The organism is Echinicola shivajiensis (assembly GCF_018642165.1).
GTDB lineage: Bacteria > Bacteroidota > Bacteroidia > Cytophagales > Cyclobacteriaceae > Echinicola > Echinicola shivajiensis.
This window is the reverse complement of the sequence record NZ_JAHHZM010000004.1, coordinates 230686-288356: the sequence shown is the minus strand read 5'-3', so window position 1 is coordinate 288356 and position 57671 is coordinate 230686. Positions and strand designations below refer to the sequence as shown.

39 protein-coding genes and 5 tRNA genes (1 of these 44 running past the window's edge) are annotated in these 57671 nt (G+C 40.3%); 22 read left to right on the top strand and 22 right to left on the bottom strand.

Going from position 1 to position 57671, the window contains the following annotated elements; genetic code table 11:
- On the top strand, positions 1–558 hold the 3' portion of the coding sequence (locus KMW37_RS09675) for a response regulator transcription factor (protein ID WP_215224415.1). It extends 33 nt beyond the left edge of the window; the window shows 558 of its 591 coding nt (coding positions 34–591); the start codon falls outside the window, past its left edge; its stop codon occupies positions 556–558.
- Between the two features lie 13 nt (positions 559–571).
- Here the strand turns inward: KMW37_RS09675 and KMW37_RS09670 are convergent, their stop codons facing one another.
- The 4 genes from KMW37_RS09670 to KMW37_RS09655 form a co-directional block, all read right to left on the bottom strand.
- Positions 572–1606 (bottom strand): sialidase family protein, encoded by a 1035-nt coding sequence (locus KMW37_RS09670; RefSeq protein ID WP_215224414.1) that lies wholly within the window; start codon positions 1604–1606, stop codon positions 572–574.
- 93 nt (positions 1607–1699) lie between these two features.
- Entirely contained in the window at positions 1700–2710 is a 1011-nt protein-coding gene (locus tag KMW37_RS09665) for a zinc-binding alcohol dehydrogenase family protein (protein WP_215224413.1), read from the bottom strand.
- A gap of 219 nt (positions 2711–2929) precedes the next feature.
- Positions 2930–4225 carry an L-fucose:H+ symporter permease gene (fucP, locus tag KMW37_RS09660; protein WP_215224412.1) on the bottom strand — a complete coding sequence of 432 codons (1296 nt, stop codon included), beginning with the start codon at positions 4223–4225 and terminating at the stop codon, positions 2930–2932.
- Positions 4226–4261: 36 nt separating this feature from the next.
- The gene (locus tag KMW37_RS09655) at positions 4262–5296 is read right to left on the bottom strand and encodes an aldo/keto reductase (protein WP_215224411.1); all 1035 of its coding nucleotides are present in this window, start codon (positions 5294–5296) and stop codon (positions 4262–4264) included.
- 151 nt (positions 5297–5447) lie between these two features.
- On the opposite strand from KMW37_RS09655, the gene KMW37_RS09650 reads away from it, so the two are divergent.
- The 5 genes from KMW37_RS09650 (at position 5448) to KMW37_RS09630 (ending at position 10749) form a co-directional block, all read left to right on the top strand.
- Positions 5448–6464 carry a LacI family DNA-binding transcriptional regulator gene (locus tag KMW37_RS09650; protein WP_215224410.1) on the top strand — a complete coding sequence of 339 codons (1017 nt, stop codon included), beginning with the start codon at positions 5448–5450 and terminating at the stop codon, positions 6462–6464.
- A 138-nt stretch (positions 6465–6602) separates the two neighbouring features.
- On the top strand, positions 6603–7316 hold the full coding sequence (locus tag KMW37_RS09645) for an SH3 domain-containing protein (RefSeq protein ID WP_215224409.1): 714 nt from the start codon (positions 6603–6605) through the stop codon (positions 7314–7316).
- Between the two features lie 83 nt (positions 7317–7399).
- Complete coding sequence (locus KMW37_RS09640) at positions 7400–8146, top strand: VIT1/CCC1 transporter family protein (protein ID WP_215224408.1); 747 nt, start codon at positions 7400–7402, stop codon at positions 8144–8146.
- A gap of 276 nt (positions 8147–8422) precedes the next feature.
- Positions 8423–9667: a DEAD/DEAH box helicase gene (locus KMW37_RS09635; protein ID WP_215224407.1), complete on the top strand. Its 1245-nt coding sequence runs from the start codon at positions 8423–8425 to the stop codon at positions 9665–9667.
- A gap of 173 nt (positions 9668–9840) precedes the next feature.
- A complete protein-coding gene (locus KMW37_RS09630) occupies positions 9841–10749 on the top strand; it encodes a mechanosensitive ion channel family protein (protein WP_215224406.1) in 909 nt (302 codons plus the stop codon).
- A 152-nt stretch (positions 10750–10901) separates the two neighbouring features.
- Here the strand turns inward: KMW37_RS09630 and KMW37_RS09625 are convergent, their stop codons facing one another.
- The 10 genes from KMW37_RS09625 to KMW37_RS09580 form a co-directional block, all read right to left on the bottom strand.
- Positions 10902–12587, bottom strand: a complete 1686-nt coding sequence (locus tag KMW37_RS09625; RefSeq protein WP_215224405.1) for a ribulokinase — start codon at positions 12585–12587, stop codon at positions 10902–10904.
- Positions 12588–12671: 84 nt separating this feature from the next.
- Positions 12672–14219 (bottom strand): alpha-N-arabinofuranosidase, encoded by a 1548-nt coding sequence (locus KMW37_RS09620; RefSeq protein ID WP_215224404.1) that lies wholly within the window; start codon positions 14217–14219, stop codon positions 12672–12674.
- A 45-nt stretch (positions 14220–14264) separates the two neighbouring features.
- A complete protein-coding gene (locus KMW37_RS09615) occupies positions 14265–16196 on the bottom strand; it encodes a glycoside hydrolase family 97 protein (protein WP_215224403.1) in 1932 nt (643 codons plus the stop codon).
- A 23-nt stretch (positions 16197–16219) separates the two neighbouring features.
- On the bottom strand, positions 16220–18589 hold the full coding sequence (locus KMW37_RS09610; RefSeq protein ID WP_215224402.1) for a glycoside hydrolase family 127 protein: 2370 nt from the start codon (positions 18587–18589) through the stop codon (positions 16220–16222).
- Positions 18590–18601: 12 nt separating this feature from the next.
- The gene (locus tag KMW37_RS09605; RefSeq protein ID WP_215224401.1) at positions 18602–20074 is read right to left on the bottom strand and encodes an arabinan endo-1,5-alpha-L-arabinosidase; all 1473 of its coding nucleotides are present in this window, start codon (positions 20072–20074) and stop codon (positions 18602–18604) included.
- A 1-nt stretch (position 20075) separates the two neighbouring features.
- Positions 20076–21056 (bottom strand): arabinan endo-1,5-alpha-L-arabinosidase, encoded by a 981-nt coding sequence (locus tag KMW37_RS09600; RefSeq protein ID WP_215224400.1) that lies wholly within the window; start codon positions 21054–21056, stop codon positions 20076–20078.
- 78 nt (positions 21057–21134) lie between these two features.
- A complete protein-coding gene (locus tag KMW37_RS09595; protein WP_215224399.1) occupies positions 21135–21812 on the bottom strand; it encodes a DUF3823 domain-containing protein in 678 nt (225 codons plus the stop codon).
- A gap of 12 nt (positions 21813–21824) precedes the next feature.
- Positions 21825–23675 carry a RagB/SusD family nutrient uptake outer membrane protein gene (locus KMW37_RS09590; protein ID WP_215224398.1) on the bottom strand — a complete coding sequence of 617 codons (1851 nt, stop codon included), beginning with the start codon at positions 23673–23675 and terminating at the stop codon, positions 21825–21827.
- Positions 23676–23686: 11 nt separating this feature from the next.
- The gene (locus tag KMW37_RS09585) at positions 23687–26887 is read right to left on the bottom strand and encodes a SusC/RagA family TonB-linked outer membrane protein (protein WP_215224397.1); all 3201 of its coding nucleotides are present in this window, start codon (positions 26885–26887) and stop codon (positions 23687–23689) included.
- A 453-nt stretch (positions 26888–27340) separates the two neighbouring features.
- On the bottom strand, positions 27341–29293 hold the full coding sequence (locus KMW37_RS09580; protein ID WP_215224396.1) for a M1 family metallopeptidase: 1953 nt from the start codon (positions 29291–29293) through the stop codon (positions 27341–27343).
- 276 nt (positions 29294–29569) lie between these two features.
- Here KMW37_RS09580 and KMW37_RS09575 point away from each other — a divergent pair.
- From KMW37_RS09575 to KMW37_RS09555, 5 genes are all read left to right on the top strand, one after another.
- Positions 29570–29644, top strand: a tRNA-Val gene (locus tag KMW37_RS09575).
- 51 nt (positions 29645–29695) lie between these two features.
- Positions 29696–29770: transfer RNA gene (locus KMW37_RS09570), tRNA-Val, on the top strand.
- Between the two features lie 183 nt (positions 29771–29953).
- A tRNA-Val gene (locus KMW37_RS09565) sits at positions 29954–30030 on the top strand.
- Between the two features lie 90 nt (positions 30031–30120).
- Positions 30121–30375, top strand: a complete 255-nt coding sequence (locus KMW37_RS09560) for a GIY-YIG nuclease family protein (RefSeq protein WP_215224395.1) — start codon at positions 30121–30123, stop codon at positions 30373–30375.
- Positions 30376–30425: 50 nt separating this feature from the next.
- Positions 30426–30501 (top strand) — tRNA-OTHER (locus KMW37_RS09555).
- Between the two features lie 276 nt (positions 30502–30777).
- On the opposite strand, the gene amaB is transcribed toward KMW37_RS09555, so the two are convergent.
- From amaB to KMW37_RS09535, 4 genes are all read right to left on the bottom strand, one after another.
- Complete coding sequence (gene amaB / locus KMW37_RS09550) at positions 30778–32322, bottom strand: L-piperidine-6-carboxylate dehydrogenase (protein ID WP_215224394.1); 1545 nt, start codon at positions 32320–32322, stop codon at positions 30778–30780.
- 103 nt (positions 32323–32425) lie between these two features.
- Positions 32426–33922 carry a Do family serine endopeptidase gene (locus KMW37_RS09545; protein WP_215224393.1) on the bottom strand — a complete coding sequence of 499 codons (1497 nt, stop codon included), beginning with the start codon at positions 33920–33922 and terminating at the stop codon, positions 32426–32428.
- Positions 33923–34144: 222 nt separating this feature from the next.
- Complete coding sequence (locus tag KMW37_RS09540; protein ID WP_215224392.1) at positions 34145–34573, bottom strand: Hsp20/alpha crystallin family protein; 429 nt, start codon at positions 34571–34573, stop codon at positions 34145–34147.
- Between the two features lie 252 nt (positions 34574–34825).
- Positions 34826–36157, bottom strand: a complete 1332-nt coding sequence (locus tag KMW37_RS09535) for an alpha-L-fucosidase (protein WP_215224391.1) — start codon at positions 36155–36157, stop codon at positions 34826–34828.
- Positions 36158–36395: 238 nt separating this feature from the next.
- Between KMW37_RS09535 and KMW37_RS09530 the strand changes: the two genes are divergently transcribed.
- On the top strand, positions 36396–38909 hold the full coding sequence (locus KMW37_RS09530) for a mechanosensitive ion channel family protein (RefSeq protein ID WP_215224390.1): 2514 nt from the start codon (positions 36396–36398) through the stop codon (positions 38907–38909).
- Positions 38910–39034: 125 nt separating this feature from the next.
- Positions 39035–39108, top strand: a tRNA-Asn gene (locus KMW37_RS09525).
- Between the two features lie 155 nt (positions 39109–39263).
- Here KMW37_RS09525 and KMW37_RS09520 read toward each other — a convergent pair.
- Positions 39264–39539, bottom strand: a complete 276-nt coding sequence (locus tag KMW37_RS09520; RefSeq protein ID WP_215224389.1) for a helix-turn-helix domain-containing protein — start codon at positions 39537–39539, stop codon at positions 39264–39266.
- An 809-nt stretch (positions 39540–40348) separates the two neighbouring features.
- Here KMW37_RS09520 and KMW37_RS09515 point away from each other — a divergent pair.
- The 4 genes from KMW37_RS09515 (at position 40349) to KMW37_RS09500 (ending at position 42486) form a co-directional block, all read left to right on the top strand.
- Positions 40349–41053, top strand: coding sequence for an endonuclease/exonuclease/phosphatase family protein (locus tag KMW37_RS09515; RefSeq protein ID WP_215224388.1), 705 nt, complete (start codon positions 40349–40351; stop codon positions 41051–41053).
- A 194-nt stretch (positions 41054–41247) separates the two neighbouring features.
- Entirely contained in the window at positions 41248–41661 is a 414-nt protein-coding gene (locus KMW37_RS09510) for a helix-turn-helix domain-containing protein (RefSeq protein WP_246581424.1), read from the top strand.
- 111 nt (positions 41662–41772) lie between these two features.
- Complete coding sequence (locus tag KMW37_RS09505) at positions 41773–42078, top strand: type II toxin-antitoxin system HigB family toxin (protein WP_215224387.1); 306 nt, start codon at positions 41773–41775, stop codon at positions 42076–42078.
- An 18-nt stretch (positions 42079–42096) separates the two neighbouring features.
- Positions 42097–42486, top strand: coding sequence for a helix-turn-helix domain-containing protein (locus KMW37_RS09500; RefSeq protein WP_215224386.1), 390 nt, complete (start codon positions 42097–42099; stop codon positions 42484–42486).
- A 686-nt stretch (positions 42487–43172) separates the two neighbouring features.
- On the opposite strand, the gene KMW37_RS09495 is transcribed toward KMW37_RS09500, so the two are convergent.
- Together KMW37_RS09495 and KMW37_RS09490 are read right to left on the bottom strand one after the other, a co-directional pair.
- Positions 43173–46586: a DEAD/DEAH box helicase gene (locus KMW37_RS09495; RefSeq protein ID WP_215224385.1), complete on the bottom strand. Its 3414-nt coding sequence runs from the start codon at positions 46584–46586 to the stop codon at positions 43173–43175.
- Positions 46587–46656: 70 nt separating this feature from the next.
- Positions 46657–48372, bottom strand: a complete 1716-nt coding sequence (locus KMW37_RS09490; protein WP_215224384.1) for a HEPN domain-containing protein — start codon at positions 48370–48372, stop codon at positions 46657–46659.
- A 1291-nt stretch (positions 48373–49663) separates the two neighbouring features.
- Between KMW37_RS09490 and KMW37_RS09485 the strand changes: the two genes are divergently transcribed.
- The 5 genes from KMW37_RS09485 (at position 49664) to KMW37_RS09465 (ending at position 56273) form a co-directional block, all read left to right on the top strand.
- Positions 49664–50080: a hypothetical protein gene (locus KMW37_RS09485; RefSeq protein ID WP_215224383.1), complete on the top strand. Its 417-nt coding sequence runs from the start codon at positions 49664–49666 to the stop codon at positions 50078–50080.
- Positions 50081–50159: 79 nt separating this feature from the next.
- On the top strand, positions 50160–51344 hold the full coding sequence (locus tag KMW37_RS09480) for a TolC family protein (RefSeq protein WP_215224382.1): 1185 nt from the start codon (positions 50160–50162) through the stop codon (positions 51342–51344).
- A 19-nt stretch (positions 51345–51363) separates the two neighbouring features.
- Positions 51364–51642, top strand: a complete 279-nt coding sequence (locus KMW37_RS09475) for a hypothetical protein (protein WP_215224381.1) — start codon at positions 51364–51366, stop codon at positions 51640–51642.
- Between the two features lie 20 nt (positions 51643–51662).
- Entirely contained in the window at positions 51663–53180 is a 1518-nt protein-coding gene (locus tag KMW37_RS09470; protein WP_215224380.1) for an efflux RND transporter periplasmic adaptor subunit, read from the top strand.
- 12 nt (positions 53181–53192) lie between these two features.
- Positions 53193–56273, top strand: coding sequence for an efflux RND transporter permease subunit (locus KMW37_RS09465; RefSeq protein WP_215224379.1), 3081 nt, complete (start codon positions 53193–53195; stop codon positions 56271–56273).
- A gap of 133 nt (positions 56274–56406) precedes the next feature.
- Here the strand turns inward: KMW37_RS09465 and KMW37_RS22595 are convergent, their stop codons facing one another.
- Entirely contained in the window at positions 56407–57276 is an 870-nt protein-coding gene (locus KMW37_RS22595; RefSeq protein WP_317195562.1) for a tyrosine-type recombinase/integrase, read from the bottom strand.
- Between the last annotated feature and the right edge of the window lie 395 nt (positions 57277–57671).

Here is a 57671-nt window from a genome sequence, read left to right as displayed (position 1 = left end):
GATGAGATATTGATAGCCAAAGACCTTGCCTACCTTTTGGAGGATATAGGCTATGAAAATACTGGTATTGCCAACTCCGGGGAACGAGCATTGGAACTGTTCAAAAAAAACAAGGTGGACCTGCTTCTTTGTGATATTAATATCAATGGTTCAATGGATGGCATAGAAACAGTCAAATCCATCCAAAAATACAAAAAAGTGCCTGTTATTTATATTTCCGCCTTTTCAGATCCCATCACTGTAAACAGAGCAATTGAAACTTCTCCCAGTTCATTTTTGACCAAACCCTACAATGAAAGAAGTGTGCAGATCGCCATTGACCTGGCCATTGCCAACTTTAACAACACCAATAAAAACCTTGAGGAAAATGAAGTATTTCAGCAGTTGACCCAACGTGAAAGGGAAATTATCCTGTTGATTGCAGAAGGCAAAACAAGTGCCGATATCGCCGAGCAGCTTTTCATTAGTCCGACCACAGCCGCCAAACATAGAAATAATATCCTGGCCAAAACAGGCTGTAATAACACTTCCGAAGTGATTAAATTGCTTTATACTTAAGTTAGATCCTGCTTTAATCCAGCTCAAGGCAAAAGTATTTAACCTTTTTTCTCTTCCAGGTATAGGAAATATGGATTCGCCCATCCGTGGATTGAATAATAGCAGGATAGCTGAATTCCCCTGCATCCTCGTCTTCCAAAACCAGAATATCCGTCCAGTTTACGCCATCATCAGAAACAGCTAAGTTCAGCTTATTTCTACCATCCGACCATTTTCCTCCTCTCACAGTGGGATTGTAAACAAGAAGCTGTTTACCATTCTCCAATGTGACGGCATCTGTGCCGCTGTTTGGATTGAGCAGTTCAGTTCTCTCCAGCTTAGACCAACTTTGTCCATTGTCTTCGGACCAAGCAGTAATCTCATTATTTTGCTTGCTGCGGCAAAGCACTTGAAGTCTCCCATCTTCATATTCTAAAATACTGGGTTGGATTACATCAAAATCCCCCTCATGGTCGATATTCACTTTTTGCCAAGTCCTTCCTTGGTCCTTGGAAATCTCTATATGTGCCCTCCATCCTTCATCATCCTCCATACTGGAAGGGGCCAAAATGGTCCCATCACTCAAGGTAATTGGCTTATTTTTAATAGGTCCCAGAAAACCTTCAGGCAACCTTTCACCCTCTGACCAAGTATTGCCGTCATCATGGCTGACCTTAAACATTCCCCACCACTCTTGGGGAGAAGGGCCCTCTTTATAGAAAAGGACCAACTTATCATCAGACATTTTAAATAATACTGGATTCCAAGTCGGATAACTTAGATTTTCATCAATATATCCATCAGCCACTTTTATAGGGTCTGACCAAACATCTCCTGACTTTTTAGCTGTCCAAATAGCTACATTCGGATGGCGTTCAAACTCTCCACCAAACCAGGCAGCCATGATATCCCCACTGTTCAGCTCAACCAAGGTAGAGGCATGGCACTCTTTAAAAGGGGCCTCCTCATAAATGAACTCTTCTTTAATTATTTTCACATCATTCTGTCCAAAACTGGTGCCATGGGCTAGAAAAACCAAAAGCACCAAAACGATTGTATGTTTTATCATATACAGCATAGCTCTTAAAATGACAATTTAGTCAAACACCCTATATCTAAATACTCCAAAAGCAAAAAAGTGGACTATTAAGTCCACTTTTACTTATAAATTCACCATTGCCTTGATCACTTTATTGGAGGGATCCAGCCAAGAAGAAAAATCATTTTTGACCTGGTCAAAACCAACCTCATGTGTTATATAAGAGGCTGCTTTTACTTTTTTGTCCTTAAGCGCACTTAACACATTATCAAAATCTTCCCTTGTAGCATTTCTACTGCTCATCAAGGTAGACTCTCTCTTATGGAAATCTGGATGGCTAAAAGCTATTTCGCCCTTTTGTAATCCTACTAACACATATCTTCCTCCATGCGCCATCAGCTCAAAGCCATTATGGATGGCCATGGCACTGCCAGTAGCGTCAATCACAGATTCAGCAAATCCACCCGATGTGATTTTTTCTATTTCGGCTTTATAGTCTCCTTTGGCATTCACCGTATATTCAATTCCCAAAACCTCCCGGCAAAATGCCAATCGATCTTCATTGATATCCATAGCAATAACTTTACCGCCAGCAATTCTTGCAAACTCCATCACGCCTAATCCAATAGGGCCTGCCCCCATCACTATCACAAACTCTCCAGGATTAACTCCTGCCCTTCTCACTCCATGAGCACCAATAGCCAATGGTTCTGCTAAGGCCAGTTCCTCAAGGCTCAACCCTTCCTTTTTGATCAGCGAAGAACTTGGTACTGATATATATTCCTTCATTCCCCCATCCTCATGAACACCAAACACGCTTATGCTTACGCAGCAATTCGGCTTTCCAGCCTTACAGGCCACGCATTCTCCACAACTGAAATAAGGAATAATACTCACCAAATCCCCCTTGGAAAAACCTTCAGCACCATCTACTGCTGCCAATTCACCGGAAAGCTCATGACCTAATACCCTTGGATAATTAAAATAGGGTTGGGTACCTTCATAAGCATGTAAATCGGTACCACAAATCCCGATCCTCTTGACCTTGATGATGGCCTTGCCTGGTTCAAGTTGGGGTTCTTGAGCTTCCCCATACCCAAATTCACCTGGTTTATTACAAGTCAATATTTTCATTTTCCACTTCGATTTTTCTCAGTCACTTTCTTAAAGAACTGCTGAGCTAAGTTCAATAATTAAAATCCAGATTTAATGCTGCTATGTTAGCCAAATTAAATTGTTGTCAGGCTGAGCGCCCGCCTTCCGGAGGACAGGGAGTCGAGGCCACTCCCCCCTTCGACTCCGCTCAAGGTGACATTATTAAAGTATTTTCTTATCTAACAACATTCACCCAGATTAGGCATGTTGGGCCATAGCTGGAATCTCCTTTTTATGTCTATAATGATAAATACCATAAACCACCACCAAAAGATAGCAGAATGCGGGTACAAAGAATGAAATATGGATGCTCTCAAAGCTATCAGAAACAAAACCTTGAATCACAGGGAAAACTGCTCCGCCCAAAATCGCCATGATCAAACCAGATCCACCAAGTTTGGTATCGTCTCCAAGTCCTTCAGCTGCCAATCCATAAATGGTAGGGAACATCAAAGACATACATCCTGAAATACCCACCAATGCGATGGCTCCTACCATTCCACCACCAAAGATCACCACAAATGTCAGCCCAATAGCTATTGCTGCCGAAATGGCTATCAACATACTCGGACGGATAAACTTCATCAAGGCAGTAAACAAGAATCTACTGGCAGTAAATAGAACCAACCCCGCTAAATAATAATCAGAAGCGTCACTCTCATTCAGTTGAAGTTCCATCATAATATATCGAATGGTAAATGACCAAACACCGATTTGGGCACCGATATAAAAGAACATGGTCAATACGCCAAAAGTATAGTTTTTGTTGGCAAAAAGACGCTTAAAGCCATTGGATAGAGAGTCATGCTGAACATCTTCTGAAGCTTTAGGCATTTTGGTGAATTTTATCAGCATCCACACCAAAACCAAGAATAAAGCAACACCAACATAGGTTCCCATGACCGCATCCAGTTCGGCCTGCTGAACTTGTTGAAGCTCTGCTGCAGTCATTTTGCCCCTATCCTCTGCTTCAGCCACATTGAGTTGGGAAAGAATAAATACCTTACTTAGCACCACCCCAATAATAGATCCAACTGGATTAAATGACTGTGCCAAGTTCAACCTTCTAGTGGCTGATTCTTCTGGCCCCATTACCATGATATAAGGGTTGGCTGAAGTTTCCAAGATAGAAAGTCCACCAGCCAACACATAAAGGGCAAAAAGGAAAAACCCATAGGACATCAGAATACTAGCAGGATAAAACAATAATCCCCCAACGGCAAAAAGTCCCAATCCCAATAATACGCCTGATTTATAGGTGTATTTTTTTATATAAATAGCTGCAGGTAAGGCCAAGCAGAAATACGCCCCGTAAAAGGCCATCTGAATCCAGGAAGTCTGGGTATCAGTCATGCTGAGGATTTTCTTAAAAGCCGCCAACAAGGTATCTGTCATATTATTGGCCAAGCCCCAAAGTAGAAAAAGACTGGTCAGTAAAATAAAAGGCAATAATGTCTCTTTGGACACCAGCCTTGATTTAGTTTGGTTATTCATTTTATATGAGGGTAAATTGATAATTTATAATAATACTTAAACTGGACTATATTCATGCAATAATCCCCTATTTTTTAGTTCTGCCCAAAACTCATCCGGCAACTTATTGACAGTGGAATCCACATTTCTTTTCACTTTATCGGGTTCAGTAGTACTAAGCGCCACACTCGTCACACCTGGTGCTGAAAGCCCAAATTGCACACATGCATGGGCAGGGGAAACGCCAAAATCTTGGCATGCAGCAAAGAACTTATCCCTCCAGTCAAACTTTTGCTTGTTTTCCGGAGTATCAGGTTTGATCAACTGGTAGTCATAATAATCTCCACCCACCAAAAAACCCGACTGGAATACTGCTGAATTCAAAATTCCAACACCGTCATCTGCCAATCGCTGCATAAATGCCATTAAGTCTTGTGGATGGGAAATAATGGTCATACTGTTGGCAAACATGACCCAATCTAATTTGATATGTTCATAAATCCGAGGAATCACCTTCCAGTCTTTCGCACCAACCCCTATCCCTTTCACAAGGCCTTTTTTCTTCAAATCCTCCAGCGCTCGATACGCTTCAAGGATATCTTCGAATAAAGCGGCTTCCTCAGCTTCATTTTTAGCATTGGCCAGGTATTCATCTGGATCATGAACAGAAGCCAACTGTGTGGAATATCCCTGGAGCAATTCATTGCCTTCTTCAAAGCATTCCAATATGCCATTGTAACTGATTTTCTGAACGGCATCATGTTTAAGATCCCTCCATACTCCTTTTTCAAAAGTAGGTTCTGAACCTAGAAGTGGACTCCTTACCCAGCCCAATTTATTGCTAACCACAACTTCATCTTTTGGAATATTAAGGGCATTCAAGGCATTGCCTAATGATTCCAGCGCAAGGCCAGCACCATACTTTCCGGCCGAATCAAAAAATGTCTGGGGTTGGGTGTATTTTATACTCTCTTTAACTAATTCTTCTTTCACTTTTGGGTCAAGGGCTGTAAATAAATTGCCCAATGCACTAGTTCCAAAAACGATTGATGGTACTTGAATACCGGTATTACCTAAGGGTTTTAATGTCATCTTTAATATGTTATCCTGGGAAAACTGACGTGAAATATAAATAATTATTTGTTCAAAAAAAGCCTTCAAAGTTCCTTCAATCCAGCCCATCCACCTGCAAAGGTTTGTGCAAAGCTTTGCAGGTGAAATATTTTTTCAATTTATTTGAATTATGAAGAAAAAGAGGATCACCCTTAAGGACATAGCCAAAGAGCTCAATGTCTCAATTTCTACTGTTTCTAGGGCTTTGAAGGACCATCCTGATATAGACAAAACGCTGACAAAAAAAATAAAGGCCTTAGCGCAAAAGTGGAATTATATACCCAATCCGCTTGCCATGGGATTGCTACGACAACAAACCCGCGTAATTGGAGTTATTGTCCCAGATTTGGTGACCTACTTTTTTTCCTCCATCATTTCAGGTATTGAGGAAGAGCTGCAGCAGGCGGGATACTATATCGTCATTTCTTCCTCCAAGGAATCCATGGAAAAAGAAATTGAATCAGTAAACAACCTCCTGAACTTAAGAATTGATGGCCTTATAGTTTGCCTGGCACAAGACAGCAGCAATACCAAACATTTCGAAAAGGTTTTGGAACATGATGTCCCCTTGGTTTTCTTTGACAGGGTTTGTTTGGAAAAAAAGGTTTCCACTGTAGTAGTGGACAACATTTCCATGGCCAAAGATATTACTACCCATTTTTATAAAAATGGAGCAAAAAGAATTGCCCATATTACTGGCCCCAAACATTTGAATATAGTACAAGAAAGAACCGAAGGCTACTTAAAAGGTCTGGATCAAGTAGGCTTAGAATATGATCCTAAATATTTGATTCGTACTGACCTTTCTCCTGAAAACGCTACAAAAGCCACGCAAAAATTACTTAACCTTCCTTCCCCTCCGGATGCCATCCTAGGAGTCAACGATACGGTGATCTTCGCCACCATGAAAGAAATTAAAAGTAGGGGACTTTCCATTCCAGAAGATATCATGTTGGCCGGTTTCTCTGATGAGTTTCACGCTACCGTAGTGGAACCCAACTTGACTTCAGTGGCCCACCCTACTCATGAAATTGGACGTAATGCGGCCAAATTAATCTTGGAACAAATAGAGGAAAGTCGCTCCATTCAGAAAAAAATCGTTCTAAATACTGAATTACATGTCCGCGAATCCTCTCAAAGAAAATAAACCTTTTTGTAGCACACCTCCATCAAACTATGTTTTAACCTGTTAATTACCTATATTAGATACAATTAATTGCTTTTTAACCTATGCGCTTTATCCTTGTACTAATTTATCCTTAACCACACATAAACTGTACATGCTATGAAAAAGCTCATTTTCCTCCTCTATTTTACTGTATGGGGAGGAGCTAGTATTGCCTCTAATTTTACCGCTGGATCGACTGTTTTCGTTATTGATTTTCAAGGTACAGAATTGAAGAAAAAACCCAATTCCAATGCCAAAGTACTTGATATGCTCCTTCCGGGAGATCCATTAACGATCATCAATAACACCAATAAAAGTATCCAGTTCTCCATTTTTGTTCAATTCCACATGAATGGAGTATGGCTTGAGGTCAAAACAGCTGATGGTCGTAAGGGCTATATCTTTAGTGGAGATGTTTCCAATATCCCACCTCAGGTAGATGAATTCCCATACCAACCTTTGCGCATTGACCTCCTGGGAGATGAAATCAAAACCGATACCTATAAAGATTCTGTTAATATTTATGGGCAGCTGTTTGAGGTAGATTCCGAGAAAACCACATTTGATCACGGCACCTATATAATTTCCTCATATGAAGGCTGTCAATCCAGAATTTATAGCTTTACCGAACTTAGCTTCAATGAAGTTTTTCATCAAATGAGGAATATGTATCTATCCATAGATGAGGAGACAGGCGAAGTCATCAGCCCGAGACTTATCCGAAGGAATGAAAACGAATTTGTTTTTTCACTTCCCAAGTCCTCAGGAGAAGTGAAAATCGTTGTGCAGAAAAATGGCGTAATAGACATTCAAACTTTCTATTGTTCCTGATCCGTATCACCTATTCGACTGCTAGTCTTATCCTTAAATTTCATTATATTGAGAGAGATCATTTTATATTCCCACTTATAATTATGAATATAGAAGAAGGAGATATCTCAAAAGGACACCTGGAACAGGAAAACGCGGTTCCTTCTCATTTTGAAAAATATTTGGCCGAATTTGTCTATGGAGGCATTGATGGATGCGTCACCACCTTCGCTGTAGTAGCGGGATCAGTAGGCGCAGGACTTGATAGTGCGATTATCATCATCCTGGGATTTGCCAACCTATTGGCTGATGGTTTTTCCATGTCCATAGGTGCCTATTTATCCGCAAAATCAGAAAGGGACAATTACCATAAACACCGAAATCGGGAATATTGGGAGATCAGACATATGCCTGAGGATGAAAAAGAAGAAATCAGGGCTATTTACCGTGAAAAGGGATTTAATGGGGAATTATTGGAGCAGGTGGTCAGCACGATCACGAGTGATCGCGACAGATGGGTGGATGTTATGATGAAGGAAGAATTGGAGATGATCAAAGACAAAAAGTCTCCTCTGCTGATTGGCTTCTTTACCTATATCTCATTTATCTCAGTTGGCCTAATACCTTTGTTTGTATATGTTTGGGATTTTTTCATTCCATTAGATCTGAATATTTTTCTCATCACTTCTATACTAACTGGAGCTGGTTTTATACTTATAGGCTTACTAAAAACCTATGTCAACCAGACAAAAATGTGGAAAGGGGCCTTAGAAACCTTGCTCCTAGGCGCTGTAGCTGCCATTGTTGCTTATTATGTAGGTGATATTTTAGACCACTTACTTTCCAGATAATTACATGAGATTTATTATTGAAAAGAGGTTTCTCCTATTATGACATAATTACATGTTGCACAGTATAATAAGTTTAGATACCATTTAATCTGCTCTTTTTTTGATACCTTTGCTTGTTGAGAACTTCCAAAATCAAATTATTCTTTTCTCCCACAGGAACATTTACCTCCCGAATTCTGGGGATTTTGCTGATTTGAATGCATCTGTGCAAGTAGCCTCCACAAATAATTTATTATCAATTGGATCATCCATAAGGTGTTCCTTATGACACGAAATATGAAATTTGACGATTTGAGGATTATTCCTCCTATACTTAAAGCATTAAAAGACAAAAACTATTCTGAGCCAACTTCTATTCAGGAGCAGGCCATTCCCCTTATACTCCAGGGCAACGATGTACTGGGCTGCGCACAAACAGGTACCGGAAAAACTGCCGCTTTTTCCATTCCTATTATTCAGCACATCCACCAAGCTCCTTATGCCAATGACCCTTGGCCAAAAATCCGTTCATTGATTGTCACACCTACTAGGGAGCTGGCCATTCAAATCGGGGAGAATATTGAACGATATGCCAAATACACTAAAATTAAACATACGGTAATCTTTGGGGGTGTCAAGCAGGGACAACAGGTAGAAAAACTCAAAAAAGGAGTCCATATTCTTGTGGCCACACCAGGTAGGCTTTTGGACCTGATCGATCAGGGACATATCAGCCTTAAGTCTGTGGACCTTTTTGTATTGGATGAGGCAGATAGGATGCTGGACATGGGATTTATCAATGATATCAAAAAACTGCTGAAGATACTCCCTACTAAAAGACAATCCCTCTTTTTCTCGGCCACCATGCCTGACAATATCCTTAGTCTTTCTAAACAAATATTACATCAGCCCCAAAAAGTAGAAGTTACTCCCGTTTCCTCCACTGCTGAGACCATCCAGCAATATGTGTATTACACCAATAAAAGCAGCAAAAAAGCCTTGCTCCTGCATATTTTGGAGGATGAAAAGATTGATCAAGTTCTCTTATTTTCAAGGACAAAACATGGTGCTGACAGAATTGTAAGGGACCTAAAAAAGAAGCAGATACACGCTGCAGCCATCCATGGAGACAAAGCCCAAAACCAAAGACAAAAGGTGCTTAAGGACTTTAAAGGAGGAAAGATAAGGGTCTTGGTAGCTACAGATATTGCTGCCAGAGGAATTGATATTGACAAACTGAAATATGTGATCAATTTCGATATTCCCGAAGCCGCTGAAACTTATATCCACCGTATTGGACGTTCTGGTAGAGCTGGAGAAGCTGGAATTGCGCTTTCGCTTTGTGAGCCAGAGGAAAATGCTTATGTAAAGGACATTGAAAAATTGGCCAATAAGAAGATCAACGTGGCAAAAGACCATCCTTTTCCTCAGACGGAAAAGCCCATGAATGCCCAGCAGAAAAAAGAATTCAACAAAGAAAAGCAAAGACGCAAGCAGGAATTCTTTGCCAACCGCAAAAAGAATGGTGGTGGAAGAAGATAAGCCTGTATGATTCTTTTTCTTGTTTGAAAACATAAAAGAGCCTGGCCATTGATTCAAAACTCAATTGGGCAGGCTCTTTTATTTCACACCCTCCATATCAAGCACAGATTATCAGACAATTCAATATCAATATTCCAAAAAAACATTACATTAGGTTAAGCTAACAACAACCTATGGAACAAGGAGAAGGAGATATTTCTACCATCTTACAATCCGTTAAGGATTCATGGAACAATTTTCTGGAGAATATTCCAGGCATCATATTGGGACTGGTCATTATCATCCTTGGCTATCTCATCGCAAAGAAAATTGGCTCATTAACCCAACAAAAAATTTCCCGAAGGTCCAGTGATCCCCTTATGAGCAAATTTTTGGGGAATGCCGTAAAGATTGGTTTATTTATCCTAGCGATCATTTGGGCTATGAATATTGCCGGCCTTGGGGCCATCACCGCCTTTTTATTGACCTCTTTGGGTGCTTCTGCTATCATTATAGGATTTGCTTTTAAAGACATCGGGGAGAACTTTATAAGTGGAATAATTTTAGCCTTTAACCGTCCATTTAATGTAAACGATACTGTGGAAATTGGTGAGCTCTTTGGCAAGATCAAATCTCTAGAGTTCAGGTATACCAAACTTAAGACCTTTGACGGGAGAGATGTCTATATTCCTAACAGTGATGTATTAAAAAAGCCTGTCATCAACTATACCGAAGATGGCTTCTTTAGATGGGATTTTGTGGTGGGGCTCGCTTATGAAGATGACCTGGATCAAGCCAAGGAAATTATCATGGAAACAGTCAACAAACACCCTTCTATTGTGCAAGACGGTATCCATGAAAATTATGTCGCTGAAGATGCTTTGGCTACCAGCACAGTAAACCTTAAAGTCTTTTTTTGGGTAAACACCTTTGAATTCAGAAAAGAAGCCGTGATGGTGAAAGGAGAAATCATCAAGCAAGTCAAACAGGCATTGGAAACTAATGGCTTTGCTTTACCTAGTGATATTATTGAAGTCAAATTATATGGCAGTCAAAAAGAGTTGCCCGTCAAAATACTGAAAGAGAAAAATGGAAAAACATAAAACAGGTTTTCTCATAAGTCTGAAATACGTCATCACGAGTGAAGCAAAGTGATCTCGAAGTACTCACAATGTACATATAGGGAGATTGCTTCTCTTCGCTATCGCTACAATCGCGATGACGTGGATTTTTGAGACAGCCTGTTTGTTGGCTGTTAGTCGGCTAAAGCCACTGATTTCTTACCTTCAACGAAGGCCCCAAATTCAGTATAATCTCGGTATAATTTTTCATAAACCTTTACATTTTCAGCAACCGGCTCATAGATCGCATCGAAACCATTGGACATGGCGGCAATGGCTGCTTCCGTATTTGGATGGATACCTGCAGCTACCGAGGCATACATAGCAGCCCCTAGTGCTGGAGCTTGGTCAGAAGTAGCTATTTTAATAGGCATATTCAAGACATCTGCCATAGTCTGCATGACCAGCTTGGATTTTTTGGCCACTCCACCCATTCCAATTACCGTATCGATTTGTACCCCTTCTTCTCTAAAGCGATCCACAATCTTTTTGGAACCAAAACAGATTGACTCTACCAATGCCTTAAATACCCTGGCAGCATCAGTCCCCATGCTCAAGCCCATTAAAGCACCCTTCAATCCTTGATTGGCATCAGGGGTTCTCCGCCCATTTACCCAATCAAGGGCAATAGGAGCTGTTTCTGATAATGGAATTTGCAAAGCTTCCTCAGAAAGTTTGATCAAGAGTTGGCTATCTATTTCAGCAATAAGGGCCGCTTTTTCCTCTTCCTTTATTGTCTGGCTTGCTTGGATCAAGGTGGCAGTCGGTTTGGTGATCAAATCCTTAAACCAAGCCAACACATCGCCGAATCCAGACTGCCCAGCTTCCAAGCCCACTGTTCCTGGCACCACTGAACCATCTACTTGCCCACAAATTCCTTTTACTAAATTATCTCCAATGGCATCATAAGAAGCCACCATAATATCACAGGTAGAGGTTCCCATAACCTTAACCAAGGTGTTCTCTGTTACTTCGCCTCCTACCGCTCCGGCATGCGCATCAAAGGTACCCACAGCTACAACTGTGTCAGGACTAAGTCCGAGTTTCCCTGCCCAAGCAGCGCTTAATTTACCAGCTGGCAAATCTGAGGTATAGGTTTCAGTATATAATCGATCTCTAAGCTCGGCAAGTCGTGGATCCAATTTTTCCAAGAACTCTTTGGGTGGTAATCCTTCCCAGCTTTCATGCCACAGGGCTTTATGACCGGCCGCACATCTGCTTCTTTTAAATGCAAGTGGATCTTCTGCCCCTATCAGCTCAGCAGTGACCACATCACAATGCTCCATCCAAGAGTAGGCGGCATCCGCCACAGCCTCATCTTCTCGGATTACATGCAATATTTTGGCCCAAAACCACTCTGAAGAATAAATTCCTCCTTCATACTTAGTGAAATCTTCACCTCCCCAAGTCCTGGCCAATTCATTGATTTCATCAGCCTCCTTGATGGCCGTATGGTCTTTCCAAAGTACCATCATGGCATTGGGGTTCTCTGCAAATTCCGAGGACAGTGCCAAGGGTTTTCCTTTCTGATCCACAGCCATCGGAGATGAACCAGTAGTATCCACACAGATTCCTTTGATTTGCTCTGCAGGGATTCCGGACTCCTTCACTACTGCCTTTATGGTTACTTCCAATCCTTCCAAATGATCCAAAGGATGTTGTCTGAATTGGTTTTCAATGGGCTTGCAATATTTCCCTTCTTTCCACCGAGGATACCAGAACACATGACTGGCTTTGATCTCCCCATTTTCTGTATTGACAATCACCGCTCTTACTGAATCCGAGCCATAGTCAAGGCCGATGACAAAGTTATCCTTCATTGCATATTTTGGTTTATTATTGTTAATCTCTCACAAAATAGGAAGTCTTCACTTTTAGTATAAAGAATCCTTAATTATAATGACTTACTTTACCCTAAGAACGACTACTGATTTAGCTGGTACTTTTACTTCTAACACATCTTTAGCCCATTCAAAATCTTTAAATTCCTTGATGCTTACCACATCAGTTTCATCAAAGGTATTATGGGAATTCAAATCAGTAGCAGTCAAATATCTACCGCTTACATCTTTTGCTTGTGTGCCATGAAGGAATACATCTAAGTCAATTGCTTTTTCAGGATCTACATTCGCTATACTGATATTGACAGTGCCATCTTCAGAAAGTGAAGAAGAAACATTCAAGGCTTCGATTTTGGTACCTCCTGCTTCTACCATCTCCGACTCTACATAACTTGGAAGTAAAGTCGCATCCATGTGTGGTTTGTAGAGGTCAAAAACATGGTAAGTTGGGGTGAGTAACATCTTATCCTCATCGGTCAAGATCAATGCCTGTAACACGTTCACTGTTTGTGCCAAGTTGGCCATATGAACCCTATCAGCATGTTTGTTGAATGTATTCAGGGTAATTGCAGCCACAAAAGCATCCCTAAGGGTGTTTTGCTGATAAAGGAAACCAGGGTTGGTATTAGGCTCCACATCATACCAAGTACCCCATTCATCCACGATCAATTTCACTCTTTTTCGTGGATCGTATTTGTCCATAATGGTCTCATGTCTAGTCAGTAATTCATCCATGAATGCTGCCTTTTGCAAGGTCAAAAGGTATTCTTCTTTGGAGAAATCTGTTGAAGATCCTTTGTTTCCCCAACTTCCAGGAACGGTATAATAATGCAAGGACATGGCATCCATCATATGCAAAGGAATCTTTTGCATCAATACCTCTGTCCAATTATAATCTGTGGAATTGGCTCCACCAGCTATTTTATACAATTTTGCTCCTGGATAATCCCTGGCAAAAGTGGCATACCTTCTGTATTCATTGGCATAATATTCCGGGGTCATATTACCTCCACAGCCCCAACTTTCATTTCCTACCCCCCAATACTTGATTTGCCAAGGTTCTTCTCTCCCATTTTTCTTTCTCAAATCAGCCATTGGGCTCACACCATCAAAGTTGATGTATTCTACCCATTTTGACATTTCCTCCACAGAGCCACTTCCAACATTTCCTGTGATATAAGGCTCTGTTTCCAAAAGCTCAACAAAACCAAAAAACTCATGTGTCCCGAAGGAATTGTCTTCAGTTACTCCACCCCAGTGGGTATTGATCATTTTTGGTCTCTCACTTCTTGGGCCAATGCCATCTGTCCAATGGTATTCATCTGCGAAACAGCCACCTGGCCATCTCAGGTTTGGAATATCAAGATTTTTCAAAGCTTGAAATACATCGGTTCTGTAGCCATTGATGTTTTCTATATCTGAATCAGGGCCTACCCAGATCCCACCATAGATACAACGTCCAAGGTGTTCACTGAAATGTCCATAAATATGTCGGCTAATTTGGGTCTTCCCCTGGTCAGCATTGATGACCAGTTTGTTTTGGGCCTGTACTTTGAGGCCTGACAGCATCATCACTGCCACAATCAGCCCACCAATTAATGTTTTCTTCATGATATTCTGAGGTTTATTGATTATTAAGTGTCTAAATTACATTTTTTATTTTAAATGCAAAAGCACAAATCCGCCTAAAGGAGATAAATTAACCATAAGCTCTTCTTTTTCCACTATTTGACTGACATCAAAACTTGAATAATCCGCATTATCCTGAATTAATTGCCAGCTATTACCGCTGCCATATTGGCTCAAATCAAGTTTAATCTCCTGGCTTTGATCTGTCGCATTTATTCCTGCCAAATACCATCCTCCTTCGGACTTTCGGGCCAAAACAATATATTCCCCAGGGAAGCCTGCTATAAATTTGGTATCCTCCCAGGTCCCTGGAAGTCCTCGCAAAAAATCCTTGATTTTTTCAGGCTGTTTGGCCATCCCTTCTGGTGATTCGGCCAGATGCTGAATACCTGATTCATAGATTACAGACAATGCCAGTTCAAACCCCTTGCTGGTCTTACGGTCAATATTGGGGATTTCATCCAAGGACATTGGGGTAAAATCCATTGGGTCAAAAACATTTCTGGTAAACGGCAACATCAAACAGTGCTTGCCCACCCTATCAGCAAAGGCTTGCTCAAAAGTGATCATTTCAAATCCCTTAACTGACTCCATGGTCATCAAGTGAGGATAAGTTCTATGCCAACCTCTTGGTAAAGTCGTCCCATGGAAATTCACCAAAAGACCTACTTCTGCGGCATCTTTTAGAATATCATGGTAATAATTGATCATGGACTGGCCATCACCCCCAAAGAAATCTATCTTCACCCTGGCTACCCCCATATCTTTAATACGTTGAAACTCCTCCATTCTCCCATCATCAGTCAGCAACAAATTTCTGGGGTGATAAGGAGTGGTATTCCAGGAACCAGCCGAATTATACCAAAGATGTACTTTCACACCATTATCCAATCCATAATCTACTAACTCTGCGATTTTTTCATATCCAATAGTTGTATCCCAGTTCACATCGATCAAGCAATGTTCATACTGCATTTCGGCAGCAAAATCAATATGTTTTTTCTGGATATCATAGGTAATGGATTCATCCTTACCCAATGCCCAACTCCATGCTGCTTGGCCCGGTTCTACAAAATCAGAGGACATCCTTACTGCCGGTTTGGCAAGATCGGTCCCCAAAGTGGATTCCACTACAGTTCCCAAACTCCCCACTGCCAATATCCTCCATGGTGATTCCCAAGGCAAAGTACTCGTTGGTTTAGCTGGACCACCCGGAAACACCTCCTCTGGACCAGGAAAGGCAAGATCATATTCTCCATCTGGTGACTCAGCAGCCAATCTACTTGCACAGTAATTGGTCCCGAGTCCTGCTTCAGAAATCAAGACCCAATTATCATTACTCTGAAACAAAGCCGGATAAACCCATCCTGCAGAAATCGGAGAAGGAGTGCCTACAGGTATCCCCATTTGATATTCTTCCTCATAAGAAGGATTACTGGACTCCCAACCTGTATTGACCTCAGCAATTGGCTGCATCCAAGCTTTGGCTACAGCAGGAAAATTATAACTGGTCTTTTCTTCCTCAATAGTAAAAACCTCATCCCCTTCCCCTTCAAACTGATACTGGAAAACCAGACCATCATTGGAAAGTCTAAAAGCCATTTTCATTACTTCTCCATCAGGGTTTTCTAAGGAATAAATACGCTCATTGGCCACATATTCAATCTCCTTTTTCTTACCATGCACCAAGCTATAATTATCCCTTATCTCACCAAGCTCTGAGATGGAAACCAAAGAAAGCCCATTGTAGTAATCAGCCTTGTCCATTATAATTCCCAGTTGGGACCATTCCAGCACCTCTTTACCTTCCTTGCTTAAGTGGTAAAGGGCCTTTCCTTCTTCCACTTTAAAATCCAATTCCAAAGATCCATCTGGGGAATTAAAACTAGTTTCTTTGGGCTGCTGGCAGGCAATAACAATATTGACCAGCAATAGATACATTAAAATGCTGTATTTCATTATATAATATTTAGGGTTCAGTATTATTTTAGTAGGCGGACATAATAAATCTTCTCCGTCGGCCTACCTTCCAAAGCTTGGAATTTGATCACCAGCTTTTCTTCTTTTTGCAAGCCCTCTGGCAACTCATAATCCAAAGCCTGACTGGCTGAGGCTATATTTACCAATTGTTCCTTTTTGAAGAGTTGGTCATTAATATAAATATCAAAAGTATTCCCCTTCACCTCACCTGGAAAGGTAATTCTAAGAGCTTTGGCCTTGAAATCCGAATTCTTTAATTCATAGCTAAACCATGCACTTGTACTCCTCCAAAAATATCCATCATCATTGCCCGATTGTGTTTGCTGTCCCTTGAAGAAATGGTCAGACTCAGGTTGTTGCTCACCAGTGGCCACCTGATCCACCGTCCGTCTCTCTAAAGCCAACATCAACCCATCCTTCTTATTGATCATAGCCTTCACCTCTTCCACTTTCTCCTTTTTGGCTATCGGCCAGTATATCTGATACCTTGATTCATGAATTTCGTAAAAAGGCCTAAGAATGAGCTCCTCTTCTTGCTGAGGGACAAGGTCTCCAAGCATTTTAAAAGTTAATGCCTCATTTGAAACTGGCTCAAGTTCATCCGTTGGGTCATTACTCTCACTGACTAACAAAGGAGTTTCAGCCAATGCCCACATTTTTCCAGAGGCCACATGCCCCATACGACTATCATCTGCAAATAAGCCTGCCATATGGGCTTTCCCTTCCTCTGCCGCCAGCACAATGGGACCATAAACAAAAGCCCCCCAAGCTGAACCGTCAGGTAAAGCCTCCCAGCTCATTTCCATAGGAAGCTTTATGGTAATATGATCACCATCTTTCCATTTTCTCTCCAGTTCAATATAAGAGGAAGGTTGGGCATTGACTTCAATAAGCTTTCCATTAAGCTCAATCTCCAGCGATCCTGCCTTTACCCAAGCAGGGTAGCGAAACTTTAATTTTAATTTTTTCGGTTTATCCAGCTTCAACGTAAATTGGCTTTCCTCCTTCTCGGGGAAAGATGTGCTTTGGGTTAATTCCAATCCTTGTTCTTGCCAATTAAGCTGGGATGGAATAAATAGGTTGATATATAGTTCATCCTTTGTATGGGCATAGATAAATTCTCCATATTTAGCATGATTCTCCAGCCCTGAGCCCACACAGCACCAGAAGCCTTCATGCGGCTGAGAATAAACTCTGTAATGTCCAGGACGCATGGGGGTAAAGTAAACGAAGCCCCCCTTCTCTGGATGCTGGCTAGAAAGAATATGGTTATATAATCCTCGCTCATAAAAATCCACATATTTTGCCGAGGGATTAGAAAGGTACAGCTGCTCACTAAGTCGTAGCATATTATAAGTGTTGCAGGTTTCTGGCCCTTGCTCTGAAGAAACCATAGCTGAAAAATCGTTCGCAGGATGAAAATGCTCTCTTACACTGTTCCCTCCTATTGCTACTGATCTATTTTGGGTCACTGTGTTCCAAAAAAATTCAGCTGCATTTTGCCATTCTGCCAAGTCACCTTCTTGGGCAATCCGCTGAAAACCAACCACTTTTGGGATCTGGGTATTGGCATGCATACCAGTCAATTCATCTTTCCCCTGCTCAAGGGGCTCTAGCAATATTTGGTGGGACATCTTTTTGGCCAATTCCAAATATTTCATATCTCCTGTGATTGCTGCCACATCCGCAAACACCTCATTCATGCCGCCATGCTCACTGATCAGCATTTGTTGAAATTGATCCTGGGAAAGGTCCTTGGTCAAATCATAAAACCAATCACTTAACTCAACCAACATTTCCTTTGCCTGCTGGTTTCCTCCTATCCAATACGCATCCCTAAGGCCTGCATAAATTTTATGGATATTGTACAGTGGAACCCATTTTTGATTAAGGGAAAATCCTCCAGCATCAATATTTCCTTCGCTGATTTCTTTCCACATGGCCATGCCCCCAGGTATTCCGCCCAAATAGCCATTTCCATTTCTATCTTGGGCCAAGGCCAGCTGTTCAACCATATAATCCATTCTACCCTTGATCTCCAGATCACCGGTACTCGCATACATCATGGATAATGCTGAAAGATAATGGCCTCCGATATGCCCATCCAAACCAGTATTTTCCCAGTTCCCATAGCGCTCGGCCTGCCACTCAATCCCTGCTTCCAACATATAAGGAGCTAGTAATCTATCGACATCCATTTCAAGTATATAGGCTTTATCTACCTCTTGGGCATTTAGGAAAGGGCTTGGAAGCAAAGTCACCTGCTCCAAATCAAATAATTCCACAGACCGCGCAGGACTTTGTGCCAGAGAAGATTGAAGAGGCAAGACCAACAAGGCCAATGCTGTTAAATAGGTTATTTTATGATTCATCTGCTATTAATTTTATCTCTTTTTGGCCCAAATGGCCGTTCCTTCATTGTTTAAGCCTGAGTAGATCAGGGTTTCTTTGTGATTTTCCCAGTCATAACCGATTTCGACCTCCACTTTATCCACAAAAGTGCCATTGCCATAATCCAAAAAAAGCCAAGGCTTTTCATAAGTCCATCTATTTGCAGATTGTCCATCGATGGTTCCATCGGCCTTGAGGTTGATCCTGTAAGAAACCTGCTGATCAGGTGAAAATTGTTCTGCTGCAAAGCCAGGCACTACCCTGTATCCCAAAACTATTTGCTCCCACTCTCCAAGAAGTTCTTCCCGTTCAAGAGGACTTTGAACCAGCCCCGCATAGCGTTGAGGTGAGGCTACCGGCCAACCCTCTTTTGTCCAAAACAATTTGCGTACATGAAGGATCATAAAAAACCTATCACTTGTAGGCCTACCCTGATGGGCAATATAATAATTATCCTGCCCCTTAAAAACAGCATTATGGCCTGTACCCTGCCAACCTGCATGCCCTTCAAATTTATAAGGAGCAATGATCATTGGGCCATTATCCAATTCTGTATTGATATCCTGACCATTATAATCCAAAAAAGGTCCTTCGGGATTACTAGATCTAGCCACACGGATATTGTATTTGCTTTCCAGCCAATCATAGGAATGGAATAAATAATAGAAACCTGTTTCCTCATTATAAATGATTTCAGGAGCCTCAATATTCCCATTGATCACCCCAGCAGTAAAACCCCTTTGAGCAACCCTTTTCCCCTTATCACCTCCTTGCTTGCTTAAACCTGTTGTGGGATCCAGTTCCAATACATAAATCCCATCATAGGCTGAACCATAATACATCCAGTGCCTGTTTTGCTGATCCACAATGACAGTCGGGTCAATGGCATTGGTCATTGGGATATTGGGAGCGGAAGTGACTACCAGGCCAGACTGCAACCAAGGTCCTTCGGGAGAAGATGCTGTCAATAAACCAATAGTGCTAAGTTTATGGACTTCTGAGGAAAGGGAATAATAGAGCCTAAATTCATCACCAACCTTAAGGCAGTAGGGTGCCCAAATATTCTCGAAAGGCTCCGTATTTCCAGAGCGTATATAATTGACTGCCTGCATGGGCAATCCATCATAAGCCCAACCAACAAATTCCCATTCAACCAAATCCTTGGACTTTCTCATCTGAATACCTACCCTCAAAAGAGGCTGACCATAGGCCACATCTGTGCTGTAACAATAATACCATTCTCCTACCTTGATGATGGCAGGATCATGAACATTATAAGGCCCCCATTGGGCTGTCTGACTAAACGATGCAATCCCAGCATAGGCATCCTTAATATCTGTCAATTTGAAATCTTCTTCAACTTCAGGAAGCTTTTGGGGAGCTTCAGTATCCTCTGAACAGGATATACTGAAAAGTACCAACATAAAGCTGATTAAAAAGCCATATTTATTTCTTCGCCAATACATATCAATCTATGCCTACGATTGGCCAGCCTGCTTCATCCCAAGTTATTTCTCTTACAAAAAGTAATGGTTTCCCATTTTGCTGAGCATAATAACCATGAAAAATCAAATAATCTTTATTATTAAAAGTATAGGCCGAGTTATGCCCTACCCCATACCAGTCCTCATTACCTTCAAGCACCAAGGTTCCCCCTCCATTATACATGCTTTCTCCTTCCCTATCCAAATAAGGTCCCTGTAGCTCTTCAGATCTTCCCACCACCATTTTATAAGTGGAATCCTCCCCTCTGCAACATAAATCGAAGGATACAAATAAATAATAGTAATTATCCTTTTTGAATATAAAAGGCGCCTCCAAGGCCGCATCTCCTGGATCGCGCTCATCCAGTTCAAAAGATCTTTTCCTTCTGGCAATGGTATACCAATCCTTAGGTCCATTTTTTACGGACAAAAGATCCTCATTTAGCCTAACCAGTTTCAGACCAGACCAAAAAGACCCAAATGTCATCCAATTCCCCCCCTCTTCATCACTGACTATATTGGGATCAATGGCATTCCACATATCCCTGCCAGGAACACTTTCTATGACAATTCCATGGTCCACCCATTCAAAATCAGAAGCATCAGCATCTAGTGTTTTATTGGTGGCCACACCAATTGCAGAAGTATTTTTGGCAAAGGAGGAAATTGAATAATAGAGGTAATATTGGCCATTTTGAAAGGAAATATCTGGTGCCCAAATATGATTTTTGAAATCTGGCACCACTTCCTTTGCCCAAGATGGAGCCTCGGGAAAAACAGGCTCTTCTCGACTCCAATCCTCCTTATCCTTTGATGACCAAACAGCTATTCCCCTTCCTGTGCAGAAAAGATAAAATGTTCCGTTTTCCTGAATCATCACAGGATCATGAACTGAAATGCTTTGCCCTTGAACATTTCTTGTCCATAACAATCCAAGAAGGAAAACAATCAAATACTTATTCATAATACTGGTTTTTATGAAAAATTCAGCCCTTTACAGGGCTGAATTTTTAGCTTCAATAAGTCTTTAATGGGCTCCTGATTAGAGCCCAACATTTTCCACTTGCGAAAAGATCAACTCTTGAACACCCATGGTCTTTGCACCGATGCGAACAAAAATATCTCCGCGGCTAGCTAAAGCTGCAGGTATTTCTACATCTACACTCACGGCAGTACCAGGAGTAATATCCCCTCCTTGAATAATGCTTGCTCCTTCATTTATAATATTATCGGTCAAGGAAGCCTTGCCCATATAAATTCCCACAAACTCAATTGCCCTATCAGTATTGACTCCGTTCAAGGTAAAGTCTACCCTCAAGGTGCTTCCACTTACAGAGTAGCTAGGAGAAGAAATGGTGTAAAAAGGCTCAATCTCTACATCCAAGATTTCATCCCCCCTTACTTGGACATCAATGGAATCTGTCCTATCCAACCAAGGGCCGTTACCTCTGATCAAAGTCATTTTATAATCTCCATCAAACAAAGTGGCAGAAAAAGTTCCGTCTTGTGCCACATAAACCGGTATCTTTTGGAACAAGTCATATCCATGTTGCCACAATTCCAATTGTACTCCTTGACTTCTCAGCCCAATAGGCTCACCTTGGTATACAATTCTTCCGCTTAGGTTTGATTTAGGCTCTTCGAAGTTGTCATAATTACAGCTGATAGCTGCAATGCCCAAGAACAGCAGAAGGCATGATTTAATTATATTGAGTTTCATAATTTCTACAGTTTAATGGAATGGGTTTCTAACTAATTTTGGATTGGCATCGATTAGGTTTTGACCTATTAGGGAATAATAATTGCCCATCTGGAAAAACCTTGGAGCCCTGAAACGGGGTGCCACAGACTTGACAAAGACATATTTTCCATCATTGGCATCTCCTGGTCTTACCACCCTATATGGATATAAGCTGTAAATCATACTCTCAGGATTGGAGTCACTTCCTGACCATTTCTCATGAGCCACTCTCCACCGCTTATAATCCCAAACAATATGATCTTCAAAGGCCAATTCCACTCTTCTCTCATGCCTGATATCTTCAATGGTCAAACTTGAAAGGCTATTGGCTCCAAAACCGGCCCTTTCTCTCAACAAATTGATATAACCTAGGGCTTCTGAAGTTTCACCAAGCTCATATGCCGCCTCTGCTCCATTAAGGTAAATCTCAGCCAACCTGAACCTGATCCACCACACTTCACTTCTAAGACCTCTGGTACTAGCACCAACGGCATTGTCAATGTACTTTCTTAGGTAAAAGCCAGTATTGGTAACTTCCTGAATAGAACGGTGAGGACCACCAGCAGCTGTCAAAATTCCACCGTCATCATATTCAGTACCTAGGCCATTAGATTCTACCAAATCATAATCTGATCCATTCCAAACAGCCACACCGGCCTGCATAAATACTTCCTGTCCTCTAAAAGTAGCCCCTGGATAGATCACTGTTCCGTATAATCTAGCGTCTTTATTAGCAAAGATGTCCTCTACATTGTCATAATAGATATAATCTGAACCATCAGCAGTTCTGGTCTTTAATGCTCCAGATGTACCATCCAAATATTGGAAATCCTCTACTAGGTTTAAACCAGGAGCCAGAGCCGAAGAACCAAGGTTATCTTCCCTTACAGGTCTTGCAATATTATCATAAGTAAACCAGTGCCTTTTATCAGCCGAAGAAAGAAAATCCTGTGCCCAAATCACCTCCGGATTACCAGCCTTAGAAACTATGGCTTCATAGAAGTTCTCTCCCAAATCTGGATTGCTATTGTAAAGGGCATATCCACCCTCTTGGATAATTGTTCTTGAAGCTTCTAAGGAAGTGGTGAAATAGGCATTTGCTCTACCCGCATCAATTCCTACTTCTCCTCCTGGTAAAGTAATCGGAGCGGACATTTCGGCATTATATTTCGCCAATGAACCTGCATAAAGCGCAGCCCTACTGATCACTGCTAATGCAGTAAACCTATTGGCCCTGGTATTGCTGCCATCATTTCCAATTGTTGGTAGGATATCCTGTAATTCACTGATTACAAAATCATATACCTCTGCTTCTGTATTTCTTGGATATTGAAGGTAAGAAGGGTCTCCGCTGAAATCGTAAATCAACTGTTCCGTAATAATCGGAACTCCACCCATTCTTTTTACATGGTCGAAATAAACATAAGCCCTGATAAACCTAAGCTCAGAAATAAATTGGGTTTTCTGATCTTCAGCCAGCTCGGACAAATTCTGCAGTTTATCAATCGCCAAATTGATATCCCTGATAAATCCATAATCCCACAAGCCCCATCTGCCAAAATCATAGGTAAAAAGGTTGTTCAACCAATCATTACCAGAATAACCTGACCACATAGCCTCATCATAGGCAGCAAAATCGACCCAGCCTGCAGTGGTAGTAGTATGTGCTGGCAATCTATCGTAGTAGTTGGACAAAACGCCAGTGATCAATTTTGGATCATTCCATACTTGATCATCCAAAAGGATATTAGGCGGCTCACGATCTAACCAGTCAGATTCACAGGAGGAGAAGGCCAAACTAAACAGCACAGCCCACATTATATTAAATTTTAATAGTTTCATTATTTCGGGGTTTAAAAGGTTAGGCTAAATCCAAAATTGAATAATCGCTGCTGAGGATATACCAGTCCATTAGGAGAACCGATTTCAGGATCCACGCCAAATTCTTTCGTATTGTCAATTGAGAACAGATTGGTACCATTGGCATATACCCTAACTGCACTCAAGCCAATTTTTTCCAGGGTCTCTTTTGGAATCCTGTACCCTATCTCTAGGTTTCTTAACCTCAAGTATTTCACATTGGTCAACCAGAAAGTATTATGTCTGTAAAGGTGATCAGCACCGAACCTTCTTATAGCGGGATAAGTCCCCGGCACCCATTCACTGTCTGCATTGTACAAATCTGCTTTATGCCATCTGTCTTCAAACATAAAGTCAGGAGAGGTCCCATTGTTCTGGAATGGATATCTTAATTCCCAGTTTCTGGTAAAGGTCTGCATGGAAGCTCCAGCAAAGCTGAAATACAGTTCAAAGCCTTTGTAGCTGGCAGATCCATTCAATCCAAAACTCACATAAGGATTAGACCCTTCTGCATAACCAATAGGTCTTTCATCCATCCCATTGATCAAACCATCTCCATTGACATCCTTATAAATAAAGTCACCAGGTAATACTGTTCTATTCCCCCTACCATCAATATCTACAGGGTAATTCTCTATTTGTTCTTCATTTTCAAATCTTCCTTCTACTTGATAACCCCAGTTGATATTGGCCCATCTTCCTTCCTGGTCAGTTCTGTATTCATTCCAAGAATTTCCAAAACGCGGCTTATATCGCTCGATGATTTTAAGTCTGGAAATTGTACCGTTGGCACTTAGAGAGAAGTCCACTCCTCCGGCTTTTCCTGTATAGGTAACAATACCTTCCACTCCTCTGTGAGCATCTGATTCAAGGTTTTCTGAAGGAAGGGTATACCCCACTTCCGCAGGCAACAAAACGTCATACCTACCTGCAGGCAAGCCAGTTCTTTTTCTTTCGAAAACATCCCCTTGCACAAACAACCTATTATTGAATAGATAGGCATCCAAGCCAATATTGAAGTTGGTATTGGTAATCCAGGAAAGGTTGGTTATAGGCAATCCCCTTGGGTCCACACCTGGCACAAATGATCCATCCAAAATAGCACTACCTCCAGCAGTTGGGATGAAATTATACCCAGCATAATAACTAAATGGAGCTACGATGAAATTATTACTGCCGATAAACCTATCATTACCTGTTTGCCCATAAGAAACCCTAAATTTCAAATCACTTAGCACATTTCCTTTAATATCGTCCATAAACGACTCGTCAGAAATTTTCCAACCTGCCGAAACACCTGGAAAAAATCCAAAGCGGCTACCCTCAGCAAAAAGAAAAGATCCATCATACCTGCCCAACAGCTCTAGCAAATATTTTTCTTTGTAGTTATAATTGACCTTGGCCAAATAACCTTCCCTTGCTTCTTGGTAGATTTCATCAACCAATAAATCCTGATCTGCAAAAGACATCAATGGTATATAATTATTCGGCGGAACAGTATGAACGACCATATAGTGAGACTGTTGGTCCCAGCGCTCATATCCTGCTATGGCTGCTAAATTATGGTCCCCAAAGTTCTTCGCATAATTGATTTGGAACTGCCCCACCCTGTCCACAGTGTTTCTCTTTCTTCTCTCTCTCCAAGGGTTTTGGTTACCCAACTCCGGTCTGGTGTTATAGGTATCAGTATCCTCATCATAGATATAAGCATCATAGGTATACTCAAAACCATCAAAATCAAGCGTGGTATAGTTATAGGAATAAGTCCCCTTAAAGGACAAACCAAAATCAGTTTCATACTGAGCATAAAAATTACCCTTTATCGCTCTCCAAACCTCATCCACATAACCAGTAACTTCCTTGGTATAGGTCGCTGGATTTACATTGATATTATGCACTTCACCATTGACATAATTAGGATTATCATTGGCATATGGCCTTTCAGTTGGCCACATGGTGAAAATACTCAGGAAAGGATTGAAATAATCATCCAAGCCTGGCACACCCACTTGTTCACGATTTTCCAACCTACCGCTAAGCTGGGTACCTACTGTCAAACCATCTGCCAAGGTCATATCAATATTTGACTGGAAATTGGTACGCTGGAACAGGTAATCATCAATCAGTGCATCCTGATTCAAATGGGAAAGAGAGAAATAATATTTTGTATTTTCTGAACCTCCAGCAGCACTACCATTAAGGGAATACTGGGGAACATTGGGCTTCATGATGAAGTCATAATAATCAAAGCTTCTATAGCCTTTTTCTGTACCTTCCTGCCACTTGGCCAATTCCTCAGGACTGATACTTGGAGTGCCTCCAAGATTTACTTCAGACTCAGCATCAGCTCTTAGGAATTGATAAGCATTGGCAGGCTGTGGATACCTGGTGAAATTCTGCAATCCATAATATCCAGAAAGACTGATTTCTGCAGGCTGGTTGGCTTTACCTTTTTTGGTGGTCACTAATACCACACCATTGGCTGCCCGCATTCCATAAATGGCCGCAGAAGCATCCTTCAATACGGTTATACTTTCAATATCACTTTGCCCCAGGTTATTGAACTGACCTGCATCAGATGGAATTCCGTCAATTACAAAAAGAGGCTGCCCCATATTCCTGATCTGAATATTGGCACTGGCACCAGGACGAGCATCCCCTTGTCGGGCCGTCACTCCTTGGATTTTTCCTACCAAAGCTTCAGAAGTAGTTACTGAAGGGGTTTTGATCAAATCATCAGATTTCACTTCACCTACAGCACCTGTTATGGTCCCTTTTTTCTGGACACCATAACCTACTACAATCACTTCTCCTAAGTCACTAAGACTTTCTTCTAGGACAATATTAATATTGCTTTGGTTACCTACTTTTATCTCTTTGGGAGTATAGCCCAAATAGGAAAAAACCAAAATACTTTCACTGGAAGGAACTTCTAGATTGAATTTTCCATCTAAATCTGTGGCCACTCCCATGGCTGTTCCCTTTACAATCACTGATACACCTGGAATAGGCTCTCCATCTTCACCCACCACTGTACCTGAAACAGTTACTTCGGCACTTTGAGGAATAGCTATTGCTGATTTTAAATGGGGATCAGCGACAGGCGTCGCTTGGAGGTTTGGAAATTGATGGGCGGATAGTAAGCCCATCAAAACAAACACAGTGAATTTTCTGTGTAAATGTTCAAATTTCATACTAAGGGGGTTTATTGATAATTATTATTGAATGAATAAAATCACCCACCTGCTCAGGGCAGGTACCGATCGCATGGATCATATCTGATCTCTAGGTGGCCTGGCCAAAACCACCTATTTTATAAAAGTGTATTTTTTACACCTATTTATATTTTCGAATATAAATCAAAAGTTTACTTCAAAGCAAATTTTAAATGTATTTTTTACACTATTGTATTTTTACAAGCCTCTCACTACACTGGTTTTTCAGAATAAAAAAGACTGAAAAATTGAATTAACAAAAACCTAACCTTGAAAAACTTATCAAAACAACCAAAAACCTGTATTTTATTTCGACTCCATCAAATCATAAAAAATCCTGAACCTTGTTTCTGAAAACAAAAAAAGGGGATAGAATAAAATTCTACCCCCTTGATCAATTAGGCTGTCCTAATTGACAATTACTTATTTTATCTATTTCTCATAGATATTGGCCGGCCATTTATCATTGGAAATATTGACATCTGGTAATACCTTATCAGGGTCAATCTCCATGCTTTCCACCTCTTTTTCTGATTTATAAAGATGATTCCACTTATCACCACGTTGCCATATTTCGACAGGAAGCGTAATTCTTTCACTTGAACCATCTTTGAAAGTTACCTCGATCAATACCGGTAATGGAACACTGCCCCTGTTAGAAAGAGCAATTACATAATTTCCAGCATATGGATACACACCATCCAAAGCAAGATCAACATTGGCATTCCCATAGAACCAGCTCTTCCAGAACCAGTTTAGGTTTTCACCAGCTACATTTTCAATATGATTGAAGAAATCTGTTGGCTGAGGATGTTTGAAAGCCCATGTTTTGATATACGACCTGAAGGCATTATCAAACCTTTCATGACCCAAGATATACTCTCTCAACATGATCAAGCCAATACCAGGCTTCATATAAGCGGTCATTCCCAAGTTATTGGTATCAACCACATCCGGATAAGTATCGATACCCTCCCTAGTCTCACGGTTAAACCAAGTAACGTATTTTCTAGTTTGGTTCAAATCAGAACCATATTCTCCATCATTGAAGGCCAAAGAGCTGTAATGGTTAATAAAGGTATTGAATCCTTCGTCCATCCATGGGTAAAGACGCTCGTTAGACCCAACGATCATAGGAAACCAGTTATGCCCAAATTCATGGTCAGTCACACCCCAAAGTCCTTCACCTTTACTTTCAAAGCTACAGAAATTCAAACCAGGGTATTCCATACCTCCAATATCCGCAGCCACATTGGTCGCAGACTCATAAGGAAATTCAAACCACATTGAAGAATAATGCTCAATCGATGCTTTACTATACTCTGTTGATCTAGTCCAAGCTTCTTGCCCATCACTTTCTTTTGGATATACAGATTGGGCAACAATGGTCTTTCCACTAGGAAGATCTATTTTGGCCGCATCCCAGATAAATGCTTTAGATGAAGCAAATGCCGCATCCCTAGTATTTTCAATCTTAAACTTCCAAGTCAAAGTACCCTCTTGTTTTAAACGAGTACTAGCATCGGTTACCTCTTCAGGGCGCAAAATATAAACTGAAGTATCGCTCTTCATAGCCTGATCCATTCTCTTAAGCATTTCCTTGGACATCACCTCAGAAGGATTCAACAGCTTACCAGAACCTACAACAATATGATCAGCAGGGGCAGTAACAGCATATTCTATATCCCCATACTCCAAGTAGAACTCACCCGCACCTAAATAAGGTTCTACATTCCAACCTTTAACATCGTCAAAAACTGAAAGTCTAGGGTACCATTGTGCCAAGGCGTAAATGGTACCATCTTCTACGTCCAGTCTTCCCATTCTATCCATTCCTTTTACTGGAATTTTATAGCTAAAATCCATGGAAACAGTAGCTTCACCACCGTTTGCCGGAATTGGTTCCGCAAAGAACACCTGCATACGGGTATCATTTACCAAATACTTATTTGAAGCATCCCCCCTTTTACCTACTGTTGCTCGCACATTGGAAAGATCGTAACCTCCATCAACATCACCGTTATAGCGGTTCCCTTGAATAGGTGTGGTCAATGTACCTCTTGAATCCTCGGTGAACCTATTTTGTTCTAATTGTAACCAAACAAAATCGAGTGCTTCTGGGCTATTGTTAGTATAATGGATGCTAATGGAACCAGTAATGGTATGCTCCTTATCATCTAGACTAACATTAATTTTGTAATCTGCTGCATTTTGCCAGTAATTAGGCCCAGGTTTTCCTGAAGCGGAACGATATATATTGCCCTTGCGGTACATAAAATCATTAAAATCCCCTTGGTTATTTTCTTCCACTTCTTGAGCGTGGAGTTCCTGCACTAAAAAGAAGGCAAGAAACAGCATTAAAAATTTCTCTAAAGTATATTTCATAAATCGTGTTATTAATATGATTTTGGCAAATTTACATAAAGATTGATGAAGTGGAAATCCTTTTATTTTAATGGTCAAATCATCCTGTGTTTTTTCACACATTTTAACACTTCTCTTAATGGAGACTTATTAGGAGAAGATATTTTCAATTATTTTTTATTATTCATTATCAACCACTTAATAAACCATTCAATATTTTTTTAAATATATTATTTGCACCTATCAATTTTACAACTACCTTTGCAATCCAATTACACGATAAAAGATCGTCAAAAAGGGAATTTAGCTCAGTTGGTTCAGAGCATCTGCCTTACAAGCAGAGGGTCGGGGGTTCGAATCCCTCAATTCCCACAAAGATTTTTGAGCGTATTTTCAAAAATCACAGTGGTTTAAAAATTTCTTGGGAATTTAGCTCAGTTGGTTCAGAGCATCTGCCTTACAAGCAGAGGGTCGGGGGTTCGAATCCCTCAATTCCCACGTATTAAAGCTAATCCTAATTAGGGTTAGCTTTTTTTTTGTTTTAGAGGAAATCAATCAAGGAAAATCGGATCAAGCAATCTAAGCACAAATACTCTTTTACTCCTACACTCAGGATAAATCAAGCTCCTAAAAACTTTTTTTTTGAGTACTACAAAAATCTCAGTGGCTTAAAAATTTCCTAGGAATTTAGCTCAGTTGGCTCAAAGCACCCCGACAAACAGTCGGGAGAATCGGGGGCTCGAATCCCTCAACTCCTACGTATTTACTAAAGCTAGCCCTAACAAAGATTAGCTTTTTTTTTGTTTTACGAAGATTATTTTAATTTCAGGCTAAACCTTTTTTTAACTATGGCCTATTTATACATTCTTTTCTCCAAGTCTGCAGACAAATTCTACATCGGACACACAGAATCATCCCTGCTCGAAAGACTCAAGAAACACAATTCAAACCATAAAGGATTTACTGGAAAACATAGCGATTGGAACGTCATTTACTACGAACAACATACCTCCAAAAAAGAAGCTTATGCAAGAGAACGAGAGATTAAGTCTTGGAAAAGTAGAAAAAGAATAATTCAACTTATCGAAAAAGAACCTAATTAAATCTAGAACGCTTCTTAATATATAAAATACTTTGGTTTAAAAACTTCTTAGGAATTTAAACCAGTTGACTCAGAGCATCCCGACAAACAGTCGGGAGAATCGGGGGTTCGAATCCCTCAATTCCCACGTATTTAAAGCTAATCCTAATAAGGGTTAGCTTTTTTGTTTTTGTTTTAAAGAGAATCCTATATTTAAGTACAGATATACACAAATCTGATCATCACCCCACTTTAAATCTATGCCCATCCTTTTTATCTGTGGTTTACCACAATTTTAAGGCAGCGGAAAGACAAAACTTATAAGCAATTTACCAGCAGAAACATTACTTGACACCCAGCCCTTGTAACTAAACATAAAAAGGAGCCTTAAAAGCTCCTTTATCAATAGCTCTATCTTTAATAATCAAATATCAAACTTTATCCCTTGGGCCAGTGGCAGATCAGTGCTATAGTTAATAGTATTTGTCTGCCTCCTCATATAGACCTTCCAAGCATCAGAACCCGATTCACGTCCTCCTCCAGTTTCCTTTTCACCACCAAAGGCTCCTCCAATCTCCGCCCCGGAAGTCCCAATATTAACATTGGCAATACCGCAATCCGACCCTGCCACAGAAAGAAAATACTCGGCCTCTCTCATATTGGTTGTCATTATAGCCGAAGACAGACCCTGTGGCACGCCATTCTGAATAGCAACCGCCTCCTCTAAATCCTGAAATTTAACCAAGTACAATATTGGCGCAAAAGTTTCTTGTTTGACAACTTGAAAATGGTTCTCCACTTCATAAACACAAGGCTTGACATAACAGCCAGACTCATAACCTTTTCCCTCCAAAACACCTCCAGCAACCAATTCATCCCCACCTTCAGCTTTCACCCGTTCTATTGCTGACAAATAACTCTCTACAGCCCCTTTATCAATCAATGGCCCTACATGGTTTTTCTCATCCAGAGGATTACCGATTACCAATTTCGCATAAGCCGCTTTCAACCTATTCTTAACCTCATCATAAACAGACTCATGAATAATCAACCGACGCGTACTGGTACACCTTTGCCCGGCAGTACCCACAGCCCCGAATAAAGCCCCGCGAACAGCAACATCCAAATCAGCATTTTCCGTAATAATAATCGCATTATTCCCCCCCAACTCCAACAACACCTTACCCAGCCTAGAACCGACAACCTCTCCAACAGCCTTACCCATCCTTGTAGAACCTGTAGCAGACACCAAAGCTACCCTAGGATCTTCAGCTAAAAAAGTCCCTACATTTGCATTCCCCGTAAGAAGCGAACTTATACCTTCCGGATACCCATTTTCATGAAATACCTTTGCAGCAATATGCTGACAGGCCAAGGAGGTCAATGGAGTTTTTTCTGATGGCTTCCACACACAAACATCCCCACACACCCAAGCGATCATGGTATTCCATGACCATACCGCTACCGGAAAATTAAAGGCTGAAATAACACCTACTACCCCTAATGGATGCCATTGCTCATACATCCTGTGCCCAGGACGCTCAGAATGCATACTCAAACCATATAGCTGCCTGGAAAGCCCAACTGCAAAATCACAAATATCAATCATCTCCTGGACCTCTCCCAACCCCTCCTGATATGACTTACCCATTTCATAGGAAACCAATTTCCCCAAATGGGACTTCTTTTCACGCAAGGCATTCCCTATCTGCCTCACTATCTCTCCTCGTTGCGGAGCAGGAACTTTTCGCCAGGTCACAAAAGCTTTCTCAGCCTTCATAATAACTTGCTCATAAGCCTCTCTTGAAGTCTCTTGCACCTTTCCTATTTCTTTCCCATCTACCGGCGAATAACTCAACAACCATTCACCACTCAAATCCACAGACTCCACACCTGTCCAGGTACCTTTATTCACTTCTTTTACGCCCAATTCCTCCAAAAGGGCCTTTAGCTCAAACTTATCTTCCATAGGGTTTATAATTCAAATTGGTCAAATCAAATCTAACAAAAAAAAAGGCCATCCAAAACGGATGACCTTTTAAACACATACATAAACCAACTAAACACTAATATTATCTATCAAGCTCAATCTCAAAGTAAGACTTCTGACCATTTGGATAAATACCCAAAACCATCACCTCTTCGCCTTTATTCTTTCCAAGCTCTCTTTTCAAATCCTCTGCATTTTGGATCTTAGTTCTTCCAACATGGGTAACGATAAATCCTTCACGCGCTCCTGCTTCCTCCCATTTCTCATTATCGATATCATCAATCATGGCGCCACCATCTATATCCAATCTTCTCTGCAAGGTCAAATCAAGATCTTTGAAAGTCACCGATTCAAAACCGACAACTTTTGGCTCTTCCTTCTTAACAATTTTTGTAGTACCGGAAATATTCTTCAATGTCGCAGTCACCTCTTTCTCCTTACCATCTCTGATAAACTTCACATCAACTTCATCACCTGGACGCTTTCTGGCAACCATCTCTTGCAGCTTGGAAACTGTGTTGGTCTCACTACCATCAATACCGATAATAATATCTCCTTCTTTCAACCCGGCCTCTTCACCTCCACTACCTTCGTTTACTCCTGCTACATACACACCTTGGGACACACCAAGGTCCTTGCCCAAATATTCCTCGAATTCTGGACTAACATCTTGAATGGAAACGCCCAACAAACCTCTTTGAACTGCACCATACTCTAAAAGATCATCCATTACTTTTTTCACAATACTACTTGGAACAGCAAAGGCATAGCCACTGAAAACTCCAGTTTGACTTGCTATTGCGGTGTTAATACCGATCAGCTCACCTGAAAGATTGACCAAAGCCCCTCCAGAATTACCTCTATTAACCACTGCATCGGTCTGTATAAAGGACTCTATCTGAAGGTTGTTATTACTTTCACTCCTTAAGATCCCAATATTTCTTGCCTTGGCACTCACTATTCCTGCCGTAACAGTCGAGGTCAAATCAAATGGGTTACCCACAGCCAAAACCCACTCTCCCACTTGGGTTTGATCAGAATCTCCAAAAGGCACAAAAGGCAAATTATTCGCTTCAATTTTCAACAAAGCCAAATCCGTAGTTGGATCTGTCCCAATCACTTTTGCCTCATAATTAGTATTATCATGTAGGGTAATATTAATGTCTTTGGCGTTTTCTATCACGTGGTTATTGGTAACCACATAACCATCTTCAGAAATTATCACACCAGAACCGGAACTGCGCCCTTCTCTTGGTGGACTTTGACGACCATTATCAGGATACCTAAACTCAAAAAACTCTTCCAAAGGATTACCTCCTCTTCTCGACCCTTCCATTGTCACGGTACTCTTTATATGAACTACCGCCGGGGTAACCTGCGAGGCCGATGCCACAAAATTAATCCCGTCAGGAATACTGAACTTATCATCTTTTAACCAGTTCACGAAACTGGTATTTTGCTTCTCCTCAAAGTTCGCCACCTTGGTTGTAGGAGACAGCAAATTTACTCCAGCCACTGCTATTAGACCACCTATCACAGAGGCCAAAATAATACTGAGGAAGAATTGCTTTCTATTCATGTTAATCTCCTTTTTAAATTAGTTTTATGTATCAAATACACGGTATATAAAGAACTTAGTTTCCTAATATTTTACAAACCCTCGTTTTAAAGGCTATTTTTAACACCTTTTAACAAGAAGGCAAAAACAAAAACCTGCTCATCGTATTTAATGCAATTTAACAAAGGGACTTGTATAATATATTAAACTCAAAAAAAATAAGCGGGTTTCCCCACTTATGAATTATTTCACTTCTATGGTTGATTTAACCACTTTTTTCTCCGTTTTTGGAATAAGCACATGAAGAATACCATCTTCATACTTTGCCTCTATTTTTTCAGGGGAAACATCATCTGGCAAAAAGAAGGATTTACTAAAACTTCCGTACTGACTTTGAACAGAATGGTAGTTTTTCCCCTCTTTTTTCTCCTTATGCTTTCTTTCACCTGAAATGGTCAACTTACCATCCTCTAGGCTAATATTAAAATCTTCCTTTTTCACTCCTGGAATGGACAATTCAAGTTCATAGTTATTTCCATCCTCAGAAATATCCACTGAAGGAATAAACCTACTCGCTTCAGCATTAACCGATTCATTAAAGAATTTATCCAATAACCCGCTAAAGGATGAAGGATAATTTGGCTCGAAATTGTTATATCTTACAAGTTTCATAATAGTATGATTTTTTAGTTTTTAATGTTTTTTAAATTCTGTAGTCATACTATAGTAATTTTCATACCAAGTAGAAAAACAAGCAAAAACATGTCATTATGACTCATTAACAACCTAAAAACCATCAAATAAATGCCATTATGACTGGGTAAACCTAATTATTATTTGACATAACCTTGCCTCTTTTTTTTGATCACAACAAAAAAGGGAGCCCCTCTGGACTCCCCAACATTTCTAAGCTCTAAATATTATTTAATTACTCTCAATCACCTGGCCTTTTTCACGATACAGGTCCACTTCTCCATCCAATAAAACTGCTAACACTGTAATATCCTTATCGTAAACATTGTCAGGAATATCAATATACTTCAAGCCTGGCACTTGGCTCCAATACATCTTACCTACTTCCCTATGTTCCAATTTGGTACCGTTTCCAACTACCCAGATCCTATTGATTTTATTCTTAAGTCCCTTAATCACCAAAGACTCATTCACTTTATAATCAAGATAGATATAAAGTATCTTTTTATCTTTTGACAAAGTAGTAGGAGCATAAACATGCCCCTCTGGAATCCCAGCTTGAGTATCATAAATAGCCGACTCATGCTTGGTAGTCCATCTACCGAATTCGTTCAGAATATTTTCCGCTTCCTCTGGAATAGTACCATCAGGCTTTGGCCCAATATCCAATAATAGGTTTCCGCCCATATGCAGACAATCCACAAACACTCTCAGTAGCTCACTTGGGCTTTTGTAGGCATGATCATTATGCTGATACCCCCAACTGTTGTTCATAGTAAGACAAAGCTCCCAATACTTACTGCTCGGACGAGCAACAGGCACCCCTTGCTCTGGAGTATCATAATCACCTAATCCACCTCCAATCCTAGAATTGATGATAAGATTAGGATTCCACTCCAACAACTGATCCTTTAACTCCTTACTTTTCCACTCTTCTGCTTTATGCTCCCAATCACCATCAAACCAATATAAATCCGGATTATAGCTCATTGACAACTCTTCCAATTGCTTGAAATTGAAGTCTACAAATTTCTGAAAACGCTTTGGATCATTTTTATAACGATACTTTGTCCTTGTTTGACGATCATAATCAGGATGAGACCAATCCAATACAGAATAATAAATCCCCTTCTTCAAACCTTCATTTTCTAGAGCTTTCATAAAAGGCCCTACCAAATCCCTTCCTGCAGGAGACTTCTTCACCACAGTCAAATCACCCACTTTACTATCCCACAATGCTACCCCATCATGGTGCTTTGCTGTAAGAACAGCATATTTTGCACCTGAAGACTTGATTAACTTCGCCCATTTTTCTGGATCGTAATTTTCAGCTGTAAACCTATCCAGCTGCTTCATATAATCCTCGTAAGAAATATAATCATTGAAAAAAGACCATGACTCATCTATTCCATTCACAGAATAAATCCCCCAATGTATAAAAATCCCTAGCTTGGCATCTCCAAACCATTCCATTTTCGATTCTCGCTCGTCCTGCCCCAAAACCTTTCCGGCCAGCAAAATCACACAAAAAACCAATCCAGCAATCTTCTTTAAACCCTGCATTTATTTTTCAATTATTTATTGTTATCCTAATTAGCATTCCAAATTTAATAAAATTAAAATATTAAATAACCCCTTAGATATAATCTTATTTTTTTAACACAACAACTCGTAGATACATAAAATTTTTACCCCAATATAGTTTCACACCTCTTTTTCCAAAGATTCGAAATCCAAAAAATAATAGTAAAAAAATAAGAATAGTTATTACTTTTAATCAAATCAATGCTTAAGTATAAATATGAGACCTGCATGGCCACTCCTTCTTATTTTTGCTATTATAGCCCTTTGCACAACATCAACCCCATCATTTGGCCTCCAAACTTCTACTGATCCACTTAATATCAGTGATTCATTATTAAAACAGAAAGAAGACAGCCTTAAAGGAAAAACACCCCAAAAAAACGACTCTATTAGCCGTCAATCGGTAACCTCCGTAATAGGCACTCTTGAAAACTACGTAATTGCCACCAATCATTTTAGCAAAGTCTTGGAGAGAGAGATGGACACCACCTTACTGGCAAATTCGCTCCCAATAATTGAACAGAGGATAAAGGTGATAAGGGATAGGCTGGAAAACCAAGGCGCAGACATTAATATCAGGTATTTATCCGCACTCAAGAATTTTATTAAAAACGAAAATGAAAATATTGCTGTCTGGAAAGAAATTATAGACACTAGGAATTACGAAATCCAAACCATATACGACAGCCTTATAAAGATCAAAAAAGACCCTATAATTTATCCTGACAATTATGACAGTATCCTAATACCTACGCTCAACAATCAATTAACAGGCCTTCAACATAGGATTCAAAAAGTTGATAGCATTTACTATAATAGACAACTAAAGCTTGCTGATTTTCAAGGCAGGATCTCGAGGGCACAAATAGACATTGACGACTTTAGAGATGAAATCAACCAGCTGGAATCTTCTATTGAAGCTAAAATTTTCGATAAGGAAGTCAACTATATATGGAACCAAACCTCTTACAGTAGAGACAAGGATCTAAACAGAATCATACGGCGGTCTTACACCATAAACAAAATCATATTCCAAGGATATTTGACAGCAAACATCCCCACCCTCCTTTTTACCATATTAATCGCAGTCCTTACTTTTATCTGGCTCAAATATTTGATCAAACGTATAAAAAACGAAAAAGAATTTGCAGATATAATATTGAAAAGAACACGCTTTGTACCCCGAAACCCTATCTTTTCAACCCTTTTGATCATCCTTCCAATAAGTCCATTTTTATACCACTCCCCTCCTATTGTTTTAAATGTCATTATTTTAATATTAATGATACTGGCAACTACAGTATTGATTACTCCAATAGTCAATCGCAAAGCCTATTCTTATTGGATCATCTTTCTGGTTATTTTCCTTGTATATAGTATCAGCAACCTATATTCAGAAAAAGCATACGAGGAGAGGTGGGTTCTTCTTGCCTTAAGCGTTATCAGTATTTCGCTTGCCTACAATATCATCAAAAACATAAAAGGCTCCACCTTTACCCATCCCAACCAAATCGTCTTTCTTATCAGAGTATTCCTAATCATCCAAGGAGCCTCATTAATCAGCAATATCTTTGGAAGATACAGCCTGGCAAAGATATTGGGAATTGCAGCGACGACCAGTCTACTTCAGGCCCTTGGCTTATATGTATTTGTTTTGGTGATAATGGAAGCCATCTATCTTCAAATTGAAGTAGGTAAAAAAAGCTCAAGGGAATACACTGCTTATTTTGATTTTCAAGAGATACAAAATAAAGTGCAAAAGATATTTATCTTTTTTGCAGCCGCAATATGGCTTTTCTATCTGGCACAAAACCTAATTATTTATAATTACCTCTATAAATTCATATCTGAATTCCTATCTACTGAAAGAACCATAGGCAACACCCAATTCACTTATGGAAGTGTTTTAATTTTCATAATGGTGCTCTGGTTTTCGGCAATTATTGCTAGGTATCTCACCTATTATTTTGAAGCCAAAGATCAAAGAGTTGCCACCAATAGAAAACAAAGATTAGGTTCTTCGGTCCTCCTTATTAAATTGGCTGTTTTCACCATTGGTTTTCTATTTGCCGTAACGGCAGCAGGCATTCCTTTGGATAATATCGCCATCGTATTAGGTGCCCTATCTGTGGGTATTGGATTTGGCCTTCAAACCATCATTAACAACTTGGTTTCTGGAATCATCCTGGCCTTTGAACGCCCTATCCAAATTGGAGATGCCATTGAAGTGGGTGGTCGTTCAGGTGTTGTCAAAGATGTGGGGATCAGAGCCAGTAAAATACAAGCCTATGACGGATCAGAAATCATCCTTCCCAATGGAGACCTACTTTCTCAGCACCTGATCAACTGGACACTATCTAACAAACAAAGAAGAATTGAATTGATCATAGGAGTAGCCTATGGGTCAGATTCAGAAAAGGTGGAATCAGTTTTGCGAGAAATCCTCAACAGAGAAGGCATCCTTAAAAGCCCTGCTCCTAATGTTTACCTCCAAACTTTTGCAGACAGTGCTGTTGAATACCGCTTACTTTTCTGGGTGCATGATTTTGATGTTTGGGTAGACATGAGAGCTCAGGTCATGAAAGAAATTTATAAAGCCTTTGCTAAGGAAAACATCGAAATCCCCTTCCCGCAAAGAGACCTTTATATCAAATCAGTTCCTCAAGAATGGCACCGTCCATCTGAAAACAATAACCTAGCAAAGGAAGATGAAAAAAAAGACGAAAATTAATCTCCTGAAATCGAGCTAGAAATAAAATTACCTCAACTTTTTTTCATCGGGGATTTGGAAAAAAATAAACAACCTGCTATGTTTGCATCACGTTAAACAAACGGGTTAGCGAAAACAACAAAAATTCCTCCTTAGCTCAGTTGGTTAGAGCATCTGACTGTTAATCAGAGGGTCCTTGGTTCGAGCCCAAGAGGAGGAGCTGAAAATCAGCCACTTACGATCAAAAATTGTAAGTGGCTTTTTTATTTGCAAAAAATTTGCAAAATATTGACGCTATTCGACCGCTCATTTGCAAAAGGAAATCTACCGTCAGTTAATTATCTAAAAATCAACAAATAAAGACATAATAGACCATTAAACCTTTTTGAATTTCCGGTCTTTGAACTTTCTTCTAGGATTGAAGCTAATCCCTTCGATTTTTTCACTTCTATTCCCTGATTTGATCCATTTTTCGATTTCCTGCCGGAAAAAATAAAGCTTGCCCGCCTTTTTGTGATAAGGGATCAGCCCCCTAGATACATAACTGTAGATGGTTTGTCTTTTCAATTCCAACAAATCACATATCCTGCTTAAGGTTAATACCTCTTCTATTGGGTTTTCAGAAAACTCATTTTCATTAATCGCTTCCAAAATCAATTTGTTTTGCTCAATTAATTGGGATACCGCCTGAGGAAGGTCTTCAAATTTTAAGTCCTAAGTCCATAGATGATTGGTTTAGTTTATAGAAAAGCCGATGCTAAGGATTTCTATGAGAAATTATTCACCAGTATGACCGTAGTTGGGTGAAATATTTTCAGTAATTTAAAATTGCGAGTATTAAAGCGGTCACACTGAAATCAGAATTGGGAACCATCCTAAAGTACAGTATGAGGGTCAAATTATGAAAAGCCCTAAACCTCAGCTAAATTAGCCAGTATGAAACCTTCTTATAAAAAGATATATTTCATTGAGGACAATGAAGATACTATAAATCTTATGGTCAAAAATGCCCTTTCCTCCACGATGGAAGACAACTTAAAAAAGTATTGTTAGCATTTAACTTTTCCTTATCCGGTGTGGATATCCATAATCATAAAATGGAAAAGAAAATTTATTCTATAGAGGATAACAATGTCAGGAACGAAAAATAACAGCCTACCAGATAATTTTTCGGAATTCATAAAGGCACTGAACACGAATAAACTGCGAATATTTATATTCCCATAAAATGGTGAAGGCCTAAGTTAGCATTAAACACTAAGCTTGAAGAATAACCAGGTCTTTGTTACAAGATCTTGGGAAAGGATTCATCAATTACATGGGCTTTTGATCATTGCATATGGCAATCAGAATCCCTGCAACATGAATTTTAAATTGTTTAACTTGAGGTCGATTATGAAAATAAGCTATTTAGATTTCTACATGACAAATATTGATGTTTATTCAAAAAAAGTACAAAATTGAAGATCGTAACATGGAACTGTAATGGGGCTTTTAGAAGGAAATTTGAAAAAATCCTGAACTATGATGCTGACCTATATATCATCCAAGAATGTGAAAATCCAGCTGAAACTAAAGACAAAAGTTATCAAGAATGGGCTGAGAATTTCCTTTGGACAGGTGACAACAAAAACAAAGGACTGGCCATTTTCGCCAAACCTGAGATAGAACTACAGCAACTAAACTGGCCTAACCAATATCTGGACCATGATGTGAAACACTTTTTACCCTGTAAGGTCAACCAAGAATTTGACCTGCTTTCCGTTTGGGCACACAGAAACAACTCCCCCAATTTTGGATATATTGGCCAGATTTGGAAATACCTACAAATCAATAAAGAGAAACTAAATACAACCATCATCTGCGGAGATTTTAATAGCAATGCCATTTGGGATGAATGGGACAGGTGGTGGAACCATTCAGACGTCGTGAACGAATTAAAAGTAGTTGGAATTGAAAGTTATTATCACAAATTCACAGGAGAACAACAGGGCAAAGAAACTACTCCGACCTTATACTTTCGTAAAAACCTGAAAAGCCCCTATCACATTGATTATATTTTTGGTCCACAGGAGTATTCTGAACTTCTAAAAAAAATGGAGATCGGGCAAGCTAACCAATGGCTAGGTATAAGTGATCACATGCCCGTTTTCTGCGAATTTTAATATCCTCACACATTACCTAAACGATTCCCCAAGGCGCTAACTTCTAGTTAAATATTAAGTTGAATTTCTAACCAAGTTCTTCATCAATTTAAATCCCAATCACGCTATCAAATTCTCCTCAATCCACTGATTTATCCCATTTTTTGAATAACTTAGAGTTTAATTATTCTAGGACTAAACCTTACTTTTACGCCATGAACGACACTACTATGCCGGAAAAAATCCACCACGGAAGGAATGTGAAGCGCTTTAGGGAAATGATGGGCATCAAACAGGAGGCCCTCGCCCATGAACTGGGCGATGACTGGTCACAAAAGAAAGTATCCCTACTTGAGCAAAAAGAAACCATAGAAGATGACCTGCTTAAGCAAGTAGCAGCGGTGCTCAAAGTTCCTGAAGAGGCACTCAAAAATTTCAGTGAAGAAGCAGCTATAAATATTATTGCCAGTACACTTCATGATAATGCAGGCTCAATAAACAACAATTGTACACTAAACTTCAATCCAATTGATAAACTAATCGAGGTTTATGAAGAAAATAAGCGGTTATATGAGCGGCTTTTGGCCAGCGAAAAGGAGAAAAACGAGTTATTGAAGGGGAAGAAGTGATATAAGCACTGATTCTTTTAAGATTCCTTATTTCCATTTTTAATTAAATCCTTATAATAAGTTTGCAAATTGAAAACTTATTTTTACTTTCAACTGTTTAAACAATAGCCATTGAAGAATATAATAGCTGTTAAAAACATTGTAGAATTCTATCAAAAACATCCAGACTCAAAAGTAAGCTTACAAAACTGGATGGCAATTACAAAACATGCGTCTTGGGAAAAACCATCAGATATTGTGCAGGATTTTCCTGACGCGGATCCCGTAAAAAACAATAGGGTGGTATTCAATATCGCTGGAAATAAATACCGTCTAATTGCACAAATCAGCTACTTGCGTCAATGGGTATTTATAAAGTTTATTGGCACCCATGCGGAATATGATAAAGTAGATGCTACTACAATAGAGCAGTATTAATTATAAAAAGGGGGGATTATGAAATGGAATAAGGTGATTACAAAAGAAAAAGAATATAAGGATGCATTAAGCCGTTTATCCAGGTTGTTTGATGCAGATCCGGACAGCCCTGAAGGAATGGAGGCGGAATTACTGGTTACCTTGATAGAGAAATATGAAAGGGAACATTACCCCATTGACCTGCCGGATCCTATTGAGGCCATAAAAGAGGTAATGGAAAGAAAGGGACTAAAAGACAAAGATTTGATAGCCAGCATTGGAAGTAAATCTACCGTTAGCCTTGTCCTCAACCGTAAAAGACCCTTGACCATTGATATGATCAGAAAACTATCTGATTTTTTGGGACTTCCTGTTGAGGTCCTCATTCAGCCCTATGAACTAAATGGAGGAGATAAGGTTGTCGCCTGATTTCTGTTTCACAAGATCATTCAGTAGCACTAACTGGCATCCCATATCGTAGTTCATCATCTATATCAATCAAATTTCCAATGCCTCTCCTCGGTATTCTATGAATACCTCCTCTTAGCCCCTCCTCACCAGTGGCTCTATAGCACCTTCCTTGTAGAATCCTTGGGGATGTCTTGGGGATACGTTGCCTACAGGTAAATTATTTCTTGGAAATATTCAATTTACAATGAGTTAATAATTGGATTGGAATCTCAATTTTCCCCCATCATTTAAAAATCAGATACGCGCAGGATTAAGATCGAGCAAGCCATCCAAGGGCTAATCAATAAGTGATCATATACCTGTTTAATCCTTGCAAATTTTAATAATCCTGCACCTTTCCCATCCCAACGGTCCCCCCTTCAGCTCAATACTATACTGATGAAGGCCGTAGTTTCCTTTATAACACCATACCTATTCATCCGGAATTTTTACCTACAGCAGAAGTTCGGAAGAAACCATTTCTAGTTCGGAAGAAATTGGATTGATGTTTGGAGAAAAGCGGCTTTATTATGCTTTATAGATGTTTTTTGCCAGTTCTCTGAATTATTCCGGTTCGGAGATAAAGAAAAATGAGTTCGGAGGAAACTTTAAGCTGGACAAGTAAAATCACTTGCCCAGCCTTAAATTATAAGAATGATAATTTTCTAACCAAACAATTCCAGCAGTCCCTTAGTATCCAGAGACTTAAACAAGACTTCCTCAGTTTTAATCAATCCAGAAGCCAGTGCTTTCTTCTCATGCTGCATCTGCAGGATCTTCTCCTCAACAGTATCCTTGCAGATCATACGGTAAGCCATCACCTTTTTGTTCTGGCCAATCCGATAACAGCGGTCTATGGCCTGCGATTCCACAGCAGGGTTCCACCAAGGATCGACCAAAAACACATAATCCCCAGCGGTAAGGTTCAGCCCGGAACCTCCCGCTTTTAAACTCAACAAAAACACGCGAACCGACTCATTTTCTTGAAACTGTTGAACAGCATTCTTTCTGGAAGCTTCGGAGGTTTGTCCATCTAAATATGAATATTGGACACCTTCTTTTTCCAATGATTTTCTGATAAGCTTAAGCATACTTGTAAATTGGGAAAACACTAACAATTTATGGCTTTCAGTCTTTTCGATTACTTGCTCCATCAAAGCCTCCATCTTTGCCGAATTGCCCTCATAATCGTAATGATCAGGAACCAAAACTGGATGGTCACAAACCTGTCTCAATCGCATCAAACCTTCCAACACCTTCAACTTGGAATTATTCACCCCATCTTTAGAGATTTTATTTTCCAGTTCAACCTTATAATAATCCCGCAATTTTTCATAGGCCTTACGCTGCTCTCGCTCCATTTCACAGTACAGCACCATTTCTGTTTTTTCCGGAAGGTCCTTGGCCACTTTTTCTTTTGTCCTTCTTAGGATAAAGGGCTTAATGGCTGTTTGAAGGGCTTCCATTCTTGGCGATTTATCACCACTTCCCCGCTCCAAAAATATCTTTTTGAAATTAGCTTCGGTCCCAAAAAAACCGGGATTGACAAAATTCATCAAGGCATATAAATCCATTACACTGTTTTCAATAGGAGTACCCGAAAGTGCCAAGCGGTATTGGGCATTAAGCAGACTCATGGCTTTATACCTATCAGTGCCTGTATTCTTGATGGCCTGGGCTTCATCGGTGATCAGATACTGAAATTCCATATTGCCAAAAAAGCGGATATCGGACTTTACCGTATCATAGGTGGTGATCACCAGATCATACTCTCTTAGCCCTTTCTGCAACTTTTGCCTAGATGCCCCATAGTACTTGCAAATGCTCAGACCAGGGGTGAATTTACCAGCCTGCTCCTCCCAATTATAGAGTAAGGTTTTTGTAGCTACTATTAGGTTGGGCATTTTTCCACCTATTTCTTTGGTATGAAGCAGCAATGTCAAAACCTGCAAAGTCTTGCCTAAGCCCATATCATCGGCCAAAACACCTCCCCACTCTTCCTCCTGTAAGGCTTTCATCCAGTAAAAACCTGATTTTTGGTAAGGCCTTAAGCTTGCTTGAACCTTGGGCAGTTTTACGCTGCCCTTCGTAGCTGGCTTTTCCAATCGCTTCCTTTTCGTCTTGATCCATTCGGTAATATCCCTGGGAGCTTTCTTTCCATAAAGCCTTTCCACCATGGGGAAATGAACTTTCGAAAGGCTAAGTTTCCCGTCTTTTTCCTGCCCCATCGATAGCAGCCCGTTCAATTTGTCCCTCCAAGCGGATGGTATTACTCCTTTCTTTCCGTCCTTTAATTTTATCTCCCCTTCCTGTTTAATCACCGCCTTTCTAAGTTGTTCCATATCCAAGAACTTATCACCAAACCGGACCTGCAGCCCAATGTCAAACCAGCCTTTTTCTGCCTGAATGTCCATCTGTATATCTGGATTATAAGGATGATAATCAAACCCTTCCATTTTTTCTAGCCCTTTTATCTCTACCCCGGCTTCCCTCAATTTGGAAAATGCTTCCAAAAACCAATAGTCACCCATAAACTCCGACAGATCAAGCTCGGGACCCTCATTTTGAAAATGCCCCCTTAAGGATCGATGCAGACCAAACAGCAATTCCCTAAGATCACTTTCTGCTCTAAGATCCCTTATCTTTAGTAGCCTATTCCCACCTTCAAATTCTGCCCATAATGTCCCCTCAAATAGTACATTCACCGGCTCTTCTATTTCCGCATATTTCAGGTAGGGTATAAACATGATTTTGCTGAAGTACTTCGATACCCTTATCCATTTATTTTCTACTGTCAAAGGCTCTTTGCGGACTTCCAAGTCCAACTGTATTGGGAATTTTACTTTTAAAGGGAAATAAGTACACAGGATTGGAAGAAATTGGTTCAGGAAGGAGTCTTGGGACTTGGGATGTTTATAAACCGTCATTTTACGTTCTCGGTAAAACAGTGATAGCACCTTTATGTCCCTCAATGAACCCATTGCCTGAATTACTTTGGGTGAATCGGAACAGTCCATATTAAAAAGCGGACAAAAACGGGGGAATGACAACTTACCATCTACAATCTTTCTGTTTTCAAAACCCTTTGGGCTCAATTCCCAACGGTCCTCCTTTTCCTCCAAAAGGAAGGCTACCCGGGCCGGACTGTCATCAAAACGGACTTTGTGCATGGAATTTCTAATGGGCTTTACGTTCGACTTAGGAAGTTTGGTTATACTGAAGAGGTACAAATAGGGCTCTTCCTTTAAAAGAGGGAAAGCCCTTTTCCAAAGTTTCAACATCATGGGCTCATCATCACAACTTGGAAGCTTAAACTCTCCCTTTACGCTACTTCGACTCTCTTCACCCAACTTTCTCAATTGGTTGGCAATTTCAAAAAGTGCCAGTTGTCTCTCGGAAAGCAAATGGGTATATAGCACCAATGTATCAGGATCGATTGAAATAAATGATTTGATATCACTCTTATCCTTGGTAGGCCTACCCATGAAAGGTATTAACAAAGGTATACCCTCACGCCAGTAAAATGTAGGAATACTAAAACCGATCACCAGGCCTTTTTCACGTTGTGCGAAGGTGCGCATCCCCCTTATCACCTCTCCAAGCTGTTTTCCTGTTTGGGGAAGATATATATGGCCAAGATCACTTGAAGGGTTAATGGATCCATAAGAAATCCTAAAATCACTGGGAAAATCCGCCATAAAGGAATAATAGTCGCTCTTGAAATACTGAAAAAATTCATCTAAATAGTTGATTCTTTCCATTCTCTCGATAGAATAAAATTCCATAAGAGACAGCTGATCTGTTCCCTTTATTTCGGATTGGTCATCCCTAATGATAATTAAGCGGTCAGGAAAGACAGCAAATCTCACGAGCGTGACCTGATGGTTAAGGTGCGCTTCCGCAGTGATGACCAGTCCTTCTTTTTCCAAGGAGGTTTCCAATTTAATCCAAAGGTCCCGTTTGTGGATCTTAACCTTGGTAGCTACTTTTTTAAATAAGTCCCCAAGGTCGCTTTCCAGCTTTTGTTTCTTAAAGGGGATAACAAAATGGATATTGGTTTCAAGTAATTCGGTGTACATGGCATTTGAAATTGTTGTAAAAAAAGATTGAGTCTGGTTTAGGTAGAGTGAGTCGCTTGGGAATTATTTCTTATAGCTCTCCGATCTTTGAATGGAGCTCTTGTATTTTTTCCTTTTGGAGGAGATTGAGTTCTTCTGTCAGTTTGGGAATATGGGAAAGTAGTGTGGTGACCTGCCCTTTATCGACCTTAAAAGATGATTTAAAACGTGCACCAGAGAAGCTTGCACAAAGAGACTTTAAAAGCTCTCTCCCCTGCAATTCTTCATTTTGAAATAGCTCAGCGAAGACGGAAGTAAAATTGCCGCAAAGGGCAAACAGAAAGGATAAGGATCTAAATTTTGGAGTGTAGCCCATATAGCAATAGACAATCCCAAGAGCCAACTGTTCCAGGCCTAAATGAATAAGAAACAGGGCAACTTCAGGACTCTCATTTTTTGAACGGCCTGCAGTTTCAAGATAATGGGAAGCCCTCCTGCATCGGGTTCTCCAGTGGTTTGTTATTCCTCTTCGTATATCCTGATAATTCGGTGGGGCCATTTTAAACCCCAAGTCTTTTGGACAACCATAAAACAAATGCCCACTTTGAAGAATGGTGTAAAAAAAGCGGGACTGTTTATTCAGCAAGTCACCTACCTCTTTTTTATGATAGGCAATAGCAAAAATTCCTATTCCCTTTATTTCTTCCTGAAAACAAAACTCCTGTATTGCGGAAACATCTTTAGTCTTGGATATAATAAGCAGGTCATACCTTGATTCTGCCGAAGAACTTGAAAACATAAAAGGACTGAAGCCTTGCCCCTCACGGGTCTGTATGCCAAAGCAAAGGACATGGGAGATATCAAATTTCACTACCAGTTCTTCCAGAAATGTTCTCACGTGATCATTCAGTCCATCTCTTATCAGGGCTATTCTATCTTCAAGTCTAGGTTTCATGGACTTTACTTTTAGGTTTGTGGATATTTCCGATTTTTGGATAGAATGGATCATAGCTGTCTTATAGTAATCAGGTAGTTTAAACAGCTTTCTATAAAAATCACCCACAAGCTCAGACAAGCCATTAAGTTCCTCTTCTGTAACCAAAAAATTGCTCCTATACCTGGCCCCGAGATAAGACTTTTCAAGGATTTGCAATGCTGAAATCAATTCATGCTGATTATCCAAAAAGATACTGGCAAGACTAGGAGCATAAAATTCAGCTGAAAGGATATGGGCCAACAGCTTATGGCTCTGTTTGGCTTTCCCCAGTGCAAACTGTTCAGATGCATGAAAGCCCAGTTCAATGGCCTGATGGAACATAAAGGCCGCAGTAGTAAAATCTTTTTTGTTCCAAAAATGAAGTGCTCCATTTCTAAAGGCCAGCGCCTTTTGGGAGGACACCTTAAACTGCTGATAAGATTCCTCATATCTTCTTTCTAAAAGTGATTTTGAAACAGGTTGGAAGGGAAGGGAAATATTGGGGATGGCTATCCCCTGATGGGAAAGATATAATAGATGAAAAAGCCCTCCCCTTCGCAGACCTGCTTTAAGTTCATCGATATGGCAAAAGGCAAGGTCAGCTTTATCTATTGGATACAAGCCTGTGGATAGTATGTTTTGCCTTGCCCGTTTACGTGGCAATGTGCTCCCATTGGAAAGTGCCACCAACAAACAAGGTGGCCAATTTTCCTCCTCAAAAGGAATACGCTCAATCCAAAGCAAGGCCCTGGCTTTGGCACTTTCTTGAATGCTTATAAGATCTTTCTGGGAAAACTCTTTTGACTGTATAAGGGATTTTCTTGCTGCCATAATTCCATTGCTTTATCAGCAAGGAAGAAATCCAGCAATTTCTATCCTATTCAGGAAGGGAATAGCTTAGTAAAGAAAAGGTATACTTTATTCAAAATGGTTCCGGGGAATTTATCAAGGCTTAAAATATTGACCAATACAATCCTATATCAAAACAATAATCCGACCTCGAAGGATTTTGCTCCCCAAGTTCACTAGGAACTGCAAGATGGGAATGATGTCAGACATTCCTACATCTTGCTCATCGCCAGAACGCGATGCACCACTTGCATAAATTTCTACTATTCAATGTAAAATGAGGGGGCCAACGCTGATCCAGATTTGTAATCTGGATCCACAAATTTCTGGCATTTGCAATGCCCACATCATATTTCGATATGGAGCCATCAAACTAATTCAATTTTTCAAACTTGGATTTCTCATACCATTTCAAGTTTTCAAAATCACCCCCATTATAAATATCTCGATCAGAGCACCAACCTAAAGAATTAACCATTTAACCTATAAAACAATTACACATCTTCTACATCAAAGTAGTACCAAAGCTAGGGCAAAGCTACATCAAAGCTGGGGTAAAGCTGGGGATACTCTGCCCCTTCGGCAAATGCCCTATAAGAAAAGTACAATTTTACAAGAAACTATATCCTAAAACAATATTTACTATCATCCACTTTCTCTCCATTGTTGTTCTATAGAATATTTAAGTATTGTGACTGCACTAATCCATTCACTCCTCTTGGATGCCACCTTATAACGGGGAGGAATAAAGGGCAAGGGGGCTGACGGCAGGAAGCATTCACTTGCCCTTGACCGTATTCCTGACCGGAATACCTTTGCATCTAGGAGGAGTGGATACCGATGAATCCGTCATTAAGAACAACAGATAATCTCTGTTCCACCTACCCTGCTTTAACAGGTATACTTGACTTCTTGCTAAGATCAACAACAACACCTTTCAACCATTATGATCAGAATTTACCTCCATCAAAAGGCTGCGAGTCCCGAGCACCTTTCCCTCGGCTTTAGAGGCTGAAAAGATGGTTTTGTATACAAAACTACATCTTGCTATTACCACTTGGGTAATCAATTTATCATCATTTCTTAGACTAGCATTACATAAATACCTTTACACCAAACAGTCATTATAATGGATATTCATAGCATTAAGAAAAATTTTCCTGCTCTAAATTTTTAAACTATGAATACTCTTGGCAATTAAGAAATCACAAGTAAAAATAATTTCCTATTTTTGTTTCAAGTGAATCTTTTGAATCAAATAAAGGCCTGCTTCATGCTCCTTATCATAGTTTTTGTGATGGGGCACAATGCCTTACCCCACGTTCACCACCAACATGAACATCAGGAAAGTAAAGTAGCCGTTTCTGAGCATCATCACCATGGGCACCATCACCATACTCCACAAAAGGATGACCAGGAAAAAAAAGATTCACCATCCAGTCTTTTGGATTTTCTTTTCAAGAACCATTCCCATTCTCAACATGCCCATCAGCACCCACAAGTAACCGTTGAGTATCAAAAACTTAAAAAGCAACTGGATTATCAGTATTATGCTGACTTTTTTCAGTGGGTACCAGAACTGATAGTTTATGAAAATGGCCTGCATAGGCATGTCCTTTTGGACAATCGGTCATCAGAAAACCCTTACATACAGTCACATCCACTTAGAGGACCTCCTTCCCTTGGATAATTAAATCGGCAATAAACACTTTGCCATAGCATATTTATATGCTCATTCTTTATTGAATTATCCAACAATAACATTTCACATGCTAAAAACAATAGTGTTCGTCTTGTTCGGATGCTTGTTGTCATTGGGCGTATATGCACAATCGACTTCAATAGAAAGCATCCTAAATCAGATAGAACAAAACAACCAAGAATTAATTGCTCTTGGGCAATACGTGGAAAGCAAACGGCTGGACCTGAAATCTGGAAACAACTTACCTGACCCTCAATTTGGGGCTTATTACCTTCCCTTTGGGGAACATAACTCGGGTGACTATACAGAATTTCAAATTACCCAATCTTTTGAGTTTCCTACGGTATATGGTTCAAGGAGCAACCTGATCGATCAAGAGTCCAGAAAACTTGAACTGGAGTATCAAATCAAAAAGCAGGATGTTTTGGCTTTGGCCAAGAACTATTGCTTAAAACTCATCTACCTCAATAAGCGGTTGAATACCGAAACGGTCAGGGTAGAACAAGCGCAAAAAGTGTTCAATCAAGTTCAGGCCCTCTTTGAAAAAGAGCAGGTAGGGGTTCTGGAAATGAACAAAGCCAAGGTCGCTTGGATGAAGGAACAGTTCAAAATACAACAGATTGAAAGCGAAAATAAAAACATCAAACTTCTTCTCTCCAATTTAAATGGAGGCAAAGAGGTAAGCTTTTTATCCAATGAATATGAGTTGTCCCTAGACCTACAGGACAGGGAAAGTATTTGGCAGGAAAAGCAGTTGCTAGATCCCATAATCCTTGATTTGAAGCAACAGGAAACTATAGCCGAACAGAACCTGAGATTGGCGAAGAACAAAGCCTTACCAAATTTGACAGCGGGATATAACCGTCAGGGTGTTTCCAACTCCCATTATTCAGGGGGCTTTATAGGGGTATCCATTCCTTTATGGAACAACCATAATAAGGTAAAGGCCGCAAAATCTACAGTTAACTTCAAAAAGGCTTTTTCCTCTTCCAGGCTTTCCAATGCATATGCTGCCTATGAGAAGCAATTCAATGATTACCAAATCATGCTTTCCAAGTTCAGAGAGTACCAAAATACGCTTTCGGATTTGGATACGGAAGAATTGCTGTTCCAGGCTTATGAACTCGGAGAGCTCTCATTCCTGGAATATTACATGGAACTACAGTTTTACAGAGAGGCCTATGATGCCATGCTGGAAATAGAATACCAATTATATATATCGCATACCCAATTATTAAAACATCAATTGTAACTATTAAAGACTTAGAATTATGAAAATTTCAAATATCCTACTAGCGATAAGCTTCATTGCTGTAATAGCCTGCGGAGGCAAGAAGAACGAAGACAATCACGGGCATTCCCACGGCACTGAGACAGGAGCACATTCCCATGAAGAATCTGCGGATGAGCATGGACACAGTCATGCTGACGGTGATCATGACCATGATAACCACCATGAGCAGGAAGAGTTTACCATCAAGGAAGATTCAGCTGAAGAAACTGGTTCTACACATACTCATGATGATGGAAGTACCCATCACGATCATTAAACTATAAAAAATCAATCAAAATGCGATATATATTGGTATTATTTTGGGCGTTGGTATTTGCATGCCAATCCCCAAAAGTAGAAGATCATGGACATAGCCATGAAGAAGAAGGGGCACACTCCCATGATGGAGATGGAAGGCCATCAGTGGACCATACCGTTTGGACAGAACAAACTGAATTGTTTGTTGAATTTCCTGCCTTGGTGGTTGGACAGACAAGTCGGTTTGCAGCTCATTTCACCATATTAAATGGACACCAACCGGTACGAGACGGGAATGTTACGGTGAGCCTGATCAAAAATAAGAAGGGAATCAGGCATACAGTGGACGCTCCCTCCTCTCCGGGGATTTTTGGACCATCCCTCCAACCCAAAGAGGCAGGTGTTTATCAATTGGTTTTTGACCTTAAAACCCCAACCTATTCGGACCGGATAACACTGGATAATATCCAGGTGTTTGAAACCAATGAAGAAGCCCAGGAAACTTTGGGAAGCGAAGAAGAAAACGGAACTGAAATCAGCTTTTTGAAAGAACAAGCCTGGAAAGTTGAGTTCCAAACAGATCCAGTGGTCGAAAAAGAAGTGTACCAGACCATTCCCACATCAGGAATATGGAAGGTAGCTCCTACTGATTTTCAAACACTCGTAGCACCTGCAACAGGACGGGTGAAATTTAGTCAAGGGGTGCTTACCGAGGGAAGTGCAGTTAAAAATGGGCAGGTTTTGATGACTGTCAGCAGTAACGGACTTACTTCAAACAACTTGGAGGCAGAGATTCAAAAAGCCAAGGCGGATTTAGAACAGGCAAAGTCTGAATATGAGAGAAAAAAGGAGCTCTACGAATCCAAAATTGTACCCAAGGCAGCTTTTGAGCAGGTGGAACAAAAATACCAGGTAGCCAAGACCAACTATGAAACACTTAGCAGTGGCTATACTTCTGGGGGCAAACAGATCATTTCCCCAATGGACGGATATATAAAGTCGATTCAAACTGAAAACGGTGGTTTTGCAGAGCAAGGGAAAGCCCTGATAACCGTAACCAGTCACAACAGTAGTCTCCTTCAGGTACAGGTCAGTCCAAAATACAGTGCAGAACTTCAAAACATCCAAAACCTTTGGTATCAACCAAAGGCCGGAACTTGGTCTGCCTTAAAAGAAAAAGGCGGTAGGATACTATCTGTAGGAAAAGAAGTTGATCCCAACCAACCCTTATTATCTGTGTTCGCTGAAGTAAATGAAGGAATAGAAATGCCGGAAGGAAGTTTCACAGAAGCCCAATTGGCAGTTGGAAAAGCTTCTCAGGGGCTTGCTGTTCCTGTTTCATGTCTTATGGAAGACTATGGAAATTACTCTGTAATTGTACAATTGTCAGGGGAAAGCTTTGAAAGAAGGAATGTGACCATCGGCAAACGCAATGGCAGCGAGGTGGAGATCATCAGCGGCCTTTCAAAAGGGGAAGTAGTAGTGACAAAAGGGGCTTATCAGGTTAAAATGGCTTCTATGTCTGGACAGGCACCCGCACATGGTCATGCACATTAAAAGGTTGAAGGTATGCTGAACAAGATATTATCGATTTCACTACAAAACCGGTTAATGGTGCTTTTGGCTGCTGTAGTATTAAGCATTGCAGGATTATACATCGCCCGTAATATGAACGTGGACGTATTTCCGGACTTGACGGCCCCAACAGTAACTATTCTAACGGAAGCCCATGGTATGGAATCCGAAGAGGTTGAAAAACTAGTAACCTACCAGTTGGAGACTGCCATGAACGGCTCTCCAAATGTGCGGAGAATCCGTTCTTCCTCAGCTGCCGGAATTTCCATAGTTTGGGTAGAGTTTGAGTGGGGAACGGACATTTACCGTGCAAGGCAGATCGTCAGCGAACGGATTCCAATGGTCAGGGAAAACCTACCATCGGGCGTAGGGACACCTACTATGGCTCCCATTTCATCTATTATGGGTGAAGTGATGCTGTTGGGTGTAAGCTCTGATAGCCTGTCCCCAATGGAGTTAAGGACACTTTCTGATTGGACAATAAGGCCTAGAATAAAATCCATAGGAGGAATAGCCAATGTAATAGTGATCGGAGGAGATTACAAGCAGTACCAAGTACTGCCCAATCCCGAAAAGCTCAAATACTATGACATAAGCCTTGGGGAGCTTTTGGAAAAAGTCAAGGAAAGCAATGTCAATGCTCCAGGTGGATTTCTCAATGAATATGGCAATCAATATATTATAAAAGGTAGTGGAAGGGCCTATTCAGTGGAGCAGTTGGAAGAAGCTGTTTTAAAGAATGTCAATGGCCAAACCTTAAAAATCAAGGATGTGGCAACGGTAAAAATTGGAGCGGCAGACAAAATTGGTGATGGTTCATTGAATGCTTCACCTGCTGTCATCCTTACCATTTCCAAGCAGCCGGATGTAAACACCCTTGAACTGACAGGAAGGCTGGACGAGGCCATTGTTGATCTTGAAAACACCTTACCAAAGGGAGTGGAAATAAAAAGTCAAATTTTCCGACAATCGAACTTTATTGAGGCTTCCATTGATAATCTGAACCAAACGCTTTTGGAAGGGGCATTCTTCGTGGTGATCGTACTGTTCATATTCCTGATGAATTGGCGAACTACGGTTATTTCATTGATTGCCATACCAATTTCCTTATTAGTTTCCATCATTGTGTTGAAAATATTGGGATACACCATTAACACCATGAGCCTTGGGGGGATGGCCATTGCCATTGGAGCTTTAGTGGATGATGCGATCATTGATGTGGAAAATGTGTTCAAGCGCTTGCGGGAAAACATTAAAAAGCCAATTGAAGAGCGGTTACCTGTTTTGACAGTGGTTAAAAATGCTTCCGTAGAGATAAGGAGTTCAATAATAATTGCCACCCTTATTATCATTGTATCCTTTGTACCTTTGTTCTTCTTAAGTGGTATGGAGGGAAGATTGTTACAACCACTTGGAATAGCATTTATTACTTCGGTACTGACTTCCCTTATTGTCGCTGTTACGGTGACGCCTGTGCTTTGTTCCTATTTACTGAAAAGCGAAAAAATACTCTCCCAACAAGCTGAAGGTACTAAAGTGGAGCGATGGCTTCAAGCTCGTTATTCCGGGGCATTGGTGAGAGCGATGAGGTTCCCCAAGGTAGTTATAGGACTGACCCTTGGAGCCTTTATCTTTAGCTTGATATTGTTTACCCAACTTGGGAGGAGCTTTCTTCCTGAATTCAACGAGGGCTCACTTGTCATCAGTGCGGTTGGAGTTCCTGGAATGTCATTGGAAGAAAGCAATAAGAACGGGCAATTGATTGAAAAACTGCTTTTGGAAATGCCTGAAGTGGAAGTGGTGACCCGAAGGACTGGACGTGCAGAATTGGATGAGCATGCACAAGGTGTAAATGCTGCTGAAATTGACGTTCCCTTCACGCTTGAGGACAAATCAAAAGAAAAGTTCTTTGAAGAAGTCCGGACAAAGTTGAGTGTAGTCCCCGGGGTGAACATCACTTTGGGACAGCCTATCGCTCACCGTATAGACCATATGCTATCGGGCACAAGGGCCAATATTGCCATCAAGATTTTCGGTGATGATCTGCAACGCCTTTTCGAGCTGGGCAAAAACGTAGAGACCAATATCAAATCCATTAAAGGGATTGCCGACGTAGCTGTGGACCAACAGATTGAAGTCCCCCAAATCCGAATCACTCCTAAAAGACAGATGTTGGCTGCTTATGGGATGACCGTGGGAGACTTGATGGAACAGGTGGATATTGCATTTGCAGGTGAAAAGGCAGGAGAGATTTATGAAGGCCAGCAATACTTTGACCTCATTGTCCGCTTCCAAAAGACATCCAGAAACAGCATGGAAATGATCCAAAATGCACTGGTTACTTTGCCCAATGGTGGAGAGACAACTTTGGACCAATTGGCAGAAGTCATTTCGGTAAGCAGTCCTAATACGATTTCCAGGGAAAATGTTAAACGAAAGATTGTAGTCGCAGCAAATGTCCAAGGCCGTGACCTGCGAGGTGTGGTGAGTGAGATTCAGCAGATTGTCGATGAAAACATTGCGATACCAGAAGGGTATCGGGTGGAATACGGTGGACAGTTTGAAAGTGAGGCGAAGGCATCCCAATTATTGCTTATTACGGCGGTGATTGCCATTCTGATCATTTTCCTATTGCTCTACTTTGAGTTTCAGGATGTGAAACTTTCTTTCATCGTGCTGATCAATTTACCCTTGGCTTTAATTGGAGGGATTTTAATAGTGCTCTTCACTTCGGGGATTATCAGCATTGCCGCAACCATCGGCTTTATCAGTCTATTCGGCATCGCAACAAGAAATGGTATCCTGTTGGTTTCCCGATATGAAGACCTGAAAAAAGAAGGTCTGAAAGGAGTGGAGCTGCTGAAAACTGGGGCATTGGACAGGTTAAACCCAATCCTCATGACCGCATTTACTACTGGACTTGCCTTGATACCCTTGGCACTGAAAGCTGGCGAACCGGGCAATGAAATACAAAGCCCAATGGCAGTAGTGATCTTAGGGGGATTGCTTTCGGCTACCTTACTCAATCTGATTGTAATTCCTTGCGTATATATGCTTGCCAATCGAAAGAAATAACTTTAAATTAAAACTGGTTGTTCAAACTTTTGAGCGACCAGTTTAACTCTTTTTGCCTTACATTTCTTGCCCCAACCCACCATTCGAACAAGAAATTTTCTATCCATTACCTCACAAAATAATGGAATAATGTTCAATCAAAATCCATCATCCCATCAATTAATTTCTGGTCACTTTCCTCATCCATAATACTATCAATATATGATTTAGTTGTGCGGATATCGGAATGCCCTAATGATTCACCAACATACTCAATAGAGGCATTTTTCCTAATAGCCATGGTTGCAAAACTGTGTCTGGCCCAATAGGTACTTATTTCCTCTTCGAAACCCACATGATTGGCAAACCGCCTCATATGCTGGTTGATCAATCTCGTGAAATTTTGCTTGGTTTTGAATTTTTCTTCCTCGTTCATGGTATGATTGAGAACAGGGAACACAAAATCGTCTTTGCCTTTTTGCTCACTTCCATATTTATTGATCACATGCTTAGAGAATGTAGATAATGAAACACGGATAACAATTTGATCATCATTAGTATCTTTCGTTTTTTCCCGGATAAATTCCAGGTATTTGGGTTTGACTTGGCTCCATTTTAAATACAGAATATCCTTCATATTCATCCCTTTACAGAGATAGGAGAAGAACCAAAAGTCTTTGGCTTTTTCTTGGAACTCGTTCTCAGGCGGTGTCTCAAATAGGATCTTTAGCCCTTCCTTATTGATAGCCTTTTTCTTGTTTCTACCTTTTGGGATACTATACCCATCTTTGCCGAATGGATAATTAGATGGTTTTGCTATATTGAAAAGATGCCTTAATGGTCTAAGATAAATGCCGACGGTTGATCTTGAATTTCCTTTATCGATCATCCATTGTTCATAGCGTTTTAGAAACCTTGGTGTAACTTCAGAAAAGTACAATCGCTTTGGCACACGTGACTTGGTATCGGATAAAAATTGCTTTATAGATTTTAAGCTGCAGTTATAATTGGACTTGGTACCGATTTTTTTCTATCCGACCAGTTCCTCAATTTTCATTTTATATTGATAAAAGACGTCTTGCAATTCCCAATTTTCTTTTACCTAATATTAATTAGCTTTTAAGCCCTCTTCGGGCCTCTTCCATTACCGGCACTCCCCCTTAGTTTGCCTATCCATCCATAACATAGAAACTGAAGACCATAGCTTTGGTCATAAGAATATGTATACAATTGAGATAGATTATACACTTCCAATTTTGTTGATATTCAAGCCGAAAAAACTGTAAATCGGCAGCTTTAAATATGATTTTTTCAAGATTTCAATATCAGATTAGCAAATTCCTACCGGTTATTAACCCAAAATTAACCGAAAAATTAACCGTGCGCCAATTATATTTTGAGGCATAAACTAGTTGCTGA

Coding starts and splice junctions, on each gene's coding strand:
- KMW37_RS09535 (WP_215224391.1), bottom strand. CDS start 36,157: ATGCAGGGTTTAAAGAAGATTGCTGGATTGGTTTTTTGTGTGATTTTG.
- KMW37_RS09595 (WP_215224399.1), bottom strand. CDS start 21,812: ATGAAACTCAATATAATTAAATCATGCCTTCTGCTGTTCTTGGGCATT.
- KMW37_RS09465 (WP_215224379.1), top strand. CDS start 53,193: ATGCTGAACAAGATATTATCGATTTCACTACAAAACCGGTTAATGGTG.
- KMW37_RS09580 (WP_215224396.1), bottom strand. CDS start 29,293: ATGAAATATACTTTAGAGAAATTTTTAATGCTGTTTCTTGCCTTCTTT.
- KMW37_RS09590 (WP_215224398.1), bottom strand. CDS start 23,675: ATGAAACTATTAAAATTTAATATAATGTGGGCTGTGCTGTTTAGTTTG.
- KMW37_RS09635 (WP_215224407.1), top strand. CDS start 8,423: ATGAAATTTGACGATTTGAGGATTATTCCTCCTATACTTAAAGCATTA.
- KMW37_RS09475 (WP_215224381.1), top strand. CDS start 51,364: ATGAAAATTTCAAATATCCTACTAGCGATAAGCTTCATTGCTGTAATA.
- KMW37_RS09585 (WP_215224397.1), bottom strand. CDS start 26,887: ATGAAATTTGAACATTTACACAGAAAATTCACTGTGTTTGTTTTGATG.
- KMW37_RS09510 (WP_246581424.1), top strand. CDS start 41,248: ATGAACGACACTACTATGCCGGAAAAAATCCACCACGGAAGGAATGTG.
- KMW37_RS09620 (WP_215224404.1), bottom strand. CDS start 14,219: ATGAAGAAAACATTAATTGGTGGGCTGATTGTGGCAGTGATGATGCTG.
- KMW37_RS09470 (WP_215224380.1), top strand. CDS start 51,663: ATGCGATATATATTGGTATTATTTTGGGCGTTGGTATTTGCATGCCAA.
- KMW37_RS09485 (WP_215224383.1), top strand. CDS start 49,664: ATGCTCCTTATCATAGTTTTTGTGATGGGGCACAATGCCTTACCCCAC.
- KMW37_RS09545 (WP_215224393.1), bottom strand. CDS start 33,922: ATGAATAGAAAGCAATTCTTCCTCAGTATTATTTTGGCCTCTGTGATA.
- KMW37_RS09600 (WP_215224400.1), bottom strand. CDS start 21,056: ATGAATAAGTATTTGATTGTTTTCCTTCTTGGATTGTTATGGACAAGA.
- KMW37_RS09650 (WP_215224410.1), top strand. CDS start 5,448: ATGAAGAAAAAGAGGATCACCCTTAAGGACATAGCCAAAGAGCTCAAT.
- KMW37_RS09490 (WP_215224384.1), bottom strand. CDS start 48,372: ATGGCAGCAAGAAAATCCCTTATACAGTCAAAAGAGTTTTCCCAGAAA.
- fucP (WP_215224412.1), bottom strand. CDS start 4,225: ATGAATAACCAAACTAAATCAAGGCTGGTGTCCAAAGAGACATTATTG.
- KMW37_RS09560 (WP_215224395.1), top strand. CDS start 30,121: ATGGCCTATTTATACATTCTTTTCTCCAAGTCTGCAGACAAATTCTAC.
- KMW37_RS09645 (WP_215224409.1), top strand. CDS start 6,603: ATGAAAAAGCTCATTTTCCTCCTCTATTTTACTGTATGGGGAGGAGCT.
- KMW37_RS09625 (WP_215224405.1), bottom strand. CDS start 12,587: ATGAAGGATAACTTTGTCATCGGCCTTGACTATGGCTCGGATTCAGTA.
- KMW37_RS09530 (WP_215224390.1), top strand. CDS start 36,396: ATGAGACCTGCATGGCCACTCCTTCTTATTTTTGCTATTATAGCCCTT.
- KMW37_RS09540 (WP_215224392.1), bottom strand. CDS start 34,573: ATGAAACTTGTAAGATATAACAATTTCGAGCCAAATTATCCTTCATCC.
- KMW37_RS09655 (WP_215224411.1), bottom strand. CDS start 5,296: ATGACATTAAAACCCTTAGGTAATACCGGTATTCAAGTACCATCAATC.
- KMW37_RS09480 (WP_215224382.1), top strand. CDS start 50,160: ATGCTAAAAACAATAGTGTTCGTCTTGTTCGGATGCTTGTTGTCATTG.
- KMW37_RS09605 (WP_215224401.1), bottom strand. CDS start 20,074: ATGTATTGGCGAAGAAATAAATATGGCTTTTTAATCAGCTTTATGTTG.
- KMW37_RS09495 (WP_215224385.1), bottom strand. CDS start 46,586: ATGTACACCGAATTACTTGAAACCAATATCCATTTTGTTATCCCCTTT.
- amaB (WP_215224394.1), bottom strand. CDS start 32,322: ATGGAAGATAAGTTTGAGCTAAAGGCCCTTTTGGAGGAATTGGGCGTA.
- KMW37_RS09670 (WP_215224414.1), bottom strand. CDS start 1,606: ATGATAAAACATACAATCGTTTTGGTGCTTTTGGTTTTTCTAGCCCAT.
- KMW37_RS09665 (WP_215224413.1), bottom strand. CDS start 2,710: ATGAAAATATTGACTTGTAATAAACCAGGTGAATTTGGGTATGGGGAA.
- KMW37_RS09500 (WP_215224386.1), top strand. CDS start 42,097: ATGAAATGGAATAAGGTGATTACAAAAGAAAAAGAATATAAGGATGCA.
- KMW37_RS09630 (WP_215224406.1), top strand. CDS start 9,841: ATGGAACAAGGAGAAGGAGATATTTCTACCATCTTACAATCCGTTAAG.
- KMW37_RS09640 (WP_215224408.1), top strand. CDS start 7,400: ATGAATATAGAAGAAGGAGATATCTCAAAAGGACACCTGGAACAGGAA.
- KMW37_RS09615 (WP_215224403.1), bottom strand. CDS start 16,196: ATGAAATACAGCATTTTAATGTATCTATTGCTGGTCAATATTGTTATT.
- KMW37_RS09610 (WP_215224402.1), bottom strand. CDS start 18,589: ATGAATCATAAAATAACCTATTTAACAGCATTGGCCTTGTTGGTCTTG.